The organism is Frankia sp. AgPm24 (genome assembly GCF_023243055.1).
Lineage (GTDB): Bacteria > Actinomycetota > Actinomycetes > Frankiales > Frankiaceae > Frankia > Frankia umida.
Window position 1 is genome coordinate 1 of sequence record NZ_JALKFW010000190.1, and the last position, 42675, is coordinate 42675.

The following is a 42675-nucleotide window of genomic DNA, read 5'->3' on the forward strand; positions in this document are numbered from 1 at the left end:
CGGTCATTCTGGCAGCCGAGTTGACGCGTAGGCCCCGCCCTGAAGGACGGGGCCCGCGCGCTACGTTTCCCGGTCACGAGGGGCTGCTCGCCGACCAGGGCAGCGATCCCCGGGGTTTCTTCGGCGCCGCGGGCATCCGGTCCGACGACGCGCTGGCCCTGCTCGACTCCGGACGCCGGCACACATCCGAGGCCACCGGCCCGCATGTGGTCACCGGCCCGGTGGCCGTCCGCGGCGCCCGGCCCGGGGACGTCCTCGAGGTCGAGGTGCTGGAACTCGTCCAGCGGGCACCGTACGGGGTGATCAGCAACCGGCATGGTCGGGGCGCGCTGCCCGGCGAACTGCCGATCGCCCCCGCCGACCTGCCACCGGGGGTGGACGTGCCACCGGTGTGCCTCGTCGCGCACACCGACGGCGGTGGGCACGGGGTCCTGCCAGTCGGTGACGGCCGGGCGATCCGGTTCCCGCTGCGTCCCTTCCTGGGGATCATGGGGGTGGCGGTGGCCGGGGACGGCCCCGTCCACTCGGTGCCACCCGGGCCGCATGGCGGCAATCTCGACATCCGCCATCTGGGCGTCGGCGCCCGGCTCTACCTGCCCGTCCAGGTGCCGGACGCGCTGTTCTACGTCGGCGACCCGCATTTCGCCCAGGGCGACGGCGAGGTGGCCCTGACCGCGTTCGAGGCTCCCCTGCGCGCGCTGCTGCGCCTGACCGTCCACGCCGACGACGGCGCCCGCAGGCTCGCCCGCACGCTGACCGCGCCCTGGGCGGGCACCGACTCCCTGCACATCGTCGCCGGTCTGGACCCCGACCTCGGTGCCGCGTTGCGGGCCGCGACCCGCAACGCCATCGCCTTCCTCGGCGATCGGTACGGCCTGCCACCCGCGGTGGCCCTCGCCTATCTCTCCGCCGCCGGCGACTTCGCCGTCAGCCAGGTTGTCGACCAGGTGGTCGGCGTCCACTGCTGCCTACGCCGGGCCGACCTCGCCACCCTCGTCTCTCCCCCGCCTCCCGCTCCTCCTGGCCACGGCGGACGTTGATGGCGCCGGTGGCGGGGCTACCGGCAGCGGGGCTGTTGGCGGGAAGGGCTGGAGCGCTGGGACGGAAGTGTCCGCGGAACCGGGGGACGAGGTCCGGACGGTAGGGGAAACGGATACGCTCGATGTCTCGGAGTGGCGGAGGGTGGTCCCGGTGGCGATGACGAACCCGCGGGTCGAGGTGCCGCTGCTGCGGCGGCTGGTCGGTCAGGCGCTGCGCCGCCACCGCCAGGCCCAGGGGCGTACCCTGCGCGACGTCGCGGATGCCGCACGGGTGTCGATGCCGTATCTGTCCGAGGTGGAGCGGGGTCGTAAGGAGGCCTCCTCGGAGGTGCTCGCGGCGATCTGCCGGGCTCTGGGTATCCGCCTGGCCGACCTGCTCGACGAGGTCCGCCTCGAACTCGCCCGGGTGGAGCCGCTGGTCGTGCCGTCCGCCGCGGCCGGTGCCCACCCGGCCCGCACCGCGGCGCTGACCGGCCCCGGGTTCACCAGTTCGGGTGGCCCGCAGCTCACCGGCCCGGCCGCGGTGGTCGAGGTGCTGACCGGCGCCGTCGCCGGGCAGGCCACCGCCGGTTTCCTCGGCCAGCTTCGTTCCCGCGCCGCGGAGCCTCTGGTCGGCGGGTCCGTCCAGGACGCGGGGCGGAACGGCACTTTTGTGTCACTGGGTGTGCCGGGGCAGGGTGTCGTGGGGCAGGTCGGCATCGGGCCCATCGGCGGGATGTCCGGCGCGGCTGGCGACCTCGGGCTGTCCGCCGACGGGGTCGGCAGCATCCGCCGTCTTGACGCGACGGGTGTGGGCCGAATGGGTGCGGCGCGGATCGTCGTCGCCGCTGGTGGCGGTGGTATCGCCCGAAGCCGGGCCGGGATGCGTCGGCGCGTCGGGTACGGGCGGCCCCGCTGCCGGCGGTCGGTGGCGGGGCGTTCCCGTCCCACCGCGGCCCACGTCTGATTGCGACCGACGCCTCCCCCACCGGGAGAACGGCGAATACCGAGAAACGTGGTTCGCGGACCTTCGACGCTCCGAGTCCGATATGCGCGGTATCGATGGGATGGTTGTTCGTGGCGGCCACGAACAACGACGGTCATTGTCACCGGATCACGAAACGTTCGGCGGTGGCACGGCGGGGCATGCGACTATTGGCGCTGTTTTTCCGGCGCACTCCAGCGGATTGGTGGAAGCATGTCGCAACGAACCGGGACGAAGCTGCTCACGGCGCAGGAGAGGCCGACCGTCCGGGCACTGTTAGGCCTGCCGATCCCACCCGAGGAGCTCACCCCGCCACCGGCTGACACAACCCAGCCCGATCACCATGTCTGGGAACGCACCCATGACTCGGCCGCGGCGAAGGACGCGTTCGCGACCGAACTCAAGGCCGCGCTGAAGACGGCGATCGACGACCAGGAACCGGCCATCCAGCGTAAGGAGAACGCCCCCAGCATCGACCTGAGAAGCCTGCTGCCCGCGGCGGCAGCGGCCCGCGAGGTCGTCGACGCGTACTTCGCCGACTGGACCCGCGCCGCGGCCCTGCCGGCCAGCCTCCTGAACACCCGGCACCATTTCAGCTTCACCGTCGACGGGGACGCTCCCACCATTGTCTCCATGGCGGACCTCCCGACCCGAACCCGGCTGAGGTGGACGACCGAGCCGGCCAACGTGATCGGTTTCCTGATGGGCACCGACGGGCCCCGGGCGGTGGCCACCAGGCACTCGTTCCACCACGAGAACGGCGCCCCCGAGGAGTCCGCCTTCTACCAGCAGGCGGTGGTGGAACCGTTCCTCGCGGCCCACCGGGACGCGCTCATCCGCTATGAGAAGTTCGTCATGTCCATGACCGACCCGAACACCGCCCGGGTCTTCATCGCACCCTGGGTGCCGGACTGGAAGGCGACCGAGACGGAGCTGACGTCCGCGGCCGTCGCGCAGAAGAAGTGGACCATCTTCGCAAACCTGGTACACGAGTACATTCACGTGCTGCAACATCCGCTGCTCCCGACCGCGACCGGGCGCAGCGTCGTCGTGCGGGAGGGCATCTGCGAATATCTGGCCGTGCAGGTGGTCCGGTATGTCGGCACCTGGTCGGACGAGCAGCTCACCGACCTGAACAAGCGGATCGTCGGCGCCGGAAACTTCCGCGCCAGCCGGAACTGGCTGACCGGTTACACCGCGACCGAGGAATACCGCTCCTACGTCGACCGGGTCACCCAGGCCATCCAGACCGTCGGCGTGAACGCGATATACGCCGCCTTCTTCCAGGGCCACACCGAGTTCCTCGGCACCGCCGTCGGCCACGGCGGGCGCCAGTTCGCGCTACCCGCGGTGGCCACCGCCGCCGGCGGCATCCGGCGTCTCCCCTTTCCCGCGGCCAGCGGTCGCCGCGGCCACGACTGGATCTCCCGCGGCACCGCGATACCCGCGCCGAGGTTCGCCGAACTCAACGCGGACGTCGAACTCACCCTGGCGCAGGGCTTCGTCGACGACGGCCTGGACCTACAGGTCTCCGTTCCGGATTTCCGGGCGCACCGGGTACTGACCTTCGACGGCGTCAGCGAGACCTGGGAGCAGATCGCCGCCCAGAACGGCACCTCCGTCTCCGACCTGCTGGCCATCAACAACCCGGACGAAAGACTCCCACCGCTGGAGGAGCTCGCCCTCGAATGGCTCCTCGTCCGCGACATCTGAGCTGTTCGGACCGGCGAGGATCCCCCCGTCAGAGGGCCGCTACGTCGAATTGTCCGCAGGGCGAGCGCCGAAGTTGTAGGTCGTCGGGCCTGTCGTCTGGCCGGGACCGTAGATGTCGCGCCCCGCCGACACTGTCACCCCGCCCGGCGGAGCCCCGGCAGTTGATGCCCCGGCAGTTGATGCCCCGGCAGTCGGTACCTCGCCGGCTGGCGTCCGGTCGGTCGACGCCCGGTCAGGCGGCTCACCGCCTGTCGGTGCGCCGACGTCGCCGTCGCTGTCCTCCTCGTTGCCTGCCGGCTCAGCGGCTTGCTCCAGGGACACCTTCGAGGCGGCCCCGGGAAAGGGGGGTGGGGGCCCATCCGTGAACAATCCAGGGAAGATCGGCGCGCTGGCAGGTTTGGCCCGGCCACCGGAGACGGCGAGCCGGGCCCATCTGACCAGCTCAGCACGGGCATCGTCCTCCGCCTTGTCGAACAGGTCGACTGGAACTACCTGGCCGAGCAGCCCGGGCCGGGCACAGTCCTCGACCCGGACGGCGAGCAGCTTGCGGGTGAACCCGCTCGGATCCGCGCTGAAGGCCGAATGCCACTCGGCCGTACCGAACTGGGCATGGGTGTATTCGTCGGACACCACGGCGATCATGCGCTGCGCGCGGATGACACCGTTCTGCATGCCGACAACGAGGTTTGTGCCGGGCACCATGTCCCACGCCTGGAACAGCACCTGGAACCCACCGCTCTCCTCGAGCTGCCAGGCGATCCACTCCGCCCAGCGCCAGTCGGCCTGCGCGTAGGAGACAAAAAAATCCCAGTCGGGCTTGTCCATGCCGGGCACACCGACGCTTCCCCCATTAGCCACGCGCGAACAGTATGCCATCCGCACGCACCTCGCCAAGACCGCGAACAGAACCAGTACGACGCAATGGGCCCCGTGGGCGTGCGCCCACCCCTCGGTGCGCACCGCTCCAGAGCCGGACGGTCACCGCCACCAGCGGGCTCGACGTAGTTTTCCGGGGCCAGAACCCGTCACATGACGGGATGCGTTCCAGACCCGAGGTGTAACGGCGACGATTCGGCTGTCCGATTTCAGCGATCCAACCTCGACTCTTGAAAAAGAAGTCCGAAATGTCCAATATCAAGAGTCGAGCCTGGAGTGTAAGGTGTGCTCCGCAAGCGCGAATCCAGACACAACTGTCCACGGGGGGGCAGATGAACAGCGCACGCCTGCCGCACGACTTGGCGGGGTGAGAGTTCCGGTGAGACGCGATCTGCATGGCCCCGGCCATGCCGTTTTCCGGAATCAGGCCACTGGCCCACAGCCCAGCAGGGTCTCAGCATGATCGGCAATCAGCCACCAGCACCCAACCATGCAGTCCTCGCACAGCCGCCGCAGGCCAGAGAGCGCGGATCCGACGGCAACGGTGGGCCAGCGTCATCACCCCCGCCTCCGCCATCGGGCAGGCCAGGCCGACCTTCGCAGGCCCCACCCGACGAGCATCGTGAGCCACAGCATGGGTCGGGCGGGCAGCGAGAACACGCGCTGCCCGAGGATGCCCGCTCCACCAGGGAGTCCGCGCGCGACGGGCTACGGGTGGCCGCAGCGACGCAGGGCGAGGCCCAGGCCCGGCTCAACACCGAACGCGAACACCGGGCCACCGTGCACGCCGGTCGCGACCTTTACGGGCCCGGTCAGGCGACCGGGCCGACCACTTATCACTTCTACGGGCACGAATACACCCAGCGCAGCGCTGGCGGCGTCCGATCTCGGCCGCTGTCCGCCGCGGAGCTGGCCCAGGCGGAGATCTTCGTCGAGCCACCCGCCTTCGACGCGCTCACCGGCGCCATCGCCCGCTCCCCCCTGATCGTCCTGCGCGGCCCGGCCGGAACGGGGAAGACCGCGGCCGGGGTGCGGTTGCTCCAGCACGCCCAGGCCAGCGCGCTGTTCGAGCTGGCGCCCGATACCGACCTGCGTCAGTTCATGACGGAGGAACCCAGACAGGGCGCCGGTTATCTGCTGTCGGATATCGGCCAGTCCCAGGCGAACAGTCTCGGTCTGTTCGACCTGAGCGCGATCGCCAGCCGGCTGGAGCACCAGCAGGCCTTCCTCGTTCTCACCATCGCGGACAGCGTGCATCTCATGGGTCTGCACGCCGGCAGCGTCCTGATCGACCTCACCACCCGGCCGGACCAGGCCGCGGTCCTCGCCGGCCATGTGGCCTGCCGGCTCGCCGAGCGGCCAGGGATGAGCGACGAGGCCGCGCGTCGTCGTGCCAGCGCGCTGCTCGCCCGCAGCCCCGTGCGCTCCTTCATCACTGCGGCGCTGGACGCCCAGGCCGCCGTGGAGAAGGTCGTCACGATCGCCTGGGCGCTCGCTGATGTCGACGCCGACATCAGCGGCGCCGCGCTGGTCGCGGCGGCCCAGGCAAAGGTCGCGGCGCAGGAACAGGCCGAGTTCGTCGACTGGTTCCGGGGCCTGCCGCCGGGTGTGGAGAGCCGAACGCTCGCGATCGCGCTGGCGGTGTTGCAGGGCGAACCGTACGAGACGATCGCGGACGCCGCGCTCACCCTCGAGCACCGGCTGACGGACCTCGGCCACCCCGGGCCGACGAACGCCGCGGGCTATCCGATGGCCCCGCCGCCGCAGCCGGACTGGTTCGGTCGAGACAGAACGTCCCGGCTGGCGCGGATGCGGGCGCGGGTGACCAGCACGACGATCGACGCCCGCCGCGGCGGAACGTCGCCTGCCACCGTCGCCCAGTTCGACGACGTCCGTTATCCCGGCTGGGTGCTACTGCACACCTGGCACGAGTACGACCTGCTGCGTCCGCAGCTGCTGGGCTGGCTGCGTCACCTCGGCGGGCATCCGAAGGAAAGCGTGCGGGTGCGCGCCGCGGTGACCGCGGGCACGCTCGCCACGCTCGCGTTCGACATCGTCTGTGGTGAGGTGATCGCGCCCTGGGCGAAGAGTGATTACACCCACGAACGTGACGCCGCCGCGACCGCGCTGCACGATCCGGGGGTCGCCCCGGACCTGGCCGCCGCGGTGGAAGCTCTGATCGAGTCGTGGGAAGCCGACAGCGACCCGTGCCTGCGGGCGACGGCCGCCCGCGCGTTCGGGGCGAGCCTCGGCGCCCGGGACCCGGTGGAGGCGTTGCTGCGCTTGGAGGCACTCGCGGACACCGACATGCTCGGGGTGACCAACGCGATCTGTGTCAGCCTGGCCGAGTTGCTGCTGGAGAACGAGGACAGCATCGACGCGCGGGTTCTCGAGCAGCTGTGTCGCTGGGTCGACCATCGGGAACCCCTGGTCGCGAGGACGGGCCAACTGGCGTTCCTGCTCGCCGCGGTTCACCTGGTCGACCAGATTCCGTCCCAGGCGAACCCTGGGAAGATCCTGATCTGGCCGTTGCTGCTGCGGATCGCCATCGCCGACGCGGCCCGCGGTCGCGAGATCGTCTACCTGTGGGAAAGGGTCTTCAACTCGGACGCCAACGAGACGGGGTACGAGGCGCTCAGAATCTGGGCGATCATGCTCGACTCGCTGCCGAACGCCCAGCGCGCCTTCGCCGACCTCGTGGTCGGTCGACCCCAGCTGACCTACACGCTCCAGTGCGTCGAGTACGCCGCGCAGGCGTGGCTGGCCGCCGATCCCGAACCCCTCGCCCCGCACACCGCCCGGACCGTTCTCGATTACCTCGCACGCAGAAGGGGTGACTCATGGCCCATCAACCCGTAGCGTTGATTGTGGACGAGGCGTCGCTGGAGCGACGGTTCACCAACCGTGGTCCTGCCATCCAGCCCGGCACCGTTCTCGTCGTCGCGGACGCCGACGGCCGCGCCTTCCAACTCGACCGGCGACCGTCGTGGACGGAATGTGTCTCCGGGCGATTTCGAACCCAGTTCGTCGTCAATACCACCGACCACACGAGCATCCTGCAGGAGAGCCTGCCGAGCCGTGACGACGTCTTCCGCTTTCAGGCGTCGATCGATATCGGTTGGCGGGTCACCGATGCCCGCGAGGTGGTCGTACGCGGCGTTCGCGACGGACTGGCGGTCGCCCGGTCGTATCTGCTCGACCTGCTGATGCCGATCACCCGTGGCTTCGATCAGGACCTGCCCGAGCAGGCCGAGAACGCGCTCAACACCCGACTGCGCGGGCATCCGGTGGTGCTGGCCGAGGGAATCACCCTCTACCGGGTGAGCGCTCGGATTTCCCGGGAGCAGAGCAACCAGGAATGGCTGCGGTACCAGGTCCACAAGGACTGGGAACGCCAGCGTGGGCTCGACCAGTTCGCCGACGAGAGCGCGTCCGCGCACCAGCGGAACGCGCTGGCGAGCATCGAGCAGCGGGGTGAGTTGCGCCGCGTCGACGAACGGCTGGCAGTACTACGTGCGACCCTCCCCAACGTCGACGACCTGACGCTGCGCCACCTGGCGCACCATCCGCACGACACCGGCAGCCTGCTGTCGGCCATCGGCCAGCGTCACAGCGAGGACCGAGCCTTCCAGCTCCAGATCTTCGAGCAGTTCATCGCCGCCGGACTGATCGAGCGGGCCGCCGTGCAGGGCATCCTCTCGGGTGCCGGAATCCAGACCGGACCCGTGGGGCCCGCGCTGCAGCCGCCCTACGCAGCGCCCCGCGCGGCACTGCCGGGCAGTGTCACTCCCACGGCCCTGCCCGCGGGAGCCCCACAGCCGCCCCCGCCGCCCTACGATCAGCCGCCGGACGGACAGCCGTGGCGCCAGGCGACGTCCGGCACACCCAGCGCACCGCCGCCGGCGACCTGGGACGAGGAGACAGCACCGGCGAACGGGGGCGGTACGAACGTCGTCGGCACCCGTCGGGTCAGCCGTCCCGACATCGAACCGAGCCGCGTCGCGGACAGCGCCACGGCGTCGGGGGCGGCGGTACCGGCGCACGACGCGCCGTACGGCGAGGAGCAGTTCGCCGAGCCGCCGCTGGCCGCCGACTCACAGGTCATCGATGGGCAGGCCGGCGCGCATGTTGTTGGCTGGCAGCCTCGACGCAGACCGCAGCCGTGATGGCGATGAACATGGTGCGCCAGGGCACCACCGCTCGTACCGACCAGGACGATCGGACCACCATGGTGCTGATGGTGATCGCGTTCGTGCTCACCATCGGACTGTTCTTCGGGGCCGGTGTTGTTCTGCTCTGGGACGACCACCCTCGAACAGGAGCCCTCTCATGCGGCTGCGGAGTCGTCGTACTGCTGCTCGCGGTGCTGCTGTCCCGCTTCCGGATGAGGCGCCGCAGCGGGAACGTCGGCCAGCACCAGCCGTCCGGCTCCGGCCACTGTCCCGCCGGCTCGGGCGAGGGCGCCGTGCTGGGCGGCCGTGAGCCCACCCCAGCGGCGCCGGGCATGTCAGTGCCGCTGGCCTTGCCGCCCGCCGTCACCCCTGCTCCACCCGCCCCGGATTATGATCAACCGGGCGCGGATGCGGGCGCGGTCGACTCGCCCTGGCCGGACCAGCTCGCTGTACCGGCCAGGGCCCGGTTGCTGGGTCAGCCCTCGGTCGCCGCGAACAGCCCGTGGTACCTGCCGGTCGTGTCCACCCAGCCGGCGGTGGCCGCCGACCAGGCACGGCTTGGCGACCTCGAGGTGCGCGCCGCGTCGATCATCGGGACGGGCCACCGCAGCTCGGACCCCGCGACACCGCGCCAGGACGCCTACCGGCTCGGCCGCGACACGGCTGGACGCCATCTGATCATCGCCGTCGCGGATGGCATGTCCGACAGCGAACGCTCCGACCACGGGGCGACCGTGGCCGTCAGCACCGCCGTCGCGGTACTGCGCCGTCATCTGGATACCGGCGCCACCCTGCGCGACCTGTCCGCCGCCGAGGTGTTCAGGGAGGTCTCGGGCACGATCGTCCGCTCGCTGGAGGGGCGGAACATGACCGAGATGGACGTCCGGACCGGACTGATCGTCGCCGTCATCTCGGTACTCCCGACCAGGGACGGCCACCGCGAGGCATGGTTCGGGCACCTGGCCGATCTCTCCGCCTGGCAGCACAGCGCGCTGCCAGGAACCGGCTGGACGCATCTCGCCGGCGACCGCAAGAACGACGGTATGGACAGCAACTCGCTGAGCCGGTTCCTGCCTTTCTCGCCCGGCGATGCCAGGGACACGCGCGCGCGGATTCCGGCCGGAGCCATCGTCGCGCTCATGTCCGACGGCGTCAGCGACGCGCTGACGGGAATCCCGGGTGCGAACGACTGGTTCGCCCGCCAGTGGACCAGCCCGCCCGCCGTGGCGCAGTTCATCCAGCAGATCGGTTTCGAGGCCAAGACCTTCACGGATGACCGCACCGCGGTCGTCATCTGGTGCGACCCGTCTCGTCCCGTCCTCGCGCGGACCGCGGGCACAGGGTGGCTACCTCGATGACAGCCTGGTCGGATCAGCCCTTCCCCAGAATCGTCGGCTACGCCACGGTGAGCGGCCAGAAAAGGGAGATCTCGCCCGGCGCGGGCGAGAGTCGGGTCATCTACGAGATCGATGGCCATCCCGGCTGGCTGGCCAAGCTCTACAAATCACATCTGACCCTGAGCAACGGTCGCCTCGACCAGTTGATCGGCCTACCGGACCGGCTGTCCCAGGCCGAGAGAGCACTCGTTGACACCACGACCTCGTGGCCGGTCGCCAGGATTCTCGACGCCGGTCGGACCGTGGGCGTGGTGCTCCCCCTGGCTCCCAGTGGATACAGCGGGTTCCTGAGCCGCGGCGGCAGGCAGACCACCACCCGGGAGACCTTCACCGTGGACCTCCTGTGCCAGTCGGCGGACTGGCAGCGATCCCGAGGTCTACCGGTCCCGTCGGCGGCCGAGCGGCGTGCGGCCAGCCTGCGCATCGCCAGGGTGGGTGCCCTGTTCGAGGGTGCCGACATCGTCTACGGCGACTGGTCGTACGCGAACGCGCTGTGGAATCCGGCGAACAACGAGATCTACGTCATTGATGTGGACTCCGGCGAGTTCGGCTCCCGACCGTGGGTGGAAACCCCCGGATGGGAGGATCCTCAGGTACCGGCCAGACGGCCCATGGACAGCACCACCGACCGGTATCGCGTCGGCCTGCTCGTCGCCCGGGTCCTGACGGGCGAACGCGACCTCGCGAAGCTCCCGGTGGCACTGAGTCGGCTGGAACGCGGCGATCCCGCCGCCGGTGTCCTGATCGCGATGACGAACGGCCAGCGACCGACCTCGACCCGACCGAGGATCAGCGAGCTGGTGGCAGCGTTGACCGTCGACCAGGCGGGTACCGCGGCGACGCCCTCAGCGCCTTCGCCGACAACGGACGGGGCACACGTGATGGGCTGGCAGCCGACCAGCCGCCAGCGCGCGGGCAGCGCCGCAGCGCGACCGCGAACCACCGACCAGCCGTCGACACCGCGGGCCACTCCGACGGCCCCCAGGAAGCCGACTCACCCCACCCCCTCCGCCCCCTCGCCCCCCTCCGCCCCCTCGCCCCGACCCGCCTCGCGACGGCCACCCGCACGACAGCCGTCCCCCGCGCAGTCATCCGCCAGTTGGGACGATTTTGTCGCGACCCTCCTGGGCCTTTTCGCGATCTTCGTCGTCACCGCACTGGTGATCGCCGGAATCTACTTCGTAGTTCATCACTAGGAGAAACAAGGAGCAATGACGAGCTCATCCGGCGGCGCCCGCTGCCTGCCCACCTATGCGGTCGTGGACACCTCGCACTCGATGACTCCCTACCGGCAGCTGCTCAACGACACGTTGGGCAACGTGTATGACGGCCTCTGGGCGAAGCCCAGCGTGTCCGAATTCGCCCACATCTCGATCATCAGTTTCAACACCGACGCCCATGTGGTCCTTCCGATGAGCGACCTCGGGGCGACCGATGCACTCCCGTCCCTGGGTTGCGGTGGCTCGACGAACTACGGCAAGGCGTTCAGCCTGATCGCGACACGGATCGACGAGGACGTGACCGCGCTGCGCGCGCAGGGCCGTAAGGTGCTGCGCCCGGCCGTCTTCTTCATCACCGACGGAGGTCCGCAGGATGACGCCAGCATCTGGCAAAGTGAGTTCGCGAAGCTGACCGCGCCGACCTGGAAGCGCCGTCCACACGTCATCACGTTCGGCGTCGGGAACGCCGACGAACTGGTACTCAAGAAGATATCGACAAAGGCCGCTTTCAAGGCCAAGCCGGGGCTCGACCAGCAGGAGGCCCTGATCAAGGTCCTCGTCACGTTGCTCAACACACTCATCGCCTCGGCGAAGAGCGAGAACCTGGCGCTACCCGCTGACATTGAGGGATTTAACAGTATTCCACTCGAATTCGTCGACTGACGAGCCTCGCCATCGGCACCGCTTCGGCGATCCCGCCTGTCAGCGGGAAGGGTCGGAGGCGAGCGACTCAGCGCGCAGTGGCGGTTGTCGGGGGTGCGGGCGGCCAGGTGGCCACGAGCTGGCGCTTGAGGATCTTGCCGGCGGCGGTCATGGGCAGGGTGTCGCGGAACTCGACGTGGCGGGGGTACTTGTAGGCGGCCATGGTCTCGCGACACCAGGCGATGAGCTCGGCCGCGGTCAGGCAGGCGTCCGGTCGGCGGATCACGAAGGCCATGATCTCCTGGCCGTGCCGTTCGTGCGGGATACCGACGACCGCGGCCAGGCTGACGTCGGGGTGGGTGAGCAGCACCTCCTCGATCTCCCGTGGGTAGACGTTGAACCCGCCACGGATGATCATGTCCTTGAGGCGGTCGACCAGGTAGAAGTAGCCGTCGGCGTCGCGGCGGCCGAGGTCACCGGTGCGCAGCCAGCCCTGGGCGTCGATGGTGGCGGCGGTCGCCTCGGGCTGGCCCAGGTAGCCGCGCATCACGTTGTGGCCGCGTACGCACAGCTCACCGGTCTCGCCGTCGGCGGCGGGGGTGCCGTCCGCACGGGTGACGCGGACCTCCACCCCCCAGATGGGCAGGCCGATCGACCCGGCGCGGCGCGGCCGGTCGGCGCGGTTGAAGGTGGCGACGGGGCTGGTCTCCGAGAGCCCGTAGCCTTCCAGGATCGCGACGCCGAAGCGCCGCTCGAACGCCCGCAGCACCTCGCCGGGCATCGCCGACCCTCCGGACACGCAGATCCGCAGGCTGGACGCGATGTGGTCCAGGTCGGCGGACGCCACGTCCGGGCAGTGCAGCAGCGCCCAGTACATCGTCGGGACGCCCGCGAAGAAGGTGACGGCGTGGCCGCGCAGGGCGGCGAGGGCCGTCCGCGGCTCGAACCGGGGCAGCAGCACCAGGGTGGCGCCGCTGGCGAACCCGGCGTTGAGGTCGGTGGTCTGCCCGAACGCGTGGAACAGCGGCAGGACGACCAGGTGGACGTCATGCTCGGCGGCGTCGAAGACCCGGGTGGAGACCATGGCGTTGTGCACCATGTTGGAGTGGGTGAGCTGCGCACCCTTGGGGGATCCGGTCGTGCCGCTGGTGTAGAGGACGATCGCGATGTCGGATTCGCTGGTCGGGACGGTGTCGAAGTCCGCCGCCACCCCGGTGGTGAACGCCGCCAACGTCTCGACCCCGCTCGCCGGCTGGTCGTCGGCCGGCAGGTCGTCGGCCGGCAGGTCGTCCGGTCCCAGGGCTGGTGACCGGCCGCCGGCGGGGTCGGCGGTGATCAGGACGAACGTCTCGCAGCTGGGCACGGCGGCGAACGCGGCCTGCCCCGCCCGGCCCGTCGGCAGCTCCGGCGTCCCCTCGAAGCACAGGTACGCCCGCGCGGACGCGTCCGTGAGGTGGAAGGCGATCTCGCGTTCGGTGAGCAGAACGCTCAGCGGAACGACCGTCGCCCCGGCCTTGAGAACGCCGAAGTAGACGGCGGGAAAGGCCGGTAGGTTCGGGCAGGTCAGCGCCACCCGGTCACCGGGCCCGATACCGCGGGCCGCCAGCGCCGCGGCGATCTGGCGGGCGGCGGCGTCCAGCTCGGCGTAGGTGAGGTGGTGCTCGCCGAACACGAGCGCGTCGCGCCGCGGCCAGGTGCGGGCCGCCTCTTCCAGAACGACCGCGAGGTTGAGCATGGACCCCTCCTGTGGCCATGCCCGGGCCACACCGGTGGGCGCCCGGACGAGGAACGCGCTGGAGCCGCGGCGCGCCCGGATCGAACCGGCGACCACCTGAGAGTGCGCCACGTCACAAGATAGCCCGATCACCCCAGATGACAACCGCCAGTAGGGCGCTGATGGTCGCGGGGTGATCGGGCGGTCAAGAGGCGGTCAGGCGGTCAGGCGAAAGCCGGTCGGGTGGCGGAGAGCTTGCGGCTGGTCAGGACCTCGTCGATCAGGCCGTAGTCCTTCGCCTCCTCGGCGCTGAAGATCTTGTCGCGTTCGGTGTCGCGGCGGATCCGCGTCTCGTCCTGGCCGCTGTGGCGGGCCAACAGCACCTCCTGCAACGTGCGGATGCGCAGGATCTCCCGGGCCTGGATCTCCAGGTCGCTGGACTGGCCCTCCGCCTGCGCGGACGGCTGGTGGATGAGGATCCGGCTGTGCGCGAGCGCCAGGCGCTTGCCGGGCGCCCCGGCGGCGAGCAGCACCGCGGCCGCGGAGGCGGCCTGGCCCATGCAGATCGTCGAGACGTCGGGCCGGACGAACTGCATCGTGTCGTAGATCGCGGTCAGCGACGTGAACGACCCACCCGGGGAGTTGATGTAGATCGAGATGTCGCGGTCCGGGTCCTCGGACTCCAGGAACAGCAGCTGCGCCATCACGTCGTTGGCCGACACGTCGTCGATCTGCACGCCGAGGAAGATGATGCGTTCCTTGAGCAGCTTCGAGTACGGATCCATCGAGTACTCGCCGCGTGAGGTGCGCTCGACGATGTTCGGCAGCACATGGCGTGCGGACGGCCGGATGCCGGCGGTCATCGGGCGCCGGCCTCGGACTCGAAGCCGGCGTGGCCAGCGGCGCGGCGCGGACCGATGCCACCGGCGTGGGAGCCGGGCACCTCACCGACGCGCTGCACGACATGGTCGACCAGGCCGTAGTCGCGGGCCTCGACGGCGGTGAACCAGCGGTCCCGGTCGGAGTCGGCGGCGATCTGCTCGGCGGTGTGGCCGCTGTGCTCGGCGGTGCGCTCCTGGAGGACCCGCTTGGTGTAGAGCATCTGCTCCGCCTGGATGGAGATGTCGGCCGCCGTACCGCCGATGCCGCCGTGCGGCTGGTGCATCATGATCCGGGCGTGCGGCAGGGCGTAACGCTTGCCGGGGGCACCCGCGCACAGCAGGAACTGCCCCATGGACGCCGCCAGCCCCAGTGTCACGGTGGCCACGTCGTTCTCGATGAACTGCATCGTGTCGTAGATCGCCATCCCGGCGCTGACCGACCCGCCCGGCGAGTTGATGTAGAGCCAGATGTCGGCCCGCGGGTTCTCCGCGGCGAGCAGGAGCAGCTTCGCACTGATCGCGTTGGCGACGTCGTCCTCGACGACGGTGCCGAGGAAGATGATCCGGCTGTCGAGCAGCCGTGCGTAGACCTGGTCATCGAGTCCGGCGGACGGATTCCCGCCACCCGCCAGCCGGATGGCACCCCCCGACGCGGCCAGCGGGGCGGGTCCGCCCTGGTAGGCCGGGGAGGCGGCATGGCCCGCGGTGGCCAGGCGGTGCGATGCGCCTGGGACGGTCAGTCCCCGGAACGGCGCGGACGGGTCGGTCATGAGGGTGCCTTTCCGCCGGCGGGGTCGGGAACCGCGGTCGCGGCGCCGGCATCTCCCAGCCTCGCCGTCGCGGCGCCGATCCAGGCGTGGATCTGCCTGTGGCAGATCTGCCGACGGCAGACATCATCGTCCGACCAGCCGCGGCGGGCCGGATCAGCCCTCGGTACGCGGACCCGTACCGTCTCCGACGTTGCCCTCGTGGGACGACCCGTCGGCGCGGCCGGCACTGCCATCACGGCCGTCGACGTCGCGCAGGGGTTCGGTGAGGAAGTTGAGGAACGTGTCGTCGAAGAAGTCCTGGGCGCTGTGGGCGTCGGGGTCGGCGCGCAGCGAGCGGGCCGCGTCGTCGCGCAGGCCGAGCATGAAGTCCTCGGCGAGACGCACCTGCTCCTGCAGGGAGGCGAGTTTCTCCTCGGCGAGACTCACCCATGTCTGCAGCCGCTCGCGGACCTGGGCCCGATCCAGCGCGGTCAGACCAGGCTTGCCGATCTCCTCCCGCAGCGTGAGCAGCGAACGCATCTCCTCGACGGTGAAGCCCAGCGGCTTCATCTTCTTGATCAGGAAGAAGCGGTCAAGTGCGTCGTCGTCGTAAAGGGGGAAGCCGCTGTCGGTGCGGCCCACCGCCACCAACAGCCCCTCCTGCTCATAGAAACGGACAGTACGCAGCGACAACGTCACCATGATGGCAACATCACCGATCTCATACCGGCCCTCGCGGGCGTCAGCGGACGACCTGGCACTGCTGGCAGTGGACAATTCGACCCTATTCACGGTGAGTGGGACGGTCGGAGCTTCGAGCATCGGTCGTGCCACGGTAATGCCTGGACAGCGGATATCTGGCCAGCGTGATACCCGGTCAACGTCGTACCTGGCCGGCGTGGTTCCGGACAGCCAGGCTCGGCGGTGGGCCACCCCTCGCACCGAGGGGTGCCCATCCGAGGGGCGCCGTTTCGTGGACCCGCACCCACCGGGGACCACGGCGGGCCACGAAACCCCTCGGCGAGTCGTCCGCCGACACCTCGGACCTCGACGACCGCGCCCTCGACGACTGGGCCACCGATGGCCGGGCCCTCGACGGCTGGGACCTCAGTGGCTGGACCATCGGCAACCGGGCCATCGGTGGCTGGACTATCGGTGGCTGGACTATCGGTGGCTGGGCTGTCGACCGCCGGGCCGTGGAGACTGCCGGCGTCTCACACCGAACGGTCCGCGTCGGTGTGCAGGCCGATGACAAAGTCCTCGGCGACGCCGGCCTGCGCCCGCAGGGTGGCGAGTTTCTCCTCCGCGAGCACGACCCAGGTGCGCAGCAGTTCGCGCAGTTCGCCGCGGCGCTCGTCCGGAATACCCGAACTGGCCAGTTCATCGCGTACGGACAACAACGAGCGCATCTCCTCGAGGGTGAACCCGAGGGACTTCATCTTCTTGATCACCATCAGTCGGTCGACCGACTCGTCACCGTACAGACGGAAGCCGCCGGGAGTACGGCCCGCCGTCGTGAGCAGACCGGCCTCCTCGTAGTACCGCACCGTCCGCAGGGACAGCCCGACCCGCTCGGCCACCTCACCGATCTGGTAGCGGGTTACGCCCGTGGCCTGGCCAGACTGAGGTGAGTGGACGGTGGACGAATCGCGACGCGTCGTGGACAAGATGACCCTAACGTTGGTGTCTCGACGTCTGGAGCAAGGAGGATAACGGCTACTCTACGACGTTCCGGACAGCCTACCGATACCACCCACTCGCCGCCCTTCGTGTCGTCTTCCTCCGTGCGCGGAGCCCCCACGGTTCCGCCACGGATCCGCGTGGCGGGCGACGACGATCACGTCCGCCACCAGGCCGCATCGGTCGACGCCGGCATCATCACCGGGCACGCTGGGAAACCAGGCTGGCGGGAGCCAGGGGTGCGGGCCGGTGGGGCATGCCGGCGAAGTGAGGAGAACGTTGTGCTGCTGAGCAGGATCGACCATGTGGGTATCGCGGTGGCGTCGCTGGCCGACACCATCCCGCTCTACGAGGAGGCGTTCGGCCTCACCGTGGTGCACCAGGAGGACAACGACCGCCAGGGTGTGCGTGAGGCGATGCTGTTGGTGAACAACGGCGAGGCCGGCAGCTCCTACGTCCAGCTGCTCGAGCCGCTGCGCGCGGACAGCCCGGTCGGGAAGTTCCTGGCCAAGCGGGGCCCCGGCATCCACCACATCGCCTACGGTGTCGCCGACATCGACAGCGCCCTCGCCGCCCTGACCACCACCGGGTTCGACCTGGTCAACAAGACGCCCGTGCACGGCACCGCCGGCAGCCGGATCGCCTTCGTCCACCCGAAGGCCCTCGGCGGCGTCCTGACCGAGCTGGTCGAGGCCGTCGAGGGCCACTGACGGCCCACCTGTCCGTCCTGGCCGGACGTCCCGGGTGGATGTCCGGCGCACCGCGCCCGGCCGTGTCGGGGCGCTGATCAGCGTCTGCTGGTCGCGGCCGAGGTCGCGGCGCTGGGCAGCGAGTCCAGCCGGCTCACGCCGGAGCCGTTCCAGGCGTAGCGGACGGTAGCACCACCGGCGCTCGGGCAGCACATCGGGTCACCCGGCCGGTACAGGTCGTACTGCAGTGCGACCTGCCGGTCGGTGGACCAGATCCAGCGGATCGTCGCGCTCGGCTGCGGCGCGTCATAGCCGACCAGGGTCGCGTGATGGAACAGGAACGCCCGCTGCGGATGCCCGTCCCCCGACGTCGACAGCAGCCCGATGATCACGCTGAGATCGTTGGCCGCGTCGTAACCACCGAAGGAGATCGGTGTGTAACCCGCGGCCCGCACGACCGCGGCCGCCTTCGCCGTGCTCTGCGCGGCCGCCTGCCCGGCACTCGGCGCGTCCGAGGCGCCGGATGCGCCCGATGCACCGGTGGTGGTGGCGGTGGCGGTCGAGGTGAGCCCGCCGGTGAGGCTGAGCGCACCGACCAGCACCGACATGGCCAGTCCGTGACGTAGAGTCATGAGCCCCCCTAGGTTCCGTATGGCCTCGACCACGCTAGATGCGCCGTTCGACGGATGCCGACCCCGCGGTCGCTACGCGCGGTATGTCGCCCGATACGTCCCCCATCCTCCCCCAGTCGGTGACATTACGTGACGGAGAAAGCGGGCCGGGGTGCTCGACCCGGGCCCCGATACCGGACTGGTCGGACGGACTAGTCGGACGGGGTGGTGGCGCGGCCGTGGCGTAGGCGGACCAGGCGGGTGACGGCGGCGAGGAGGCCGGGTGGGCGGTGGAAGGTGGTCAGGGTGGTGCCGGGCAGCGCCAGTCGCCGGGTGGCCACCGAGCGGGGACGGACGAACTCGCGTAGCCCGTCCGCGCCATGCACCCGACCGAAACCGCTCTCACCGCGTCCCCCGAAGGGCAGGGCGGGGATGCCGGCGAAGGACTGCACGGCGTTGACGGTGACCATGCCGGTGTTCAGCCGGGCGGCGATCTCGTCGCCGTGGTGGCGGGAGAAGACCGTGGCGCCCAGGCCGTAGGCGGTGTCGTTGGCGAGGTCGACGGCCTCGTCGATGTCGGTGACGGTGCGCACGGTGACGACCGGGCCGAACGTCTCGTCCCGCATGACCTCGGCGTCGTCGGGGACGTCGACGAGCACGATCGGTGCGATGGCCCGCTCCCCCACCGCCGGGGAGCCGCCGACCAGGGCGGTGGCGCCACGGGCGAGCGCGTCGTCGACCTGGCGGCGCACCACGTCGAGCTGGCCGGGCATCGTCATCGGACCGTAGGAGGCATCCGGGGTGGTCCCGGGGTGGATGCCGTCGAGGGCCCGGCACAGGGCGTTCAGATAGGGCGCGGCTACGGAGGCGGTGACGTAGACGCGTTCGACGCCGACGCAGGTCTGCCCGGCGTTGGCCATCGCACCCCAGGCGGTCGCCCGCGCGGCGGCGGTCACATCGGCGTCGTCGGCGACGAGCAGGGGATCCTTGGCGCCGCATTCCATGATGAGCGGGGTCAGCCGGGTGGCGCAGGCGGCCATCACGGCACGTCCGGTGCGCGCGGAGCCGGTGAAGGCGATCTTGTCGACGCCGGCGGTGCACAGGGCCGCGCCGGTGGCGCCGAGACCGGTGACGACGCCGAAGAGGCCGGCGGGGCCGTCCGGGTTGGCGGCGGCGAAGGTGGTGGCCAGGCGGGTGCCCAGGGCGGGGGTGTACTCGCTGGGCTTGAACACCACCGCGTTGCCCGCGGCCAGGGCGTAGGCGATCGACCCGATCGGGGTGAACAGCGGGTAGTTCCAGGGCCCGATCACGCCGACGACGCCCAGGGGCAGATAGTCCACGCGGGCGGTGTGGTCGGCGAGGAAGGGTCCGGGCAGGACCCGGCGGGAGCGCAGGACCCGTCCCGCGTGGCGGGCCGCCCAGCGGATGTGCTCGAGCACCAGCAGCAGCTCGAGGCGGGCGTCGGCGGCGGTCTTGCCGTTCTCGGCGTGCAGCAGATCGACGAGGTCACGGTCGTCGCGTACCAGCAGCGTCGCCCAGCGCAGCAGACGTTCGCGGCGCCCGGCGGGGCCAAGGCCCACCCACCAGGGTGCGGCGGCGCGGGCGGCGGCGACCACGGCCGCGACCGCGGCGTCGTCGTAAACGGGGAAGTGCCCGACGACCTCGCCGGTGGCCGGATTGAGGGAGGCGAACGTCGCCCGCGCCCCGTCCACGGCGGTGGGGACGGGGATGGAGCTGGCAGCGGCGCCGCCGGCACGATGATCCTCGGTGCTGGTCTGCTCGTCAGATCTGGTCACGACACCAGCATCGACCACCGGAGGTCATCGGGTCACAGGAAGGAGTCGCGGTAGGCGTTGAACCAGGTGCGCTGGTCACGTTCGTCGGCGGTCTCCTCGGCGTAGACGTGGCCGAGCATGCTGGAGGGCTCCGGCGGGTCGAGGGCGAGGCAGTCGCGGCGCAGCTCGGTGGCGGCGGTGGCGGCCTGGTCGTCGATCTCGTCGAACCAGGCGGCGTCGACGTCCGTGGCGAGCAGTCGGCGCAGCCGTTCGATCGGGTCGCGGGCCGCCCAGGCGGCGACCTCGTCCGCCGGCTGGTAGCGGGTGGCGTCGTCGGACGTGGTGTGCGGGGCCATCCGGTAGGTGTTGGCCTCGATGAGCACCGGGCCGCCGCCGCCGCGGGCGTGGGCCAGCGCCCAGCTCGTCGCGGCGTGCATGGCGAGCACGTCGTTACCGTCGACCCGCAGGCCGGGGAAGCCGAAGCCGTCGGCGCGGCGGGCCAGCGGCACCGGTGACTGGCGACGACTCGGCGTCGAGATCGCCCACTGGTTGTTCTGGCACAGGAAGACGACCGGAGCGCCGAAGCTGGCCGCCCAGACGAACGCCTCGTTCGCGTCGCCCTGACTCATCGCCCCGTCGCCGAGATAGACCAGCACGGCGGTGTCGCGCGCGGGGTCGCCGGTGCCGACGTCCCCGTCGAGCAGGACGCCCATGCCGTAGCCGACGGCGTGCAGGGTCTGCGAGGCCAGCACGATCGTGTAGTTCGCCAGGTTGTGGGCGGCGACGTCCCAACCGTCGTGGCTGACCCCACGCAGCAGACGCAGGACCTCGGCGGCCGGTACGCCCCGATGCCAGGCCACGGCGTGTTCGCGGTAGCTGGGGAAGATGAAGTCGCGCGGGCCGGCGGCCTGGGCCGATCCGACCTGGGCCGCCTCCTGCCCGCGCAGCGGAATCCACAGCACCAGCTCACCCTGTCGCTGCAACGCGGTGGCCTCGGCGTCCAGGCGGCGGGCGAGCACCATCGACCGGTAGAACTCCAGGCGCAGATCGTGGTCGGCGAGCACCTCGAACCGTGGCTCGGCCACGAGGGTGCCATCGGGGGCGAGCAGCTGGATCCCGGTGTCGGCCAGCTCGGACGGTGCTGACGGATGCGCGCACCCCGCCGACACGGATGCCGCCGACACCGTCTGCGTGGGCGCGGACGCCTGCGTCACCGCGGTCACGACGGCGGCCGGCTCGGACCGCCGCCCCGGCCGCCCGGCAGTCAGCCCCGGCCGTTGCACGACATTCATGCCGACCACCTCTACACCCGTGGATCGCAGGACGTCCTACGATCGGAAACCATCGAAAATAGCCCGGTATACCGCTAGGGACACTACGCGGATTCGGGAACGGAGAGAACGCTCCCGCTGCTTCTGTTATCGCGTCGTAGTCGTACCCGCCGGCCGGCATGGATACCTGGACGTCCAACCATCGGAAACCAACCAAATGACGCGCGGCCGGCGGTGAACGTCCGAAAGACGGAACAGATGTAGGTCGACGCTGAATGCGGATTATCCACCGGGACGGCGGCGTCTGCGCGCCGCGGCGGGACGACGACGCCCAGGCGGCGGACGATAGTCCCATGAACGTGGACACCGGCCCCGCGAACAGCACCAACCCGGCCGACAGCGACCCGACCACCAGCTCCGCGGACATCGGCGGACCAGCCGCGGACACTGCCGCGGCGCAGGTGGGACGCGTGCGGGTGGCACTGACCCGCACCGGCGGCGTCCTGGGCGTGACGATCCGTCGTGCGCTCGACACCGCCGACCTGCCCGTCCCCGCGGCCGACCGACTGCGCGCCCTCACCACCAGCGCCATCGCCACCCCACCCCCCGACGCGCCATCGCCGGACGCGCCATCGCCGGACGCGCCATCGCCGGACGCGCCGCCCCCGGACGCACCCTCCGACGCCGGGCCGGGAACGCCTCGAGGGCAGAACATCAACCCCACCAGGCGGCCTGCTGGACGCGGTGGGGCCGATCGGTTCTCGTACGTGCTGGAGATCGAACAGGCAGGCCACCGCACGGTACTGCACGTGGACGAGCCACTACCTTCCGCGATCCGCCCGCTGCTGGATCTCCTGCGCACGGCCCCCACCACCCCCCGGACCGACCCGTAACCTGACCGAAACATTTCATGCCGAGGCTACGCCGACGACCCGGAACACCGCACCACCGGAACACCGGTCGACCCGGCCGAAAATGGTTCGCGAAACCCGTGGGGTTCGGGCACCCTGAACAGGACGACGGACACCGGGAGTCACCCGCGCAGTCCGTCGGAATCACCCTGCCCGAAGCCCGGTGAATCGGGTTCCGGGCAGGCAGCGGAAATGAGCCGTTAACGCATGGCACGGGCCGGCCGGTACGCGAATATCCGAACGATGATCGCACGAGAGGATGAGCCCTGATGAGCCCTGTCGCGACGATTGCGGACGCCGCGCATCCGATCTGGCTGTGGAGCCGGCCCGAGGAGATCGAGTCGGCCGCGCTCGATCAGCTGCGCAACGTCGCCGCGCTGCCCTACGTCCACCACCACGTCGCCGTGATGCCCGACGTCCACCTCGGCTACGGGGCCACGGTGGGGTCCGTCATCGCGCTGCGCGACGCGGTGTCACCGGCGGCCGTCGGCGTCGACATCGGCTGCGGGATGGCCGCGGCCCGCACCAACCTCACCGCCGCGGACCTGCCCGACGACCTCGCGGGCCTGCGGCACGCACTCGAGGCGGCGATCCCGGTCGGCAAGAGCAGCCACACCGAGGCGACCGACCACTCCCGCGCGCAGAACGATCTGTGGAGCGCCTTCCCCGACCTGCACCCCCGCGTCCAGGCCCGGCTGGCGCGGGCCATGGCCCAGGTGGGCACCCTGGGTTCGGGCAACCACTTCGTCGAGCTCTGCCTGGACACCGACGACGCGGTCTGGATCATGCTGCACTCCGGCTCCCGCAACATCGGCAAGGAGCTGGCCGAGGCACATATCGGTGTCGCCCGCACGTTGGAGCACAACGCGGGCCTGGCCGACCCTGACCTCGCGGTCTTCCTCGCCGGCACCCCGCAGATGCGCGCGTACCGCCACGACCTCGACTGGGCGCAGACCTACGCCCGCCGCAACCGCGAGGCGATGCTCACCGCCGCGGCGACGGCCCTGCGCGCCCAGCTGCCGATGCTGCGCACACCCACCCCGCCCGAGCACGGTCCGCACGCCGGTGACCACACGTTCGCGCTGGTGAACTGCCACCACAACTACGTCGCGGCCGAGCACCACTTCGGCGCCGACGTCCTGGTCACCCGCAAGGGCGCGATCTCGGCGCGGGCCGGGGAGATGGGCATTATCCCCGGTTCGATGGGTACCCGCTCCTACCTGGTCCGGGGGCGCGGCAACCCCGACTCGTTCCACTCCGCGAGCCACGGCGCCGGCCGGACGATGAGCCGTAACCGGGCCCGTCGCACGTTCACCGTGGCCGACCTCGCCGCCCAGACCCGGGGCGTCGAGTGCCGCAAGGACGCCGGTGTCCTCGACGAGATCCCCGCCGCCTACAAGGACATCGACAGCGTCATCGCCGCCCAGACCGACCTGGTGGACGTCGTCGCCGAGCTACGCGCCGTCCTCTGCGTGAAGGGCTGACCGCCACACCGACGCCGCTCAGGCGGCATCGTGGAAGATCAGCCCGAGGGTGCGGCGCTGGCCCGATCGGACGGTGCTCACACCGTGTCGGACCGCCGCCGCGGACCAGCCCCGCGTCGAGCGGATCGGCCGGTCCCGGGTGGTGAACACCAGCGCATGGCCGCGGGGCAGGGTGAGAGCCGTGCCCCGCGACTGGGCTCGCGCCCGCTGCTCGACGAGCAGAAACTCACCCCCGGTGTAGTCCACGCCGGGCGTGTCGAGCCCGATCACGACCTGCAACGGGAACACCAGGTCGCCGTACAGATCGCGGTGCAGCGCGTTCCAGCCGCCGGCGCCGTAACGCAACAGCAGCGGTGTGGGCAGCACCTGGCCGGCCCGTGCGCACACCGCCAGCCAGTCCTCGAGGGTCGCCGGCTAGGGCGCCTCGCGGCGCAGGCGCGCCGCCCACTCCTGCGCGACCGGCAGCAGCACCTGGTAGAAGACGCGGCGCAGGGAGGTCACCACGGGTGGTAGCGGGTGATCGAAGTAGCGGTACTGGCCCTCGCCGAACCGGTGGCGGGCCATGTCGACGGTGGCCCGGAACCCGGTGGCGTCCTCGACGCGCGCGGCGAGGACGGCACAGTCGTGCGCACCGAGCACTGGCCCGGTCAGGGCGTACCCGGCGGCGTCCAGGTCCCGGTACACACCCGCCGCGTCCAGACCGACAGCCCCCTGGCCCGATCCGGCCACATCCTGGCTCCCGCTCGTCACGACACGCTGGCGGTGGCGCTGGTGCTGGCCCGGGCGAGGGGTGGCAGGTCCAGGAATGTGCCGAGGGCGCCCTCGTGGCGCAGGAGGTAGTCCTTGCGGTCCAGGCCCGCGGCGAAGCCGCGCAGGTTCCCGTCGGCGCCGATCACCCGGTGGCAGGGCCGGATCAGCAGCAGCGGATTCGCCCCGACGGCGGTGCCGATGGCACGCGCGTCGGTGCGGCCGGTGCCGATCCGCGCGGCCAGCGCGCCGTAGGTGGTCGTCGTGCCGAACGGAATCGTCTCCAATGCCTGCCAGACCCGTTCCTGAAACGCTGATCCGCTGCTCCACACGGGCAGGTCGAAGGTGCGTCGCCGCCCGGCGAAGTACTCCTCGAGTTGTGCCGTGACCGGTGCGAACGGCTCCCGCGCGGCTCGCCACATCGCCTGCGGACGGACCGCCTTCGGCTGGCCGACCAGCCAGGACAGGCTGGCCAGCGCGAACCCGGTCGGTAGGTCGGGACGCTCGACCCCCACCAGCAGCAGGTCACCGAGCGGACTCGACACGGTCGTGTGGACCACCGGCGACCCGCCCATGGCCCCGGCCGATTCCCTGCCACCCATCGTCATCGTCGCGCTCACGCCCCTGCCCCGCGTCGTCGTCATGCTCCAAGCCTGCGCCCCGCACCGCCCGGATGCTGGCGAGAATCCGACGTCGAACTCAGGCCCGTCAGCCGAGCCCGCGGCGCAGTACGACGAAGTACAGGTCGGGACGCAGCGGATCGCCGAACCGACGGTCGGCGTAGGGAAACGGCCGCCGCCCCGACGTGGGCGCGTAACCGCGCCGCTGGTACCAGTCGAGTAGTTCAGCACGTTGGGCGATGACCAGCATCTCCATCCAGCCCGCCGCCCAGGCGCGGACCGCGTGCTGTTCGGCCCGGGCCAGCAGACTTCCCCCGATGCCGCTTCCCTGCAGACCCGGGCGGACCGCGAACATCCCGAAGTAGGCGCCCACCGCCCCCTCACCACTGTGGTCCGTATCCCCCGAACCGGCCATGGCCTGCGCCGGCGGTTCGATCCGACGCTGCACGTGGCAACAGCCCACCCGCTCACCCGCTGCGTCCGTGGCGAGCAGGAGCAGGCTGTGCGGGTCGGTGACCGCCGCCCGCACCTCGGCGACGTCGGTGCGCTGGCCCGCCAGCAGGTCCGCCTCGGTGGTCCACCCCGCCCGGCTGGACTCCCCCCGGTAGGCCGACTCGACCAGATCGACGATCGCGGCGATCTCCACGTCGGAGTCGACCGCGGCCCGAAACATCAGATCCCCTGCCGCGCCCCGACCCGACCCTGGCCCCGCCCCCGAACTCGGCCCCATCCCAGGACCTGGCCCCGGCCCTTCGGACGTCGTACGTGCGGACACAGCACCTCCACCCATGACTTTTGCGGGCACCGGACCTCCGGGCGCCGGACCCGCGGGCGCCGGCTGGTCGGGTGGCAGACGGCCCGGGGGTAGCGACGGGACGGGGGGCATGGCTCCATCCTCACAGCCCATCCGGGCCATCATCCCGCCTGGGCAGCGGTGCCCCGCTCGATCAGCGCGTCGGCGAGGCGAGGCAGCACGCTACCCAGCGGCGCATCCACCCGCACCGCCGCCCGACCGTCCCCCCGGGTGGGACCCTGGTTGACGATCGCGACCGGAACACCGAGTTCGGCGGCCCGCAGGACGAACCGGTAGCCCGACATGACCGCCAGCGACGAGCCGAGGATCAGCAACGCCTGCGCGCTCTCCACCAGCGCGATCGCCCGGGCCAACCGAGGTCGGGGCACCGTCGCGCCGAAGAAGACCACGTCGGGTTCGAGGCGCTCACCGCCGCAGGTCGCGCAGCCGACCATGACGAACCGGGCGACGTCGGAGTCCGAAAGGGCGACGTCTCCATCCGGGTTGGTGGGCGCGTCGGCGACCTCGAGGTCGGGGTTCGCGGCCCGCAGGCGCACGTCGAGTTCCCGGCGGGTGCTCTGCTGACCGCAGTCGGGGCACATCACCCGGGACAGCCGGCCGTGCAGGTCGACGACGTTGCGCGAGCCGGCCTGCTGATGCAGACCATCGACGTTCTGGGTGATCAGACCGGTGACGACCCCCGCCTGCTCCAGTCGGGCCAGAGCGTGATGGCCCGCGTTGGGGAAGGCCTCGGCGATCTGACGCCAGCCGGCGTGGCTACGCGCCCAGTACCGGTGCCGGGCGCCGGGCAGGCCGACGAAATCCTGGTAGGTCATCGGGGTGTGGCGGCGCAGTGCCCCGTTCGGGCCACGGTAGTCCGGGATACCGGAGTCGGTGGAGATCCCCGCCCCGCTGAGGGCCACCACACCCCCCGCGGCGACCAGCGCGCACAGCTGGTCGAACGACTCACCGTCGCCCCGGGCACCGTCGGTCCGTTCCGTCACGCCTTCCATGCTGCCCGATCGACGCAGGTCCGTCCCTTCGTCCCAGGTGGTGGTCCTACGGCACCGGTCGTACGGTCAGTTTGCACACCTTGAGGTGTGACCCCGTCCGAAAGGAGCAGGGTGATGAGGACGTCCCGAACATCATTCGATCGGGAGCGGGTGACCGATCGCCGTCGGGCGTACCAGCATCCGCGATCGGCCGGCGAGACCTCGGCCGACGACGGTTTCCAGGTCGGCGACGGTTCTCGCGCCGACGAGGAATGTCAGCCCTACCCCGACGCACAGCCCTACCCGGACGCACAGCCCTACCCGGACGCACAGCCCTACCCCGACGCCCATGCCTACCCGGACGCGCAGGCCTACCCGGACTCGCAGGCCTACGAGGATGTCCAGGCGTATGAGCGGGCCCAGGAGTTCGACCGGGCTGTGGCGCTCGCCGATTCCTCGATCTACCAGGCCGGGGTGGGCCAGGCCGACCGGCTCGTCGCCGACCCGGTGGACGGGCCACTCGGCGTCCTGGCCCCACCGGGCCAGGCAGCGGGGCATGCCCTGGTGCGGGCCGCCGCGCGCACCGAATGTCTGCTCGACGCGGAGCCGGAGACCATGCTGCGGGTCAGGGTCCGCTGGCTCCAGTTGACCACCCGGGCCGAGGACGATCCCGCGGACACCCCCGGCGCCGAGCAGCCGCCATGGCTCGCGGACGTCCGTGGCGGCGCACTCGGCCGCGGTCGCCCTCAGGCGCGACGCGTGGCCTACATTCCCCATGACCTCGAGGAACGTGTACCGCTGTGGGTGCTGCTCGCCGCACGACCCCCCGCCCCGCAGCCTCCGCCCGCCGGCTGGTCACGTGGCTGGCTGCCGCATCCGAGCGCGCCCAGGCCCGATCCGTGGGAGCCGCGGGTACGCGCCGTCGGCGGGCCGCAGGAGGCCGGCCGGACCCACGTCATGCGGCTGACCGCGCCGGCCGGACGCCATGTGCGTGCCGTGCTGCGCCCCGGGGCCGCGCCGATCAGGGTCGCCTGGGACAGCTGGTCGGTGCAGGGTGAACTGCGTCTGAGTGCCGGACTCACCGGCGGCCCACACCCGTTGATCCGCCTGCGCGCCGAGCTGGCCAACACCTCCGGCTGGCATCCCCGGTTGGACGGGGCATCCCCCTGGTCCGCGCGGGACGCCGAAGGTGGGGAGCCGACTCCGGGAGCCGGCTGGCCCGAACGGGCTCTGCGGCATGCCCTGATCGGGGCGCACATCATCGTCGGTGTCGACGATGGCGGATTCGCGCCGCCCGAGGTTGCCCGCGCACGGGCGGTGCCCGTAGCCCGAACGGGCGTCGACGACGGGCTGTGGCCCGTGCTGGTGGGCGAGCTCTTCGCGCCGACCGTCGCCCTGTTCTCGCCGGTCCGACTCGCCGATCGTCGGCGCGCCCGACCCTGACCATCCATTCCGGCCATTCCGGCTGCTGGGCCTAACCGTCTTTCGAGCCAGCCGACTCCGTCGGGTCCGGCTGGCTCGTCGCGGCGGGCGGGTCCGGCTCGCCGGACGAATCCGATCGATGGACAGGCGGCCGCACGGTGGCCGCGGCCTCAGACGAAGCGGATTCCCCGACGGCCACGGACTCCCCGACGGCCACGGACTCCCCGACGGCCACGGACTCCCCAGCGGCCACGGACTCCCCAGCCACGGCGTCGGAGGGAGCGGGGTCGGAGGGGTCGGCTGTCGTGGGATCGGCGGTGGGGGGCTTTTCGCCGAAGGTGACGTCGACGCGTTGGAAGCTTTTGAACTGCTCGGCCTGGGCGTAGGAGGTGTAGGCGCGACGGTCGGAGTCGGTGAGGTCGACACGGTCGACGAACGGCGACAGCAGGGAACGCGGGAACAGTCTGTCCACCCGCACCGCGTTGATCTCCATCGCGATCACGATCATCACCGCGAGGAAGTACAGCCAGGTGATCAGGCCCAGGACCAGTCCGAACAGGCCGTACACCTGGGTGGAACCCTGCAGCTGGTGGGCGATGTAGTAGCCACCGAGGGTCTGCACGGCCTGCCATCCGGCGGCGGCGAAGACCGCTCCGGGCAGGATCTCCATCACCCGAACGGACCGGGCGGTCAACACCTTGAACCCGACCAGGATCAGGGCCGCGTTGCCCACGATGGCCAGCACCACCGCGAGCGCCTGCAGCCCGGCCGCGAGCCGGCCGAACGCCGACGCCCCGGTGGTCACGGTCGACAGGACCGTGGTCAGGATGAGACCGAGGCCCAGCAGGCCGATCAGGCTCAGGCTGCGCAGCCGGGCGAAGAACGGGTTCGGTCGGGACCGTCGCGGCACCGCCCACACCGTGTCCAGCGCGTTGCCGATCGCGCGGGCCACCCCGAGGCTGCCGAAGATCGCGCCGATCACACCGATCGCGACCGCGGTGCCGCTGCCCTTGAGGGCCTGCACGTCATCCCGCAGCTGGTCGCCGATGATCGGGAACTGGCCGAGCGCGGAGTTCACCAGCTGCTCCTGCAGATGGTGATGGCCGTTCAGGACGAACGCGAGGCTCGTGGTGAGCAGCAGCAACAGCGGGAACAGCGACAGGAACGCGTAGAACGTGATCAGCGCGGCCAGGTACCCGCCCTGGTCGTCGGCGAACTTGTACAGCACGGCGATGACGAACCCGAGGCCGCGATGGCGTCGCTGAGCCCGGTCCAACCGGGCACCAAGCGCCATCCCCCGCCTCCCCCACCCCTGCGCCGTCACTGCGTAGTCCCCCGTCCGGGCAGGTCACACACCCGCCGGACCAGACCATGTCACCCCATCAGTCCCGCCGCCCGGACATCATCGCGGGTCGCCCGATCGGGCGGTGCCACCAGGTGCCGTTCTCGTCGAGTGGCTTTTTATGATCATGAAGCGAGACGACGTCAACGGCGTTGATTATCTTGAGGTCGGACGGCCCTGGCACCGAGTCGAACATGACTCGGTGCCAGGGCGCACCGCGATCGGTTCTCCGGGCGTCACGACTTCGACCTGAACTCCTGGCCGGCGCGCGTGCCGCCGTCGACGAGGATGTCGATGCCCGTGAGATACCCGGGAGCCTCGCTCGCCGCGAACGCCAGCACCGCCGCGATCTCTTCGGGCTCGCCGAAGCGCTTGATCGCCGAGACCTTCAGGAGATCCGATGCTCCAGGGTCGGCTTCGAGCTTGCCCATCGCCGTGTCAAAGCTGCCCGGAGACACCGAGAGCACTCGTGCCCCCTTCGCGCCGAAGACGGCGGCGAGGCGACGGGAGTACCACTGGACGAAGTTCTTGCTGAAGCTGTAGGAAAGGCCGGAGTGCAGCTTCTTGCCAAAGACCTTCGAACGCCGCACGATCACGCGCACGAAGGCGGCCGGATCGGTCTCTGCCAGTGGGAACGACCTGGTGGGAACGAGGGCCTTCGGGATGCTGTGCGACCTCGCGGTCAGGATCATGGACCAGACGCTGGCGTTCCTCGCTGCCAGCGCCGCAACCCCGGACGCCCGCCTGGTTCCAAGCCGCCTCGTCGATATCGGCTGGCACACCTTCCTGCTCTACACCCGCGACTACACCGACTTCTGCCACCAGATCGCCGGCCGGTACATCCACCACATCCCCAGCGGCCCCACCGGGGAGGCAGCCGACACCGCCACTGAGCGCATGCGTACCCTGGCCGCGATCACCGCAGCCGGATACACCCTCGACGCCGACCTGTGGCCTCTCGCTGTCGAGGGCCGACACGGCGAGTGCTCGGACGAGGGAAACTGTTCCGCCTTCGGCAAGGACGGTAACGAGAACGAGGAAACCCGAATCCCGCGGCCATAGAGGGAGGATCTGACCGTGGTGGACCGCTGGGACTCGCTTCCCGCTGTGGTGCGCCAGGCCGCCGGGCGTCACCTGGGCACGGTGGACTCCGTAGTGGCGGTGCCAGGCGGTCAGAACAACGACCTTGCCGCCGTCGTCCACACCCGCGGCGGGGCGGTGTTCGTCAAGGCCGTCCGCGGAATCTGCCGACGGATGCGCTGGTTGCGCAACGAGATCACGGCCGGAACACTCGCCCCCAGCGTCGCCCCGGCCGTGATCTTCGCCGAGGACGTCGAAGCGGACGGCGAGCCATGGCTCATCGTCGGCTTCGAATATCTGTCAGGCCGGCCTGCGGACCTCTCCCCCGGCTCGGCCGATCTCGCTGTCGTCGGGCAGACGCTGGACCGGATCAGCTCCCTGCCAGCCCCAGGGGTACGCGGCCTGCACGAGCGGTGGAGTGTCCGGGACTGGTGGAGTCGTCTGCGTGCCGTCGCCCCGCATGTTGTAACCGGCGTCGACGTCGACCAGATGGACGGATGGGCCTCGCTCGCATCCCAGGCCGTACGCGGCGACCGCCTTGTCCACACCGACCTGCACGCCGACCAGTTCGCCATCGACGACAGCGGCGACGTCCACGTGATCGACTGGGGCTTTCCCGGTGCCGCGGCCAGCTGGGTCGACCGGGCTTTCCTGGTCATCCGACTCATCCAGGTTGGGCACACCCCGCACGACGCCGAAGCATGGGCAGCGACCCGTCCAGGCTGGCCGACTGACGGCGCCACGCTGACCGCGTTCGCCGCACTCGTCGCCGGCCTGTGGACCTACCGGGAAGCCACCGAAGGGACCGGCGGGCCATGGGTTCACGCCGCCCGCGACTACGCCGCCTGGCGAGTCGGCATATCACATTGAGATCTCTGCGGAGTCGCCCTCGGCACCGATAAGCGCGATCTCGACCTCGACCTCGACTGCCCTACGATTCTCACTCCAGGCCGTATCATCTTCGCAGACCAGTCCTGCAATGACAAGAAAACCCTCGCCCATGGTCAGCTGCTGATACCACACCCGTCGCTTTCCAGGTAATCCGCAAATCCCTGACCGCCGACGCGACCAGCGTGATCATGACTCGCCTGCCGAAACTCCACGGACAATCGACAAGCGGCGGAATCCTCCAGCCGAGACATCCACCGCGCTTCACGTTCCGTGCACGCATGCAAGCCACCGGTTCGCGGCGCACTACACTGCCCGCCATGCCCCCCACACGTTCCAGACGAGCACCGCGAGAAGCCCAGACACGCCGGCCCGCAGCCCCTGCGGTACCAGCGTCGCTCACCGCGGTCAGCGCGCCGGGACTCGACGACGACGGCATCTATACGAACACCCTGTTCGACGGCAGCGATCTTTCCGACCAGAACTCCGCTGCGATAGAGATCGACAAGTGTCGTATCGCCAACTCCGACCTCAGTGGCACGCGGCTTTCACGGGCCATGGTGATGGACACCGTCGCCGAGCGATCCAACCTGTCGAACCTGCAGGCGACGAACTCGTCCCTGGTCCGCGTCGAGATGACAGCATGCAGGATGACCGGGTTTTCCTGGGCCAACGGACGACTGCGTGACGTGACCTTTCGGGACTGCCGACTTGACTTCTCCAGCTTCCAGTCGTCCACCGCAACGGATTCCCTGTTCGTCGACTGCAACCTCAGACAGGCCGATTTTCACGACGCCGACCTTCGGGGGGCGACCTTCAGGACCTGCGATCTGAGCGGCGCACAGCTCTCCGGAGCGCGGATGGACGGCACCCGCCTGATCAACTGCACGCTGGAGGGCGCCAGCGGAGTGACAAGCATGGCCGGCGCCGTGGTGGCCAGCAGCGACATGGTCACCCTGGCCCACCTGTTCGCCAGCGCCCTGGGCATCAACGTGGTCGACGAGGAGTCGCCCGACTGACCGCCTCTGAGGCCGGAGGGCCTCCGGTAGCGAGGGGCGTCCGGTCTACGCCGGGTCGAGTGCTCGATGCCGCGGAACGCTGCCGACGCCACCAGGCCCCGGTGGCACCGATGTGGTGTCAGTTCCGCTGCCAAAGTAGCCCTTAGCGCGACAGCACCGGCATAGGGTCGCTGCTACCGCAGTAGTTGCGCCTGGCAGCGGCCAGGATGACTTTCTACCGGGCGTTGGTCAAGGTCTTCCGACCGAGTGTCACCCAGCGCCAACAGGCGTTACCCAGCCAGCACCGACGCCGGACGAAACGGACTCCAGTCGGGCCTAGTCGTCCCTAGCGCCCGGTAGTCCTGGTACCAACTTGGCGCCAACCGCACCCGCCCCGCTGACCGACGGCGTAACCGATAGAGCTCACGTCCCGGCGTCCCCGCACAGGCGCGCGGGCGAGAGCAGAGCCAGAGGGCGCATGCCACCCGATCATGCCTTACTCAGCGACCAGCAGATACGGCTGGATGAACCCTCTTCCTGATCAACCAGCCGCGCGTGTCACACACAAAGATCCATCAGGCCATGGTCCGAAATGAAGGCGGAACCGGAAAAGATCACAAAGTAATACGCGGACCAAGCCCGACAGACGAGGTCACGCAGCGCTGTCCGGGCTATGCTCGGCCTGGACAGAAGTGCCGCACCACCAGATCAAAGATCTTCTTCGTCTGCGTGCCATCCGGCGTGATCGCGTGGTACGCGAGGCGCAAAGGCAACCGCGTCAGCGCCACATCCGCACCTGCCTCGCTGATGTCCGAACAGACCGGCTGCCGTTCCGCACGATGCGCTTGTCCAGCCGGTTCTCGGACAGCTGCGAGTACGCCGCACGGAACGCGGTGACGAACGCCTTCCCCTGTGGCGATGCGATCAGTGCTTCCTCGGCGTCCAACCTGGCCTGCGCCGCCGCCTGGGCTCCTGTCAGTGTTGCGGCTGCCGCTGTGGTGCTGCTGGCCGTACTCGAACAGCGCACCCGATGGGCCGGGCGCTGGTGGGCGAGGATCGCCGGCGCCGCACTCGCGAGTTCCTTCACCGGGCCGCTGCAGGCGGACAGTCTCGTCGCCGGGGTGACCCTCACCCGCCTGCACCTGCTGGTCGGCCTTGCCCTGATTATTCGATTCACCCATACAAGTCCTATTTGCCACACCCGTCCGGTCCGTCTGGGGCCGGCCCGTGGCGGTCCGCCGGCCGACCTGGACCCGAGCGGGGCGGGGCAGCGCGCAGGACGACCGCTGCGCACGGTGTGGTCGGCGACGTGCGGGTAGCCGCGACGGAGAGCCGTATCGCGGCCGCTGCCCGCGCCCAGCTGGAACGACCCACCGCGGCGGGCGACTCCCCACGGTCGATGGCGTGGTGACGCTGCCGGACCCGGCACCCTGCTGGATCTTTGCGATCTCCAGGTCTTCGTGAACCGTTAATTCACATATTCAGCCCATACTTCACCCAAGTCCGGGTGTAGTCAAATATCCGAGCTGACGACAGCATGGGAACTCGTCGAATTTCCGGTGATCCCAGAAACGAAGAACCCCTGGCGCCCAAGCCACAGGGCGGCCTTTCTCGACAGTCGGGACCCCCCGCGCGGATCCGGCGGAGTGGCACGCAGGACACACCTACCGCAGTATGGGATTCGCAGCGATTAATTGCTCACTCTGGGTGACATCGCTGCATGGAGAAGGCAACAACTCACCGTCTGAGTAGGAGAACAAGCGAAGGGGTATTTATTATGCGACTCGAGAAGAAGCGAGTGTGCGCGGTGCTGGCCACGGCTCCGGCAGCGGCGATACTGATGTTTACGCAGTCCGCAGAAGCGGCTGCTCAGGGCGGTTCCACCGGTTCGTTCGGTGGCGGCGGCGCCCAAGGCGGCTCGACCGCCGTCTTCGGGCCTGGTGGCGCCCAGGGCGGCTCCACTGGTTCGTTCGGTGGCGGCGGCGCCCAGGGCGGCTCGACCGGCTCCTTCGGGCCCGGCGGCGCCCAGGGCGGCTCCACTGGCTCGTTCGGTGGCGGCGGCGCCCAGGGCGGCTCCACTGGCTCCTTCGGACGCGGCGGCGCCCAGGGCGGCTCGACCGGCTCCTTCGGACGCGGCGGCGCCCAGGGCGGCTCGACCGGCTCCTTCGGACGCGGCGGCGCCCAGGGCGGCTCCACTGGCTCCTTCGGGCCCGGCGGCGCCCAGGGCGGCTCGACCGGCTCGTTCGGTGGCGGCGGCGCCCAGGGCGGCTCCACCGGCTCGTTCGGTGGCGGCGGCGCCCAGGGCGGCTCGACCGGCTCGTTCGGTGGCGGCGGCGCCCAGGGCGGCTCGACCGGCTCGTTCGACTAATCTGTCCGTAGCACCAAAATACCTTCCCTGTATGTAGCCAACGGCGGCCCTCCCGTTTCCCTTCGTGGAATACATTGAAACGGGCGGGAGACGGAGGGCTGCCTCTACACCGACCATGGCAAAAGCCACAACATCGCGAAGGTTCGCCGACACGACGGAACCGAGCATCCGGTTACCCCAACCTGACCGGTATATTTGAAATCTTCCGCAACACGCCGATGCCAGCGGCCGGCTGTTTCAGCGAAGCAATCATTATTCTCTCGCCGAGACGCTTTGGATCCTAGTTTCGAGCGGGGACGTCATGATTCTCAGGAAAAGTTTGCCCGCCTTGTGGCTGACTGGTGGAATATCTGCCATCACCATCCTGTCTGCGGCGCCAGCAAGAGCCAACATAGCCACGCTGTTCGATACGCCTCCAACCTACGCAGCGATACCGGGGCAAACGTCCGACTACAGCCTGCCAAGCTGGCACGAAACGCTGCCATGGACATGGGACGACAAGGAAAAAGAACTGTTCCCGAGCGTCCCGGCAATCTCGATAGTTTCAGTTTGGAACACCGCGATCGGCGGTCCTACCAACGCGTTCGGACCGGGCGCCAATGCACAGGGCGGGTCCACGGGAACCTTCAAGGAGAACGGTTCCCAGGGTGGCTCCACCGGCGCGTTCGGGGCGGGTAACGCCCAAGGCGGTCCGACCGGCTCGAGCGACGGAGTGACCACCCCGTTCGCACCAGACGATGCCCTCGGCGATGGAACAACCGGCTCCTTCACACCGGACAGCATCACCAGCACCACCTCCGGCTCGTTCACTCCGGCCAGCATCACCGACAACACCACCACCGGACCGTTCGCACCGGACAGCATCACCGACAACGGAACAGCCGAAGGGTTCTGGCCGCAGGACACCCAGGACGAGTCGGCGGCCCCCGATCTCGGCAGCTACGACCCCGTCCACCAGTTCCTTTATAATCTCTATTCCTTTTTTTCCTTCATCGGCTCACTAGGACTCCAGAGCCTTCAGTCCACACAGCCAACTGGAGCCGCGGGGAACAGCTGAGGTCTGCGCCGGCCGCTTCCTGGCTCAGGTCGAGGGAGTAGATGCACGCCCGTCCACGGTGTGTTGCCGGACCGCGACGACGAGGCGGGGCCACCAGGGCCGCACAGGTGAGAACCCGCCACGCGGACCGCACCCGGCAAGCATCGGCGAAAGGCACGACGATCCGGCCACGCCGTCGGCCAGCAGACGGTGAACGCCAGGTTTGCACTGGCCGAAACGGTGGGTACCTCGGGATCCATCCAGTCGTCGATCATCGGCCGAGCCGGGCGCCGATGATCAGAATCTGTCGGAGGCCCCTGTCATGCTCTGGACTCTGCTCACGTGGATTGTTCTCGGTCTGATCGCGGGTGCCGTCGCCCGGCTGCTCGTGCCCGGACGTGATCCGATGAGCGTTCCCGCGACGATCCTGCTCGGCGTGATCGGCTCGTTCGTCGGTGGTTTCCTCGGCTACGTCCTGTTCGACAAGGACTTCGGGGAGGGAGCGCTGCAGCCGGCGGGCATCGTCGGGTCGATCCTCGGTGGCATCGTGGTGCTGCTGATCTGGCGTGCCGTCGGCGGTCGCAGCCGCGCCCTGCACCGCTGAGGCTCGTTCACGTGGGACGTCCGTAGCATCAGGCGCCGTGAACTCGGCCGGCTGCGCGCGGACATGCAACTCCTGCACAGCGGCGTTCAGGGCCCCGAGCGTGGCCACGTCCGACGCTGTCGCCGGTCTGACCACCAGCCCTGCGAGGAGACGATCGCTGTCCACGCGATCATTCTAGTGACCCGGGAAGCCGCGTCTGGATATCACTTCCAAGGTCTCCTACGCCGACGTCGCCGACGTCATGCTCACCCAGCTCACCAGTGACGCCTTCGTCCGCCGGGCCGTCGCCATCACCTCCCAAGCGGATGGCGGAGGATCCGCTGACCCGCGGGGCCGCATCCGGTGGCCGGACGGGCGGCGCTTCGGCGATCGGGGTGACGAACCACCGTTCGGTTTCCGGTCCGTGCGGGCAGCGCGCGGTGGCGGGCGCTGCCCGCACGGACCGGTGCGCGGGCACCGTACTCAGCGGCGTCCCACGCCCGGCTGGTTGACACGGGGCGGCACGTAGACCCGGGGTGGTGTGTAGACCCGGGGCGGCACATAGACCACCGTCGGCCCGGAGGTCGGCGAGGCACTGGTATCGGGCACGGTCCCGTAGACCACGCCCGGCCGGTAGACCCGTGGGAGCACGACGACCGCGCCGGGTCGGTCGACCCGGGCGCCTCCCACGGGTCGCGCCTGCGCCGCGGCGACGGGCAGGAGCACGAAGGCCACGGCGATGGCGAGGAACAGGGCGAGTTTCGACAACAACGTCCGTTTGAGGATCATGTTCTGCTTCCCGTCGTGGGGTCACGGCTCATGGAGACGCCGCTGGGCACTGGACGGTGGCCACTTCGTCACGACGACGTCACCTATAGCACGGATTCGATCGCCGCCGGTTACAGCATGGGCGAGGTGGGACGGATACGCCACCGGGGCCCGGCAGGGCGGGTTCCGCACCTCACTCGGGGATGAAGGACACCCCACCACGACCCGGGCGATCAGCGCTCGCGCGGAAGGCGCCGTCGTCCAGGACGGGAACGGCGGCGCCCGCGCCAAGGTCGGCGGCCGCCGCGTCGATGCCGCCAGACACCACAGGACGACATCGCACCTTCGCCCTCCATGTAAAGGAGGCTTGACATCGCACCTGGATGTCAAGCATCCTTTACATCATGCGGAACTCGGTCCGGGCGCTGAGAACAGCCAGGGGGATGTCGCAGGCCGAGCTGGCAGGTGCGCTGCACGTGTCCCGCCAGACGATCAATGCCATCGAGACCAGCCGATACCTGCCGTCGCTGCCGCTGGCCATCCAGCTCGCCCGTTTCTTCTCCACCCCGGTCGAACAGCTCTTCGACCTCGACGATGACGGAGGCAAACGATGACCACCTCACCGACCCGCACGCCTCGGCCACCACGAACACACCGGCTGGGCCGACTGGCCACCACCGCCGTCCTGCTCCTCGGCGGCGGCGCCATCACGCTCGGAGCCTGGCTGGGCGGCGACCGCGACCTGGCGCTGGTCCTGGCCGTCTTCTACGTGGTCATCGGTGTCGTCGCCTTCGTGGTGGCCGGCGGTCGCAGCGACGTCGCGGCCCTGCTGCGGGTGGCCGGCGACGAGCGGCAACGCTCTCTCGATTTGCGCGCCACCGCCCTGTCCGCGCTGGCGATGGAAACGTTCTGCGTGGGTGGCCTGGTCGTCGACCTGGCCCGCGGGGGCAGTGGCTATCCGTGGGCGCTGGTCTGCGCGGTCGGCGGCGTGTCCTATGCCATCGCCTTGGCCGTCGTGCGCACCCGCCACTGACCGCGGGCCTCGACCACCCGACTCGGCGGTCGAGGCCGGCTCCGCCTCACCTCAGAGCGAGCGGCCAGGCGTCAAGGACCTCACGTGCTGCCCCACCCAGCACCCGTCAGCGCCGTGCGCGCCCCTTCCGCTACCGGATGTGTGGATGATCGCCGACAATGACCCGGTGACCACCACGGGAGATGACGCCGCCGGACCACCGCTGCCAGCAGAACTCATCACCGCACTGGACGAGACGGACGGGGCGTGGGACGGCTGGCAGGCCGCCGACCAGCGGACCCGCACCCTGTTCGCGGAGTGGGTCGCCAAACCCCGCACGGCCCGCCTACGCCGGGAACGCGCCGCGATCACCGCCGAGCACGCCGCCCACGGAGTGCTACGGCACGCGATCGAGCGCCCCGGCCTCGCCGAGGCAGGCGTCGAAGCGGGCGTCGAGACCGGCGTCGAAGCAGGCGTCAGCGCCGCCGCGCCCGGCGTGTCCCGCTGGCTGATCCACACCCTCGGCAATATGATCAACTGATCGCCGAACTGATCACGTGGGCACGACGATGACCTGCGCCGAGGCGGCAGGTCGCGAGACGCGCCCCAGCGCCACCGCTGGCTTCGACGGCAACCGGCGGCTGCGGAGTTGCCCGTGCCGCGCGCCCGAGAAGATCGACACAGCGGCCGCGTCACCGTCGGCAACCGGTCGGCGGCGTTCGGGCTTGTATGGAGGTCGGATACGTATCGAGGGTGAGGGTGGGGTCGTGGACCACCACGGGTCGCGGGTCGCCCGTGCCGTCCGCCGCAGGCGCTGGCGGTCCGCCGTCGTCGCCGCGGCGGTCGTCGCCCTGGCCGCGTGCGGCGACCCTGGCCGCGAGGACCCGGCCGCGATACCGGCCGGGTCGGACCCCCGCCTGTCGTGCTCCCCGCCGGCCCGGAGGGAAAGCCGGTCACGCTCCGTTTCGTCGAGACCCAGCGGCTGCTCGACCTCGATGCCGACGCCGAGGCAGCGGTCGTCCACCGCTGCGTCCCGGGAATCAACGGCAGCCCGGGGTCGTCGGACGGTGGCAGCCGGTTGCTCGTCGCGGTCGACGGCCCCCTGGTGCTCGTCCAGAACAGTCAGGGTCTGGCGGCCTGCCTGGTCGAGCTGGTCAGCCGCGACGGCCCGCCGGATTTCTCCTGGTCCGACAAGCCCATGCTCCGGTGGTGGCACTCGGAGCGCAGCCCTGACTTCTCCCGGCCACCAGGGGCACCGATCGAGGTGTTCAACACGAGCGCCACGGATGGCGTCGTGGCCGACTGGGTGCACCCGACCTGGTTCTGGCGTGCCTTCGGGCGGGTGTCCCCGCAGGTGAAGGAGCTGTTCGCCGTGATCCCGAGCGGGGAGGCGATCCACGTTCCCGTCGGTACCACGGGTGCGTTCGCCCTCTCTCCTGGCGCAGGACGGTCGACACGCCCGAGCAGGCGCGGCTCCAGCCGCCGCTGTCGCTGTTCGCCCGCGACGGCACCGGCCGGGTACTGCCCTCGGTGACCCTGCCCTGATCCCGGGGCGGCGGTGGGTGCAACTGTCCCGCTAGGAGGACGACCGGCGGTAGGTCAGGAAAAGCGCACCGCTTTGCAGGACAGTGTGGTCGGCCAGCATCCAGGTTCTCGGGTCGAACACGGCGGCGCGGGAGAACAACGGGATGCCGGTGCCGAGGGTCAGCGGCCCCAGCTTGACGACAAGCTCGTCGATCTCCGGGTAAAGAACGCCGGCGAGCTCACCCCCACCGACCAGCCAGAGGTCCTTCCCGTCCAGTTGTTTCAACTCCCGCACCGTCGTGACCGGATCGGCGGCGACCAGCTCCACCCCCGGGTCCGGACTCACGGTCAGAGTGCGCGAGAACACCAGGTGCCGCAGGTGCGGGAAGGCGTTCGTCAGGCCGGCCCGCAGCCCGACCTCGTAGCTGCGCCGGCCTTCCAGGACGGTGTCGAAACGGGTTCCCGGGGCGGTGACACCCAGGGCCAGCCGGGCAGGGCCGGGCAGGGTCTCCGGGTACTCGGCGACGAGGTGATCGACATAGTCCTGCGGCACCGGCCAGAACCCGTCAGGACCGGTGGGATCGGCACCGTCGGGACCCGCCACGAACCCGTCGAGGGTGGACGCCACGAAATAGACCAACCTGCGCACACACCACTCCTTCCCGCCGGCAGCACCGACTCCGGTCACAGCTGACGGCACGTTCCACGGACGAACCCTACCCATCCGAGATCCGGCGCCCCGACGCTTCGGAGAAGGCCGCCGAGTACCTGGCCGGGCGCACGGCCCTGGACCTCCAACGCCCGGCCGATTCGGTCGCTATGCCCGCACCGATGTCGAAGGCCTGCGTCATGACCGCTGACCAGCCTGAAAGGTGCGAGCCGAAAAGCGACGCGACGTTCTGGCCCTCAGGGTGGTGATGCCTCTCGTGCCCGGTCCGGCGTGCCTGCCGAGACGCGCTCCGCGGTCAGTGGCGGTATCCGGGAGTGGCCGTGTTCAGGTGTGTTCGGGGGCCGGTGCGGTCGTAGCGGCCTGTGCGTTGTCCCAGACGTCGGCGGCGATGGTGGCCCACAGATGTTCTGGGAACTCGTGTCCCATATCGGGATAGGTGGTCAGCCGGGCACCGGGAATCGTTTTTGCCAGGGTCCGGGCGGCGCGCAGGCGAATCCAGGGGTCGTCCTCGCCGTGGATGACGAGGGTGGGTGTCTGGAGCCGGCGTAGCTGGGCTCGGAGGTTCGTGGCGGTGCGGGCCGCGGCGAGTTGACGGTGAGTCCCGCCGGGGTCTTGGTCGCGGTCGATGGAGGCCTCGGCGGTGGCACGCACCCATTCCTCGTCGATCGGGTGTCGCCGCGAACACATGAGCAGGTAGGTGTCGACCAGCCGCCGCACGTCCCCTTCGCGGGTGTTGTCGTAGCGTTTGGTGGCCAGCCGCAGCAACGTGCCGATCTTGAGATTGCGCAGGTTACTGAGCGCGCCGCCGGTCCCACCGGCCATCGCGGACACCAGACTGCGCACGCGGGAAGGATGGTGGATCGCGACCAGCTGCGCGAGCGTGGCCCCCAGCGACTCCCCGAGCAGATGGGCGGAACTCCAGCCGAGGTCGTCGAGGACCGCGACCGCGTCGCCGACCATGTCGTCGACGCGGTAGGCCGGGCCGCCATCACGTGCGGTGAGCGCCCGCCCGGTCGTGCCGGGCGCGTCGGCGAAGTGGGTGGACAGGCCCGCGTCGCGGTTGTCGAAGCGGGCGACGGCGAACCCCCGGTCCGCGAGCTTTCGGCAGAAACCGTCCGGCCACCAGATCATCTGGAAGGTCAGACCCATCATCAGCAGCAGTGGTTCACCGTCGGGTGGACCGAACGTCTCGTATGCGATCTTCACGTCGCCGTGCTGGGCGAAGGACATGGTCACCGGCGTCTCCGTTGCGGTGAGGTGGTGCAACGAGGCAGAACCCTTGGCAATGCAACTGACATGCTAAGGGGGACGTGACACCGATGCAATGCGCTCGCATTGCCAAAGGGGGTTGTGATGCCCAAGCGGGTGGACCCGCTCGAACGGCGCCGCCACATCGCGCAGGCGGTGTTCCGGGTGACCGCCAGCCACGGCGCCGAAGCGGTCAGCCTGCGTGACGTCGCGGCCGAGGCCGGCGTGTCGATGGGGATGGTCCAGCACTATTTCCGGACCAAGGACGAGATGTTGCTGTTCGCGCTCGAGCACATGCGCGAACGCGTCGCCACACGCCTGCACGCACGGCTCGCGCATCTGCCGGAGGCCACCCCCCGCGACCTCGCCCGCGCGGTGTTCACCGAACTGCTGCCCACCAGCGAGGACAGCCGAGCCGAGGCGGCCGTGTCGGTGGCTTTCTACTCCCGGGCCGCCGTCACGCCGGCCTACGCCGCGGCACTGTCCGAGGGCCTGCGAGGCCTGCTCGCCGCCACCACCGAACGACTACGCGCCGCCCAGCGCGACGGCCACCTGCACCCCGACCTCGACCCCGAGCAGGAGGCCGCATCGCTGTTCTGGCTCACCCACGGTCTGGTGGGACCGCTCCTGGCCGGTCTCTACACCCCCGCGCAGGCCCTGGCGATCCTCGACCACTCCCTCGACCGGATCTTCATCGCCGACGTGCCGACTAAGGACCGGCGGTGAGGACACGGGTCACAGCCGCCGCGACGGCGGGAGTGAGGCGCGGGTGGTCGAGCGCGGGCAGCAGCGCCT

The 42675-nt window shown here is 70.1% G+C and carries 41 protein-coding genes and 2 pseudogenes; 24 read left to right on the forward strand and 19 right to left on the reverse strand.

The window, feature by feature from the left end; translation table 11 throughout:
• From MXD61_RS14920 to MXD61_RS14930, 3 genes and pseudogenes are all read left to right on the forward strand, one after another.
• Positions 1-1040: acetamidase/formamidase family protein (locus tag MXD61_RS14920; protein WP_248813759.1), on the forward strand; the 1040-nt coding region annotated here is incomplete at its 5' end.
• A gap of 178 nt (positions 1041-1218) precedes the next feature.
• Positions 1219-1456, forward strand: a pseudogene (locus MXD61_RS28890) (helix-turn-helix domain-containing protein); the annotation flags it as partial.
• Positions 1457-2217: 761 nt separating this feature from the next.
• Positions 2218-3717, forward strand: coding sequence for a hypothetical protein (locus MXD61_RS14930; protein ID WP_248813760.1), 1500 nt, complete (start codon positions 2218-2220; stop codon positions 3715-3717).
• Between the two features lie 39 nt (positions 3718-3756).
• Here MXD61_RS14930 and MXD61_RS14935 read toward each other — a convergent pair whose 3' ends face one another.
• The gene (locus MXD61_RS14935; protein WP_248813761.1) at positions 3757-4542 is read right to left on the reverse strand and encodes a toll/interleukin-1 receptor domain-containing protein; all 786 of its coding nucleotides are present in this window, start codon (positions 4540-4542) and stop codon (positions 3757-3759) included.
• Between the two features lie 765 nt (positions 4543-5307).
• On the opposite strand from MXD61_RS14935, the gene MXD61_RS14940 reads away from it, so the two are divergent.
• The 5 genes from MXD61_RS14940 to MXD61_RS14960 are packed head-to-tail and all read left to right on the forward strand — an operon-like array spanning position 5308 to position 12045.
• Positions 5308-7452: a hypothetical protein gene (locus MXD61_RS14940; protein WP_248813762.1), complete on the forward strand. Its 2145-nt coding sequence runs from the start codon at positions 5308-5310 to the stop codon at positions 7450-7452.
• Complete coding sequence (locus MXD61_RS14945; RefSeq protein WP_248813764.1) at positions 7434-8759, forward strand: hypothetical protein; 1326 nt, start codon at positions 7434-7436, stop codon at positions 8757-8759. Before MXD61_RS14940 ends, MXD61_RS14945 begins: the two co-directional genes overlap by 19 nt.
• Complete coding sequence (locus tag MXD61_RS14950) at positions 8759-10123, forward strand: protein phosphatase 2C domain-containing protein (protein ID WP_248813765.1); 1365 nt, start codon at positions 8759-8761, stop codon at positions 10121-10123. The genes MXD61_RS14945 and MXD61_RS14950 overlap by 1 nt, the downstream gene beginning before the upstream one ends.
• Positions 10120-11358 (forward strand): hypothetical protein, encoded by a 1239-nt coding sequence (locus tag MXD61_RS14955; protein WP_248813766.1) that lies wholly within the window; start codon positions 10120-10122, stop codon positions 11356-11358. Before MXD61_RS14950 ends, MXD61_RS14955 begins: the two co-directional genes overlap by 4 nt.
• 15 nt (positions 11359-11373) lie before the next feature.
• Entirely contained in the window at positions 11374-12045 is a 672-nt protein-coding gene (locus MXD61_RS14960; RefSeq protein ID WP_248813767.1) for a VWA domain-containing protein, read from the forward strand.
• Positions 12046-12112: 67 nt separating this feature from the next.
• On the opposite strand, the gene MXD61_RS14965 is transcribed toward MXD61_RS14960, so the two are convergent.
• The 5 genes from MXD61_RS14965 to MXD61_RS14985 form a co-directional block, all read right to left on the reverse strand.
• Complete coding sequence (locus tag MXD61_RS14965; RefSeq protein WP_251080008.1) at positions 12113-13759, reverse strand: long-chain fatty acid--CoA ligase; 1647 nt, start codon at positions 13757-13759, stop codon at positions 12113-12115.
• A gap of 203 nt (positions 13760-13962) precedes the next feature.
• A complete protein-coding gene (locus MXD61_RS14970; protein ID WP_248813769.1) occupies positions 13963-14601 on the reverse strand; it encodes an ATP-dependent Clp protease proteolytic subunit in 639 nt (212 codons plus the stop codon).
• On the reverse strand, positions 14598-15389 hold the full coding sequence (locus MXD61_RS14975; RefSeq protein WP_285223274.1) for an ATP-dependent Clp protease proteolytic subunit: 792 nt from the start codon (positions 15387-15389) through the stop codon (positions 14598-14600). Before MXD61_RS14975 ends, MXD61_RS14970 begins: the two co-directional genes overlap by 4 nt.
• A gap of 153 nt (positions 15390-15542) precedes the next feature.
• The gene (locus MXD61_RS14980; RefSeq protein WP_285223275.1) at positions 15543-16190 is read right to left on the reverse strand and encodes a MerR family transcriptional regulator; all 648 of its coding nucleotides are present in this window, start codon (positions 16188-16190) and stop codon (positions 15543-15545) included.
• Between the two features lie 392 nt (positions 16191-16582).
• Complete coding sequence (locus MXD61_RS14985) at positions 16583-17035, reverse strand: MerR family transcriptional regulator (RefSeq protein ID WP_175084463.1); 453 nt, start codon at positions 17033-17035, stop codon at positions 16583-16585.
• Between the two features lie 297 nt (positions 17036-17332).
• Here MXD61_RS14985 and mce point away from each other — a divergent pair, with 297 nt between their 5' ends.
• Entirely contained in the window at positions 17333-17758 is a 426-nt protein-coding gene (gene mce, locus MXD61_RS14990; RefSeq protein ID WP_248813811.1) for a methylmalonyl-CoA epimerase, read from the forward strand.
• Between the two features lie 77 nt (positions 17759-17835).
• Here mce and MXD61_RS14995 read toward each other — a convergent pair whose 3' ends face one another.
• The 3 genes from MXD61_RS14995 to MXD61_RS15005 all read right to left on the reverse strand — a co-directional run bounded on the left by MXD61_RS14995 (position 17836) and on the right by MXD61_RS15005 (position 21415).
• A complete protein-coding gene (locus tag MXD61_RS14995; protein ID WP_248813773.1) occupies positions 17836-18369 on the reverse strand; it encodes an LppP/LprE family lipoprotein in 534 nt (177 codons plus the stop codon).
• Between the two features lie 191 nt (positions 18370-18560).
• Positions 18561-20144: an aldehyde dehydrogenase family protein gene (locus MXD61_RS15000; RefSeq protein ID WP_374628980.1), complete on the reverse strand. Its 1584-nt coding sequence runs from the start codon at positions 20142-20144 to the stop codon at positions 18561-18563.
• Between the two features lie 32 nt (positions 20145-20176).
• The gene (locus tag MXD61_RS15005) at positions 20177-21415 is read right to left on the reverse strand and encodes a thiamine pyrophosphate-dependent enzyme (RefSeq protein ID WP_248813775.1); all 1239 of its coding nucleotides are present in this window, start codon (positions 21413-21415) and stop codon (positions 20177-20179) included.
• A gap of 332 nt (positions 21416-21747) precedes the next feature.
• Here MXD61_RS15005 and MXD61_RS15010 point away from each other — a divergent pair, with 332 nt between their 5' ends.
• Both MXD61_RS15010 and MXD61_RS15015 read left to right on the forward strand, forming a co-directional pair.
• Positions 21748-22287 (forward strand): protealysin inhibitor emfourin, encoded by a 540-nt coding sequence (locus MXD61_RS15010; protein ID WP_248813777.1) that lies wholly within the window; start codon positions 21748-21750, stop codon positions 22285-22287.
• 287 nt (positions 22288-22574) lie between these two features.
• Positions 22575-23789: an RtcB family protein gene (locus MXD61_RS15015; RefSeq protein ID WP_248813780.1), complete on the forward strand. Its 1215-nt coding sequence runs from the start codon at positions 22575-22577 to the stop codon at positions 23787-23789.
• Between the two features lie 18 nt (positions 23790-23807).
• On the opposite strand, the pseudogene MXD61_RS15020 reads toward MXD61_RS15015, so the two are convergent.
• From MXD61_RS15020 to MXD61_RS15035, 4 genes and pseudogenes are all read right to left on the reverse strand, one after another.
• Positions 23808-24518, reverse strand: a pseudogene (locus tag MXD61_RS15020) (2OG-Fe(II) oxygenase).
• A gap of 17 nt (positions 24519-24535) precedes the next feature.
• Positions 24536-25180 (reverse strand): methylated-DNA--[protein]-cysteine S-methyltransferase, encoded by a 645-nt coding sequence (locus tag MXD61_RS15025; protein ID WP_248813781.1) that lies wholly within the window; start codon positions 25178-25180, stop codon positions 24536-24538.
• Positions 25181-25244: 64 nt separating this feature from the next.
• Positions 25245-25829 (reverse strand): GNAT family N-acetyltransferase, encoded by a 585-nt coding sequence (locus MXD61_RS15030; RefSeq protein ID WP_248813782.1) that lies wholly within the window; start codon positions 25827-25829, stop codon positions 25245-25247.
• A 242-nt stretch (positions 25830-26071) separates the two neighbouring features.
• Complete coding sequence (locus MXD61_RS15035) at positions 26072-26962, reverse strand: NAD-dependent protein deacetylase (protein WP_374628984.1); 891 nt, start codon at positions 26960-26962, stop codon at positions 26072-26074.
• 150 nt (positions 26963-27112) lie between these two features.
• On the opposite strand from MXD61_RS15035, the gene MXD61_RS15040 reads away from it, so the two are divergent.
• Positions 27113-28384 (forward strand): hypothetical protein, encoded by a 1272-nt coding sequence (locus MXD61_RS15040; RefSeq protein WP_248813784.1) that lies wholly within the window; start codon positions 27113-27115, stop codon positions 28382-28384.
• A 31-nt stretch (positions 28385-28415) separates the two neighbouring features.
• Here the strand turns inward: MXD61_RS15040 and MXD61_RS15045 are convergent, their stop codons facing one another.
• Together MXD61_RS15045 and MXD61_RS15050 are read right to left on the reverse strand one after the other, a co-directional pair.
• On the reverse strand, positions 28416-29657 hold the full coding sequence (locus MXD61_RS15045; protein ID WP_248813785.1) for a YhjD/YihY/BrkB family envelope integrity protein: 1242 nt from the start codon (positions 29655-29657) through the stop codon (positions 28416-28418).
• A gap of 284 nt (positions 29658-29941) precedes the next feature.
• A complete protein-coding gene (locus MXD61_RS15050) occupies positions 29942-30397 on the reverse strand; it encodes an SDR family oxidoreductase (protein ID WP_248813786.1) in 456 nt (151 codons plus the stop codon).
• Here MXD61_RS15050 and MXD61_RS15055 point away from each other — a divergent pair.
• The 7 genes from MXD61_RS15055 (at position 30396) to MXD61_RS15085 (ending at position 36679) form a co-directional block, all read left to right on the forward strand.
• Positions 30396-30767 (forward strand): hypothetical protein, encoded by a 372-nt coding sequence (locus tag MXD61_RS15055; RefSeq protein ID WP_248813788.1) that lies wholly within the window; start codon positions 30396-30398, stop codon positions 30765-30767. The two genes, MXD61_RS15050 and MXD61_RS15055, sit on opposite strands and share 2 nt — an antisense overlap.
• A 15-nt stretch (positions 30768-30782) precedes the next feature.
• Positions 30783-31655 carry a hypothetical protein gene (locus MXD61_RS15060; protein ID WP_248813790.1) on the forward strand — a complete coding sequence of 291 codons (873 nt, stop codon included), beginning with the start codon at positions 30783-30785 and terminating at the stop codon, positions 31653-31655.
• Positions 31656-31864: 209 nt separating this feature from the next.
• Entirely contained in the window at positions 31865-32692 is an 828-nt protein-coding gene (locus MXD61_RS15065) for a pentapeptide repeat-containing protein (RefSeq protein WP_248813815.1), read from the forward strand.
• A gap of 818 nt (positions 32693-33510) precedes the next feature.
• Complete coding sequence (locus MXD61_RS15070) at positions 33511-33990, forward strand: DUF6069 family protein (protein WP_248813792.1); 480 nt, start codon at positions 33511-33513, stop codon at positions 33988-33990.
• Positions 33991-34511: 521 nt separating this feature from the next.
• Complete coding sequence (locus MXD61_RS28110) at positions 34512-35039, forward strand: hypothetical protein (RefSeq protein WP_285223276.1); 528 nt, start codon at positions 34512-34514, stop codon at positions 35037-35039.
• 301 nt (positions 35040-35340) lie between these two features.
• Positions 35341-36096 (forward strand): hypothetical protein, encoded by a 756-nt coding sequence (locus MXD61_RS15080; protein ID WP_248813794.1) that lies wholly within the window; start codon positions 35341-35343, stop codon positions 36094-36096.
• 301 nt (positions 36097-36397) lie between these two features.
• The gene (locus MXD61_RS15085) at positions 36398-36679 is read left to right on the forward strand and encodes a GlsB/YeaQ/YmgE family stress response membrane protein (RefSeq protein ID WP_248813795.1); all 282 of its coding nucleotides are present in this window, start codon (positions 36398-36400) and stop codon (positions 36677-36679) included.
• A 462-nt stretch (positions 36680-37141) separates the two neighbouring features.
• On the opposite strand, the gene MXD61_RS15090 is transcribed toward MXD61_RS15085, so the two are convergent.
• Complete coding sequence (locus MXD61_RS15090; RefSeq protein WP_248813796.1) at positions 37142-37447, reverse strand: hypothetical protein; 306 nt, start codon at positions 37445-37447, stop codon at positions 37142-37144.
• Positions 37448-37619: 172 nt separating this feature from the next.
• A complete protein-coding gene (locus MXD61_RS28115) occupies positions 37620-37751 on the reverse strand; it encodes a hypothetical protein (RefSeq protein ID WP_285223277.1) in 132 nt (43 codons plus the stop codon).
• A gap of 79 nt (positions 37752-37830) precedes the next feature.
• Between MXD61_RS28115 and MXD61_RS15095 the strand changes: the two genes are divergently transcribed.
• From MXD61_RS15095 to MXD61_RS15110, 4 genes are all read left to right on the forward strand, one after another.
• Positions 37831-38040 (forward strand): helix-turn-helix transcriptional regulator, encoded by a 210-nt coding sequence (locus MXD61_RS15095; RefSeq protein WP_248813797.1) that lies wholly within the window; start codon positions 37831-37833, stop codon positions 38038-38040.
• Positions 38037-38459, forward strand: coding sequence for a hypothetical protein (locus MXD61_RS15100; protein WP_248813798.1), 423 nt, complete (start codon positions 38037-38039; stop codon positions 38457-38459). Before MXD61_RS15095 ends, MXD61_RS15100 begins: the two co-directional genes overlap by 4 nt.
• 166 nt (positions 38460-38625) lie before the next feature.
• Entirely contained in the window at positions 38626-38979 is a 354-nt protein-coding gene (locus tag MXD61_RS15105) for a YdeI/OmpD-associated family protein (RefSeq protein ID WP_248813800.1), read from the forward strand.
• Positions 38980-39360: 381 nt separating this feature from the next.
• Complete coding sequence (locus MXD61_RS15110) at positions 39361-39972, forward strand: hypothetical protein (protein WP_248813802.1); 612 nt, start codon at positions 39361-39363, stop codon at positions 39970-39972.
• 42 nt (positions 39973-40014) lie between these two features.
• Here MXD61_RS15110 and MXD61_RS15115 read toward each other — a convergent pair whose 3' ends face one another.
• Together MXD61_RS15115 and MXD61_RS15120 are read right to left on the reverse strand one after the other, a co-directional pair.
• A complete protein-coding gene (locus MXD61_RS15115; RefSeq protein ID WP_248813803.1) occupies positions 40015-40611 on the reverse strand; it encodes a dihydrofolate reductase family protein in 597 nt (198 codons plus the stop codon).
• Positions 40612-40956: 345 nt separating this feature from the next.
• Entirely contained in the window at positions 40957-41862 is a 906-nt protein-coding gene (locus MXD61_RS15120; RefSeq protein ID WP_248813817.1) for an alpha/beta fold hydrolase, read from the reverse strand.
• Positions 41863-41985: 123 nt separating this feature from the next.
• Between MXD61_RS15120 and MXD61_RS15125 the strand changes: the two genes are divergently transcribed.
• The gene (locus tag MXD61_RS15125) at positions 41986-42606 is read left to right on the forward strand and encodes a TetR/AcrR family transcriptional regulator (RefSeq protein WP_248813806.1); all 621 of its coding nucleotides are present in this window, start codon (positions 41986-41988) and stop codon (positions 42604-42606) included.
• The last annotated feature ends 69 nt before the right edge of the window (positions 42607-42675 follow it).

Excerpts from the sequence above, each read along its gene's own strand:
- MXD61_RS15080 (WP_248813794.1), top strand. The coding sequence starts at position 35,341 with ATGATTCTCAGGAAAAGTTTGCCCGCCTTGTGGCTGACTGGTGGAATA.
- MXD61_RS28110 (WP_285223276.1), top strand. The coding sequence starts at position 34,512 with ATGTTTACGCAGTCCGCAGAAGCGGCTGCTCAGGGCGGTTCCACCGGT.
- MXD61_RS14960 (WP_248813767.1), top strand. The coding sequence starts at position 11,374 with ATGACGAGCTCATCCGGCGGCGCCCGCTGCCTGCCCACCTATGCGGTC.
- MXD61_RS14935 (WP_248813761.1), bottom strand. The coding sequence starts at position 4,542 with ATGGACAAGCCCGACTGGGATTTTTTTGTCTCCTACGCGCAGGCCGAC.
- MXD61_RS14945 (WP_248813764.1), top strand. The coding sequence starts at position 7,434 with ATGGCCCATCAACCCGTAGCGTTGATTGTGGACGAGGCGTCGCTGGAG.
- MXD61_RS15100 (WP_248813798.1), top strand. The coding sequence starts at position 38,037 with ATGACCACCTCACCGACCCGCACGCCTCGGCCACCACGAACACACCGG.
- MXD61_RS15085 (WP_248813795.1), top strand. The coding sequence starts at position 36,398 with ATGCTCTGGACTCTGCTCACGTGGATTGTTCTCGGTCTGATCGCGGGT.
- MXD61_RS14950 (WP_248813765.1), top strand. The coding sequence starts at position 8,759 with ATGGCGATGAACATGGTGCGCCAGGGCACCACCGCTCGTACCGACCAG.
- MXD61_RS14980 (WP_285223275.1), bottom strand. The coding sequence starts at position 16,190 with ATGCTCGAAGCTCCGACCGTCCCACTCACCGTGAATAGGGTCGAATTG.
- MXD61_RS15070 (WP_248813792.1), top strand. The coding sequence starts at position 33,511 with ATGCGCTTGTCCAGCCGGTTCTCGGACAGCTGCGAGTACGCCGCACGG.
- MXD61_RS15010 (WP_248813777.1), top strand. The coding sequence starts at position 21,748 with ATGAACGTGGACACCGGCCCCGCGAACAGCACCAACCCGGCCGACAGC.
- MXD61_RS15065 (WP_248813815.1), top strand. The coding sequence starts at position 31,865 with ATGACTCGCCTGCCGAAACTCCACGGACAATCGACAAGCGGCGGAATC.
- MXD61_RS15030 (WP_248813782.1), bottom strand. The coding sequence starts at position 25,829 with ATGTTTCGGGCCGCGGTCGACTCCGACGTGGAGATCGCCGCGATCGTC.
- MXD61_RS15035 (WP_374628984.1), bottom strand. The coding sequence starts at position 26,962 with ATGGAAGGCGTGACGGAACGGACCGACGGTGCCCGGGGCGACGGTGAG.
- MXD61_RS14970 (WP_248813769.1), bottom strand. The coding sequence starts at position 14,601 with ATGACCGCCGGCATCCGGCCGTCCGCACGCCATGTGCTGCCGAACATC.
- MXD61_RS15025 (WP_248813781.1), bottom strand. The coding sequence starts at position 25,180 with ATGACGACGACGCGGGGCAGGGGCGTGAGCGCGACGATGACGATGGGT.
- MXD61_RS14955 (WP_248813766.1), top strand. The coding sequence starts at position 10,120 with ATGACAGCCTGGTCGGATCAGCCCTTCCCCAGAATCGTCGGCTACGCC.
- MXD61_RS14975 (WP_285223274.1), bottom strand. The coding sequence starts at position 15,389 with ATGACCGACCCGTCCGCGCCGTTCCGGGGACTGACCGTCCCAGGCGCA.
- MXD61_RS15050 (WP_248813786.1), bottom strand. The coding sequence starts at position 30,397 with ATGATCCTGACCGCGAGGTCGCACAGCATCCCGAAGGCCCTCGTTCCC.
- MXD61_RS15015 (WP_248813780.1), top strand. The coding sequence starts at position 22,575 with ATGAGCCCTGTCGCGACGATTGCGGACGCCGCGCATCCGATCTGGCTG.
- MXD61_RS15095 (WP_248813797.1), top strand. The coding sequence starts at position 37,831 with ATGCGGAACTCGGTCCGGGCGCTGAGAACAGCCAGGGGGATGTCGCAG.
- MXD61_RS15005 (WP_248813775.1), bottom strand. The coding sequence starts at position 21,415 with ATGAATGTCGTGCAACGGCCGGGGCTGACTGCCGGGCGGCCGGGGCGG.
- MXD61_RS14995 (WP_248813773.1), bottom strand. The coding sequence starts at position 18,369 with ATGACTCTACGTCACGGACTGGCCATGTCGGTGCTGGTCGGTGCGCTC.
- MXD61_RS15120 (WP_248813817.1), bottom strand. The coding sequence starts at position 41,862 with ATGTCCTTCGCCCAGCACGGCGACGTGAAGATCGCATACGAGACGTTC.
- MXD61_RS15125 (WP_248813806.1), top strand. The coding sequence starts at position 41,986 with ATGCCCAAGCGGGTGGACCCGCTCGAACGGCGCCGCCACATCGCGCAG.
- MXD61_RS14930 (WP_248813760.1), top strand. The coding sequence starts at position 2,218 with ATGTCGCAACGAACCGGGACGAAGCTGCTCACGGCGCAGGAGAGGCCG.
- MXD61_RS15090 (WP_248813796.1), bottom strand. The coding sequence starts at position 37,447 with ATGATCCTCAAACGGACGTTGTTGTCGAAACTCGCCCTGTTCCTCGCC.
- MXD61_RS15045 (WP_248813785.1), bottom strand. The coding sequence starts at position 29,657 with ATGGCGCTTGGTGCCCGGTTGGACCGGGCTCAGCGACGCCATCGCGGC.
- MXD61_RS14965 (WP_251080008.1), bottom strand. The coding sequence starts at position 13,759 with ATGCTCAACCTCGCGGTCGTTCTGGAAGAGGCGGCCCGCACCTGGCCG.
- MXD61_RS15055 (WP_248813788.1), top strand. The coding sequence starts at position 30,396 with ATGGACCAGACGCTGGCGTTCCTCGCTGCCAGCGCCGCAACCCCGGAC.